This is a genomic window from Nocardioides sp. SYSU D00038 (assembly GCF_016924665.1).
Classification (GTDB): domain Bacteria; phylum Actinomycetota; class Actinomycetes; order Propionibacteriales; family Nocardioidaceae; genus Nocardioides.
This window is the reverse complement of the sequence record NZ_JAFFJT010000024.1, coordinates 56,600-111,910: the sequence shown is the minus strand read 5'-3', so window position 1 is coordinate 111,910 and position 55,311 is coordinate 56,600. Positions and strand designations below refer to the sequence as shown.

Below are 55,311 nucleotides of genomic sequence, written 5' to 3'. Positions count from 1 at the left end.
GTGACCAGCTGCGACCCGTAGACCGGGTCGACGTCGATCGGCCGCTTCGGGGCCGGACCCTTGCGCGGCATCTCTACTTCTCCTTCTTCGCGCCGTAGCGGCTGCGCGCCTGCTTGCGGTTCTTGACGCCCTGGGTGTCGAGGGTGCCTCGGATGATCTTGTAGCGGACGCCGGGGAGGTCCTTCACCCGGCCGCCGCGGACGAGCACGATCGAGTGCTCCTGGAGGTTGTGGCCCACACCCGGGATGTACGCCGTGACCTCGACGCCGCTCGACAGGCGCACGCGGGCGACCTTGCGGAGGGCGGAGTTCGGCTTCTTCGGGGTGGTGGTGTAGACGCGGGTGCAGACGCCGCGTCGCTGGGGCGAACCCTTCAGGGCAGGCGTCTTGTTCTTCGACACCTTGTCCTGGCGGCCCTTGCGGACCAGCTGGTTGATGGTGGGCACCGGGTGGTTCCCTTCCTGTTTCACTCTCAGGACCCGGCACGGTGCCGGGCTCGATCGAACTGCGGTGTCGTGGGCGGTGCAGCGTCGGCCCGCCGAGCTCACCCCCGAGGTCGGGCGTGTCGCCCGGCGCACGGCCGATCCCCACGCAGGGGATCGGTGGCTTTCATGCCCGCCCACCACGCTCATTCCTCGCGGCGGGTTCCGGGCACGCGCAACGGCCTGGTCGTCCCAGACACGAGGAATGAGATTACCGGCCGCCCCCACACCGGTCAAAACGCGGCAGCGGGCTCCCGCCGCCGCTCAGGCCGGCACCGGCTCCTCGAGCCGCCGCGGGGCCGGCACGGCGGCCCGGCGGCGGGCCGCCACGACGTACCACGCCGAGGCGCCGAGGGTGCCGGCCAGCGTGAGCAGGCCGCCCAGGATCAGCGTCCAGCGGGCCCCGAACGCCTCCCCGAGCGCCCCGATCAGCGGCGAGCCGAGCGGGGTGCCGCCCATGAAGATCATCAGGTAGAGCGCCATCACCCGGCCCCGCATTCCCGCCTCGGTGTGCAGCTGCATGAACGCGTTGGCCGCGGTGATCATCGTCAGCGCCGAGACGCCGAGCAGCGGGCAGAGCAGCGCGAAGACCAGGTACGACGGCGCCAGGCCGGCGGCGACCTCGACCAGGGCGAAGGCCACCGCCGCGCCGATCACCAGCCGGTGCCGCACCCGGACCCGCCGCGCGGCGACCAGCGCGCCGGTGAGCGACCCGACCGCCATGAAGGTGCCGAGCAGGCCGTACTCGGTGGCGCCCTTGTCGAAGACCTGGGTGGCCATCAGGGCGGAGGTCATCTGGAAGTTGAGCCCGAAGGTGCCCGCGAAGAACACGATGCCGAGGATCAGCATCAGGTCGGGGCGGCTGCGCACGTAGGCGACGCCCTCGCGGATCTGCCCGGGCGAGCGCGGCACCGGGTCGCTGGGGTGGAGCAGGCGGGCGTCGAGGTGGCGCAGGGTGAGGATCGGCGCGAGGTAGCTGAGGCCGTTGGCCAGGATCACCCAGCCGGTGGCGGTGACGCCGGACCCGAGGGCGGCGATCGAGACGCCGGCGATGGCCGGACCGAGGATGCGCGCGGCGTTGAAGCTCGCGGAGTTGAGACCGACGGCGTTGGTCAGGTCGTCGGGGTCGACGAGCTCGGAGACGAACGACTGGCGGGCGGGCGCGTCGAAGGCCGACGCGACGCCCAGGGTCAGCGCGAGCACGTAGACGTGCCAGATCTGCGCGGTGCCGGTGACGGCGAGCAGCCCGAGCACCACCGCGGGCACGGCCATGCCGAGGTTGGTCAGCTGGAGCAGGCGGCGCTTGGGGATCCGGTCGGCGACCAGGCCGGCGAACGGCGAGAGCAGGAGGAACGGGAGGAACTGCAGGCCGGTGGTGATGCCGATGGCCGCGGCGCTGTTGGCGGTGAGCAGCAGCACCAGCCAGTCCTGGGCGACGCGCTGGAGCCAGGTGCCGACGTTGGAGACCAGGCTGCCGGCGGCGTAGGTGCGGTAGTTGGGGTTGTGCAGGGATCGGAAGGTGGGTGACGTGGTGCTCAGTCCTTCGGTTCGGAGTCGAGTGCGAGTCTCTCGAGGATCGGCGCGGCCGCCCGGAGCACCTCGCGCTCCTCGGGCGAGAGCCCGCGCAGCCGGCGCGCGAGCCACTCGTCGCGGCGCTGGCGGTCGGCGCGGACCGCGGCCAGGCCGGCCTCGGTGATGCTGATGACGACCTGGCGGCCGTCGGTGTCGTGGGGACGGCGGGTGGCGTAGCCGCCCTCGACCAGGCAGGTGACCGTGCGGGTCATGCTCGGCGGCTGCACCTGCTCGTGCTGGGCCAGCTCGCCGACGGTCAGGTCGCCGCGCCGGTGCAGCGCACCGAGCACCGCCATCGCGTTCATCCCGAGCTCGTTGTCGGGGTGGCGCTCGGCGGCGAGCCGGCGGCGCAGCCGCATCACCGCGTAGCGGAGCTCGGAGGCGAGCCCCGCGTCGGAGCGGGTGCGGGAGGTGCGCTGCGCGGTCGGCATGTCGTTAGCATAAGTCATTACCCGTGCTAACTATTCCGCCGCCCCCAACCGCTGGGGACGCCTGGCCGGCCGGTGCGGGCCGGCGTCAGGAGAGCCAGTCGCTGATCGGGTTGATGCCGAAGTAGACGACGAACAGCGCGGCGACCACCCACATCAGCGGGTGCAGCTCGCGGGCCCGGCCCAGCGTCACCTTGATCAGCGTGTAGGCCAGGAAGCCCGCTCCGATGCCGACGGTGATGGAGTAGGTGAACGGCATCAGCACGATCGTGAGGAACGCCGGGATGGCGATCTCGAGGTCGGCCCAGTCGATCTCGGTGACCTGCTGCATCATCAGGAACCCGACCAGCACCAGCGCCGGGACCGCCGCCTCCGACGGGATCACCGCCACGAGCGGGGCGGCCAGGATCGTGAGCAGGAACAGCACGCCGGTCACGACCGACGCGAGGCCGGTGCGGGCGCCCTCGCCCACGCCGGACGCCGACTCGATGTAGCTGGTGTTGGACGAGACGCCGGCCAGGCCGCCGGCCGCGGCGGCGACCGAGTCGACGGCCAGGATCCGCTGCGCGTTCGGCGGCGTGCCCTCCTCGTCGTTGAGGCCGGCCTCGGCGCCGATGGCCGTCATCGTGCCCATCGTGTCGAAGAAGTCGGCCAGCATCAGCGTGAAGACGAGCAGCAGCGCGGTGACGACGCCGACCTCCTCGAACGACCCGAGCAGGCTGAACTCGCCGAGCGTGCCGAAGTCGGGCGAGCGGAAGACGTCGTCGAGCTTGGGCACCGTGAGCGCCCAGCCGGTGGGTCCCTCGTTGGCGCTGCCGAGGTCACCGATCGCCTCGACCACCATCGCGACGACGGTAATGACCACGATCGAGATCAGGATGGCGCCGCGCACCTTGCGCACCCACAGCGCGATGAGCAGCAGCAGCCCCAGGGCGAAGACCAGGACCGGCCAGCCGGCCAGCTGGCCGGTGCGGCCCAGCTGCACCGGCACCGAGGTGCCGGCGATGTCGGGGATCCGGCCGACGAAGCCGGCGTCGACGAAGCCGATCAGGGCGATGAACAGGCCGATGCCCACCGAGATCGCGACCTTCAGCTGGGTCGGCACGGCGTGGAAGACCGCCTGCCGGAAGCCGGTGAGCACCAGCAGCAGGATGATCAGGCCCTCGATGACCACCAGGCCCATCGCGTCGGCCCAGGTCATCTGGCTGGCGATGGAGAACGCCACGAAGGCGTTGAGGCCCAAGCCCGTGGCGAGCGCCATCGGGTAGTTGGCCACCACGCCCATCAGGATCGTGACCACCCCTGCGACCAGCGCGGTGCCGGCCGCGATCGCCGGCAGGTTCTCGCCGTTGCCGGTGCCGCCGCCGAGGAAGTTGCCGTCGACGTCGGCGACGAAGCCGAGGATCAGCGGGTTGAGGACCACGATGTAGGCCATCGTGAAGAAGGTGACGACGCCGCCGCGGACCTCGCGGCCGAGCGTCGAGCCGCGGTCGGTGATGGAGAAGTAGCGGTCGAGGCGGGAGGTCCCGGGCGTCAGCGTGCTCACGGGCCCACATCGTGGCAGAAGCGCGGCCGCACCGGAACGGGCAGGGGGCTACCGTGGACCCGTGGAGCTCCGCGACGACAACACCAAGGCGCACGAGATCGGCAACCGCACGTTCATCGTGGCCGACGTCGAGCCGCTGGACGTCGACGGCGTGGTCACCGTGCAGGTCGGCACGGCGGCGTTCCTGCTGATGTTCGTCGCGCTGCTGCCGTTCGCCGGCTCGCTGCAGGACGACGGCCGCACCTGGTGGCTGTGGACCTGCCTGGCCGGCGGCGGGCTCGGGCTGTTCGGCCTGGAGTACTGCCGGCGCCGGCGCGTCACCCGCGCCGAGCTCGACGACGAGGCCGAGCAGGCGGCCTGATCGCTCCCCGGCCGGGACCACTCGGTCCCGACCCGACCGGTCACGACCTCGTCCCTCGGTCGTGCGGCCTTGCTCGACCACCAGCGACGCCACCGCCCCTCGTTCCTCGGGGCGCTGGCGTCAGAACGTCTCGACCTCGTCGGGGCTGAGGGTGTCGAAGACCGGCTCGGGCACGGGCACCGGCTCGTGCTTCTTGGCCAGCCGGACCTCGGAGTGGGCGCCGCAGCCGTGGTCGAAGGTCACGACCCGGCCGTCGTCGTTGGCGTCGCCGTTGGCGCAGACGCCGAACATCTCCGCCAACGGGCCGGCGATGCGCACGAGGAACCCGCAGGAGTGGCAGTGGTGGGGCGCGGCCTGGGCGATCGGCGAGTCGGGCCCGCCGTCGCCGGCGGCCCAGCGCTCGGCGGCCAGGTCGCGGCCCTCGCGGGAGAGGGTGCGCACCCGGCCGAGGCCGAGGTCCTGCGCGACCTGGCGGATCTGCGCCTTGTCGTCCGGGTCGAGCGGGTCGTCGCCGTAGGAGTACGTCGGCACCAACCGCGGGTCGTCGTCAGGCACCGGCAGCAGGTCGCCGGGCGACAGGTCGCCGGGCTGGAGCCGCTCGCGGTAGGGCACCCACTCCGGCGCGACGATCGCCTCGTCGCCCGGCAGCAGCACGACCTCGATGACGGTGGCGTGGCGCTGGCGGGCGGCCCGGCCCAGGGTGACCGACCAGCGCCATCCGACGTAGCCCGCCCGCGTGCACACGAACTGGTGGGTGGCGATCCGGTCGCCCTCGGCGACGACGCCGAGGTGGTCGCCGACGTCGGCGCCGTCGACCTCGGCGAGCAGCGCCTCGCGGGCCGTGTCGACGGCGGCAGCGATGGCGGCGTCGGGCTGGGCGGCGAGCTCGGTGTCCACGGACCGCAGTGTGACTGATCGACCCGCCCGCTGTCAGGTCGGGTCGTGGCGCGCCCCGTGCGCGGGCGTCGGGCCGAGGGGGCAGGATGTCCCCCATGTCCGACGAGCAGCGCTGGCGGGACCCCCACCCCGACCCCGCTCCCCGTCACGACGGTCCCCGCGACACCCCTCGCGAGGGGCCGAGCCCGGTGGCCAAGGGCGTCCGGGCGACCGGGCGCGGGATCGCGGGCCTGGCCAGGGTGACCGGCCGGGCCAGCCGGTTCACGGTCAAGCAGGCGCAGCGCGCCGCCGAGGCCGAGGGCGCCGGCGAGTCCGGGCTCTCCCGGCTGATCCAGATGCACTTCTTCAACACCGCCGGCGACGCCGCGGTCGCGATCTCGCTCGCCGGCTCGCTGTTCTTCCAGGTCCCCTCGGGCGAGGCGCGCGGGCAGGTCGCGCTGTTCCTCGGGCTGACGATGCTGCCGTTCGCGATCGTGGCGCCGCTGATCGGACCGTTCCTCGACCGGTTCGCCCACGGCCGGCGCTGGGCGATCGGCGCCACGATGGCGCTGCGCGCCTTCCTCTGCTGGGCGCTGGCGACCTCGATCACCGGTGACTCCCCGTGGCTGTTCGCCGCGGCGCTGGGCGTGCTGGTCTCGTCCAAGGCGTACGGCGTCACGCGGGCCGCCGCCGTGCCGCGCCTGCTCCCCCACGGCTTCACGCTGGTCAAGGCCAACGGCCGGGTGTCGATGTCGGGCATCGTCGGCGCCTCGGTGTCGGCGCCGATCGCCGGCCTCGCGTCACTGGCGGGGCCGGAGTGGTCGCTGCGCTACGCCTTCCTGCTCTTCGTGGTCGCGACCGTCTGCGCGATCCGGCTGCCCGACAAGGTCGACTCCAGCGCCGGCGAGGGCGACCTGGTGCTGCGCGGCCCCCTCGAGGCCGGCGTCTCGCGCAAGGGCCGCTCGCGCACCCGGATCCCCGGGCCGGTCGCCTTCGCGCTGCGGGCCAACTGCGGGCCCCGCTGGCTGACCGGCTTCCTGCTGATGTTCATGGCCTTCCTGCTGCGCGAGAACCCGCCACCATCGGGGCTGCGCGAGGAGCTGCTGGTCGGCCTGGTGGTCGGCGCCGCCGGTGCCGGCAACGCCCTCGGCGTGCTGGCCGCCTCGCTGCTCAAGCGGATCAACCCCGCCGTCACGGTGGTGCTCGCACTGGTCGCCGACCTCGTGGTGGCGACCTTGGCGATGCTCTTCTACGGCGTCCTCACCATCGCGCTGCTCGGCCTGGTGGCCGGGCTCGCCCAGTCGCTGGCCAAGTTCTGCCTCGACGCCACGATCCAACGCGACGTGCCGACCCGGGTGCAGGCCAGCGCGTTCGCCCGCAGCGACACCACGCTCCAGCTGGCCTGGGTGATCGGCGGCTTCATCGGCATCGCGCTGCCGCTCGAGCCGGCCCGCCTCGGGCTGGGCGTGGCGTTCGCGGTGTTGCTGGCGTGGACGATCTACGTGCTCGCCGGGCGGCGGGCAGCGCGCCGCCGTCCGCCCGCGCCGGTGGTGGACGCGGACGCGGAGTCCGAGGTGCCGGCCACCGCCGTCCGCCCGACCCGGCGCCGGGTGGCGGCCGACGACCTGCCGCCGACCCAGCCGATGCAGGTGTGGCGTCGCGACGACCCCGAGACCGACGGCGAGCGCTGGGAGTAGGGCTCGGCGGGCTCCGCGCCTAGAGCTCGAGCTGCTCGGCCAGCGCGCGCAGCACCTTGGCGGTCTGGCGCGCGGAGTCGCGGGCGGGTCGCCGGCCGTGGCGGTAGTCCTCGCCCACGCCGTCGAGCAGCACGATCAGGCTCTCGACCAGGGTGGCCATCTCGTCGACGGGCTTGCGCATCGCCACGGCCTGGTTGCGCTGCACCGAGGCCGGGGCGTCGAGCAGCCGGACCTGGAGCGCCTGGTCGCCGCGGCGGCCCTGGGCGATGCCGAACTCGACCCGGGTGCCCGCCTTGAGGGTGGTCACGCCCTCGGGGAGGGCGTCGGCGCGCACGTAGACGTCGGCGCCGTCCTCCTGCGAGAGGAAGCCGAAGCCCTTCTCGGCGTCGAACCACTTCACCTTGCCAGTCGGCACTGCCTTGACCCTTCGTGTCGTCCGCGGCGTCGTCGCCGCGGCGGCCAGCCTAGGCGCTGCTCGCGCGCGTCAGCCAACCAGTTCGGGCACCAGCAGCCCGGCGCCCAGCACCAGGCCGGCCAGGTTGGCGGCCAGGAGCAGCAGGATCCACAGCACGGCGGGCAGGTGGGTCAGCCCGGCGAGCTGGTCGGGGTCCGACGTACGGCGCCGCGCGCGGCCCGAGCGCAGCAGCTCGACCAGTGGCCGGGGCGCGGCCAGGAGCAGCAGCCACCCGATCAGGTAGGCGACCAGCGACTGCGCCTCGACCGGGGCCCACCAGGTCAGCGCGAGCAGCCCCGCGCCCAGCACCACGACGGTCAGCAGGCCGTAGCCGTTGCGGATCCACACCACCAGCGCGACCAGCAGCACCAGCAGCAGCCACAGCAGCCCGACCCCTCGGCCACGACCGAGGAGCACCGCGGCCAGCAGGCCGACCGCGGCGGGGGCGAGGTAGCCGGCGGCGAGCATCGCCACCATGCCCGGCCCGCGGGGCCGGCCGCGGGTGACGGTGAGCCCGGAGGTGTCGGAGTGCAGCCGGATGCCCTCGAGCCGCCGGCCGACCAGCACGCCGACGACCGCGTGCCCGGCCTCGTGCACGACGGTGACGCCGAGGCGCACCCGGCGCCAGGTCACCGGCGCGAGCACCAGCAGCAGCGCGACCGCGCCGGTGGCGGCGACCACCGCGGGCTCGGGCACCGGCTGCACCGCGGTGGCGCGGTCCCAGGCCTCCGCGAGGGTCGACACCCGACGGCCTCAGCCCAGCAGCTCGTTGAGCGACCCGGACCGGAAGCCGCGGTCGTCGACCGCGACCTCGGCGAAGCCCGCGCCCCTGACCGACGCCAGCACCGCCTGCTCGACCTCCGGGGCCAGCGGCAGCAGCGCGCGGTCGACCTCCACCGAGGCCCGGTCGCCGAGGTCGCGCACCCGCAGGTCGCGCACCCCGAGCGGCGCCAGCAGGCCCCGGACCGCGGCCTCCGCGCGCTCGACGCGCGCCAGTCGGTGGGGGGTCACCTCGACGCCGTACGCCACCCGGGAGGAGAGGCAGGCCGCGGCCGGCTTGTCCCAGGTCGGCAGGCCCCAGCGTCGCGAGGCCGCGCGCACCTGGTCCTTGGTCAGCCCCGCGTCGCGCAGCGGCGCCACGGCGCCGCGCTCGTCGGCCGCGCGGATGCCGGGCCGGAACCCGGCGACCGCGTCGTCGGCGTTGGTGCCGGTGGCGACCACCGCCAGACCGCGCGCCTCGGCCAGCGGCCCCAGCACGTCGACCAGCTCGGCCTTGCAGAAGTAGCAGCGGTCGCCGGAGTTGGCGCGGTAGCCCTCGCGGTCCATCTCGTGGGTCTCGGGCGTGAGCACCTCGACGCCGAGCGAGGCGGCGAAGTCGCGGGCCGGGTCGCGCTCGGCCTGCGGCAGCGAGTGCGAGTAGCCGGTGGCCGCGACCACCCGGTCGGGGCCGAGGGCGCGCACCGCGGCCGCCAGCAGGAACGCGCTGTCGGCGCCGCCGGAGTAGGCCACCAGCACCGAGCCGCGCCGCCGCAGGTCGGACTCGAGCGCGGCCAGCCGGGTTTCGAGCAGGTGGTCGTCGAGCCAGGCCGGGAAGTCGGCCAGCGAGTCGAGCACGACGTGGGTGCCGGCCGCCTCGAGCTCCTCGCGGGTGCAGCCGCCGGTGAGCACCGAGACGCTGGTGACGCCGGCGGCGAGCGCGCCCTCGACGTCGTGGACGTGGTCGCCGACGTAGATCGACGCCCCCTCGCGCACCAGCACGTCGGCCTTGCCCACGCCCCAGACCCGGCCCTCGAGGTGGTCGACGTCGAAGCCGACGTGGTCGAGGTGCAGCCGGGCGTTGGGGGTGTGCTTGCCGGTGACGACCACGACCCGCCCCCGGCGACGACGTACGGCGGCCAGCGCCTCGTGGGCGCCGGGGAGCGCGGGCACGGTCTCGATGGCGTGGTGGGGGTAGAGCTCGCGGAACCGGTCGCCGGCCGGGGCGACCTCCTCGGCGGCGAGGTGGGGCTCGAGCAGCACCTCGAGCGGGGGGCCGAGCCGGCTGGTCATCTCCTCGACGGGGAACTCCACGCCCAGCTCGGCGCCGAGCACCCGGAGCACGTCGCCGAAGCCCGCGACCGTGTCGATGAGCGTCAGGTCGAGGTCGAAGCCGACCACCAGCGGGGCGGGGCCGGCGGTCGAGGACATGGGCACAAGGGTAGGACCCGGGCCGCTGTGCGCCGCCGGCGACTGCGGGAGCGGTGGGTAGGGTCACAGCCATGAGTGACGGGGAGGTCCGGCCCAGGCAGCCGGCCGGCAAGGTCGTGCGCGAGACGGTCCTCCTCCTGGTCTTCGCCGTGCTCCTCGCGCTGGTCGTCAAGACGTTCCTGGTGCAGTCGTTCTACATCCCGTCGGAGTCGATGGAGCCCGGCCTCCAGGTCAACGACCGGATCCTGGTGCAGAAGCCGTCGTACTGGTTCGGGGGCGAGCCGCAGCGCGGCGACGTGGTGGTCTTCGACGACCCCGGCGACTGGCTGGCCGTCGACGAGCCCGAGCCGTCCGGTGTGGCGGCGCTGCTGGCCAAGATCGGGCTCTACCCCACCGGCGGCCACCTGGTGAAGCGGGTGATCGGCGTCGGCGGTGACACCATCGAGTGCTGCGACGAGGAGGGGCGCCTGTCGGTCAACGGCACCGCTCTCGACGAGGACTCCTTCATCGACCCGCAGACCGACTGCGACGGCCCGATGAAGTTCGACTGCTCGTGGACCGCCGGGCCGGTGCCCGACGGGATGCTGTTCGTGATGGGCGACAACCGCGACGACTCCGCCGACTCCACCGTGCACCTGTGCCGCGAGAAGAACCCCGGGTGCGACCCCGAGGCGGCCTACGTGCCCGTCGACCTCGTCGTGGGCAAGGTCTTCGCGCTGGTCTGGCCGCCCGGCCGGGCCGACCTCACCGGCCGCCCCGACGTCTTCGACTCGGTCGCCGACCCCGCCTCGGACTAGCCGGTCGCCAGCACCGCCGCGAGCGCGGCCGTGGCAGGCACGCCCAGCGCGCCCTCCCGGTGGACGGTGCCGTAGGTGCGGGTGCCGAACGCGCGACCCGGCCGGACCACGACGTCGGCGTGGCGGAACGCCTCGGTGGCGGTGCGGGGCAGCAGCGCCACGCCCAGACCGACCGCCACCAGGTTCTGCACCACGACGTAGTCGTCGCTCTCGTGGCGGACGTCGGGCTCGAAGCCGGCCGTCGCGCAGACCCGCAGCGTGTGCGCCCGGCAGCGCACGCAGCCCACGATCCACGGCTGGTCGGCCAGGTCGGCCACCGCCACCGAGCGGCGGCGGGCGAGCCGGTGGTCGGGCGGCAGCATCAGGTCGACGGGCTCGTCGACCAGCGGCCGCCAGACCAGCGCCCGCCCGCCGGCGGGATCGTCGCCCGGGTCGTCGTAGCCGAACACCAGCGCGAGGTCGACGTCGCCGCTCTCGAGCAGCGCCAGCGCCTCGGGCGGCTCGGCCTCGGTCAGCGCGACGTCGACGTCGGGGTGGGTGGCGCGCAGCCGGGCCATCGCCCGCGGCACCAGGGTCGCGGCCGCGGAGGGGTACGCCGCCAGCCGCACCCGGCCCCGGCGCAGGCTGGTGAGCTCGGCCAGCTCCTCGCGGGCCACGTGCAGCTCGCCGGCCACCGCGTCGGCCCGGGCCAGCAGCGCGCGGCCTGGCTCGGTGAGCTCCACCCCGGTCGTGGCCCGCAGCAGCAAGGTGCAGCCGGCCTCGCGCTCCAGCGCCCGCAGGTGCTGGCTCACCGCGGGCTGGGTCCAGCCCAGCGCCCGGGCGGCCCCGCTGATGGAGCCCGACCGGGCCACCTCGCGGAAGATGAGCAGGCGGCGGGGGTCCATCCGGGCATCATAAGCAGTAGTTATGGCTCGGCGAAGAAATACAGGGCTACCTTGGGGGCCCGCCAGCCGTCACGCTGGGGCCATGGACAGCACCCCGAAGACCATCGGCCTGATCGGCGGCATGAGCTGGTACTCCACCGCCGAGTACTACCGCGTGATCAACGAGGAGGTCCAGCGCCGCTTCGGCGGTCACGCCTCGGCGCGGATCGCCCTGCAGTCGCTGGACTTCTCCGAGGTGCGCGCCCTGCAGCAGCAGGAGGACTGGGCCGGGGCCGCACGGCTGCTCGCCGACGCCGGCCGCCGCTGCCAGGACGCCGGCGCCGACTTCGTGCTCATCTGCACCAACCTGATGCACAAGGTCGCCGACGAGGTCGAGACCGCGCTCGACGTGCCGCTGCTGCGGATCACCGACGCGATCGCCGCCCGGGCCCGCCGCGAGGGCTGGGACCGGCTCGGCGTGCTGGCGACCCGCTGGGTGATGGAGGAGGACTTCTACGTCGGCCGGCTCCGCGCCGCCGGCCTCGAGGTCCGCGTGCCCGACGCCGCCGACCGCGCGGAGGTCGACCGGGTGATCTTCGACGAGCTCACCCAGGGCACGGTGCTGGACTCCTCGCGGGCCACCTACGCCGCGGTGATGGAGCGGCTGGTGGCCGCGGGGGCCCAGGCCGTGGTGCTCGGCTGCACGGAGATCGAGCTGCTGGTGGGGGCCGACCACTGCCCGGTCCCCGTCCTGGACTCGATGCGGGTGCACGCCGAGGCCGCTGTCGACCTGGCCTGCGGCGCCCTGCAGCCGGCGTGATCCCGGCTAGGCCGGTGGCCGCCCCTCGGCCATCGCGACCAGCGTCGCCATCGCCGTCGGCGCGTCCCGGGTCACCAGCGGGCCGATGTCCTGGGCACCCGGCCCGGAGATCGCGGTGGTGACGGTGACGTCGGACCCGGTCTCGGTGGCGACGACCACGTGGTCGATCCGGATCACCAGCTCGCCCATGGTCAGCTGGTCGAGGTAGCGGGCACCTGGCTCGACCACCTCGAGCGTGAACGGCGTCTCGATCCCGCCGCTGAGCACCATCGTCCCCGCGGCACCCTCGGCGAAGTCGCCGTCGAGGGTGACCGCGTCGACGGCCGGGTCCCAGGCCGCCCAGGTGCCGGGGTCGCTCCACAGCGCCCAGACCGCGGCGGGGGCGGCGGTCGTGGCCTCGGTGCGGGTGTAGTGGAAGTCCATGCGCACGGACCCTAGGGGGTATCGGGCTCAACCGGCGCGCGAGACGCGCATCTCGCGGTCGCCGAAGCGGACGACGTCGCCGTCGCGGAGGGTCGCGGGTGCCGAGGGCTCGAGGCGCCGCACGGTGCCGCCGCGCAGCAGGAACGAGCCGTTGGTCGACCCCCGGTCCATCACGACCAGCGCGCCGTCGGGCACCACCTGGAACTGCGCGTGGGTCTTCGACAGCGACAGGTCCGGTGACGGCAGCCGCACCAGCCGCCGGGCCGGCTCGCCGGGCCGCGGCTCGGGGCGCCGGCCGACCAGCGTGAGCCCGTCGACCTCGAACTCCTCGCCGGTGTCGAAGGCGACCCGCCAGGCGGCCGGGGGCCGCCGCACGGTGGTCGTCTCGAGGTCGTCGTACGGCGCGGGAGCGGGTGGCTGGGCCTGGGCCGCCGGCTCGGGTGTGGGCGGCCCGACCAGCGGCCAGCCGAGCGAGCGGCGCGGCGTGACGGTCGGGGGGTTGGCGGGCGTCGCGGCCGGCGTGGCGACCTGGGGCACCGGCGCGGTCGCGGGGGCCGGTGGCGTGCCGTCCGGGGCGGTCGGGCCGGGCGGCGGCGCGGCCGGACGCCGGTCGGGCACGGTGGGCGGCGGTGTCGGCGAGGCCGGCACCAGCCGCATCGCGGTGAGGTTGACCACCGGGCGGGGCCGCTCGGGCTCGGGGGCCGCGACCTCCCGGCGCGGCCGGACGTCGACCACCGCCGAGCGCACCAGCCGGTCGTGCCACCCGCGGCGGGCTCCGCTCGGGTCGGCCAGCGCCGTCCAGGCCAGCGCCGCGGCGCCGAAGCCGAACGTCGGGAGGGTGGCGACGCCCACCACCAGCGTGCGCAGCAGTGCGGGGCCGACGCCGATCGGGGCGGTGGTGCCCTCGGTCACCACCCGCAGCCCGGTGGCGGCGCGCCCCGGCGAGGTGCCGAGCAGCCCCAGCACGAAGGCACCGACCAGCCAGACCACGACCACCGTGCCGACCACGAGCGCCACCCCCGGGAGCCAGCGGTCGTCGTCGCCGAACAGCACCACGGCGGCGTAGACCGCGGCGGCGTACACCGTCCAGGCCACCAGCCGGTCCAGCACGAACGCGTAGAAGCGCCGGTCCAGCCCCGCCGGGAGCAGGGCTGCCACGTGGGTCGCCGAGTCGCTCATGGGGCGGCCGCGGTCAGGGCTGGGTCACCTGGACGGTGACCCCGTCACCCAGGTCGATCACGGCCCCCGGCACCAGCTGGACGGTGATGCCCGGCCGCAGCTCCTCCGGCCCGACACCGGGCTGGACGAGCACGGTGCCGTTGGTCGAGCCGAGATCGGTGACGACCGCGCTGCCGTGGTCGGCACCGGCGCCCGGCCGGACCTCGACGTGGGTCGAGGAGATCTCCTGGTGGGGGCTCGGCACCGTGACCAGGCGCGGGTCGACGGCGCCGGCACCGGCCCGCCGGGCTTCGGGGGCCCGGCCGAGCAGCACGCTGCGGTCGACGTCGACCACCCCGCCGCTGGAGAGCACCAGGCGGGCGACCGGCCGGCTGGTCACCGGCGGCGCCGGCGGCTGCCCCGGGATGCCGGGAGCCGGACGGGCGTACGGGTCGTGGTCGGAGGAGGCGGTGAGGCCGTCGTGGTCGGTCACCGGCAGCACGCCGGTGTCGGCGGCCGCGTCCGCGTCATCGGCGTCGTCGGCGGTCTCGTCCGCGGCAGGGGCACCCCAGCCCGGCGGCGGCTCCAGCGGCGGCGGGGGCGGCGGCAACAGCGGGGCCGCCGGTGGAGCCGCAGGAGCGGGTGGTGCCGGCGGTGCCGGCGTCCACGCGGGCGGTTCGGCCGCGCGCTCGGACTCGGCAGGGAGGGCCTGCTGCTCGAGGAGCTCGGTCTCGACCACGTCGACGTCGGGCTCGTCGGTCGCAGGGCCGAGGAGGGCGTCCAGCGGCACCTCCTCGACCGGCACCTCCTCGACCGGCACCTCCTCGACCGGCACCTCCTCGACCGGCTCAGCGTCGGCGGGCTCGGCGTCGGCGGGCTCGGCGTCCTCGACCGGCGTCGGCACCGGGCTCGACACGGGGCTCGACACGGGGCTCGACGCGGGGCTCGACGCGGGGGCGTCCGGCTCGAGGTCGGCCAGCGGCGCGTCGAGGGCCGAGGGCGGGAAGGCCGGCTCCTCCTCGACCTCGGGCCCGTCCGTCGCCTCGGGCTCGACGTCGGGCTGGACGTCGGGCTGGACGTCGGGCTGGACCTGGGGCTGGACGTCGGACGGCGCCAGGAGGTCGGACGGCGCGTCGAGGGGCGACGGCTCGCGGGGCGGCAGCGGGATCGCGGGACCGGGCGCGGCCGTGGTGGGCGCCGAGGTGGCGGCGGCGGAGGCCGCGCCCACGGGGGTCGAGCCCCAGTCGTCGGGCTCGGCGAGCTCCTCGGCGGTGGCGACGTCGGCCTCGCCGAACGGCGGCAGGCCGTCCGGCGCACGACCCAGCTCGAGCGCCGAGAGCCGCACCAGGCCGCCGGAGGTGGGGAAGCTGCGGCCGTCGCCCTCGGGCTCACCGACGTCGACGGTCATCCGCTCGACGCCGCGCAGCGAGCGCTCCACCCAGGTGGTCGCGCTGGACCCGGCCAGCTCCACGGTGTCGTCGGTCAGGACGATGGTGGCCGACGCCTCGCCGCGGATCACCAGCTTGGTCTCGTCGTCGGTGGTGCTGACCAGCACGAAGCCGGGCAGCTCGCGCAGCCCGCCGGCGATCAGCGCGTCGAGGGTCACGTCGAACCCCGCGCCGTCGTCGACCAGCTCCCACAGCCGCGCGACACGGGCCTTCTCGGTGGGCGGCAGGAGCACGGTGGCGTGGTCGCCGACGATGCCGAACCAGGCGCCGGGCCGGTAGGACCGGGCGCCGGGGGCGTCGAGGTTGCTCACGGCAGGACCCCCAGTTTCTGCTCGAGACTCGCGCGCTGCTGCTCGGAGTCGTAGCTGCTGTCGGCGACCAATCCCACCACATCGACCACGACGGCGGTCGCGTTGTCCAGTCCCCCTGCCGCCACCGCGGCCGCCACCAGCCGGTCGGCCGCGTCGCGGGGATCGCCGGTGTCGAGGAGGATCCGCTCGATCTCGGCGTCGTCGATCATCCCGCTGACGCCGTCGCTGCACAGCAGCAGCCGCTCGGCCTCGGCCACCGGCAGCACGTGGAAGTCCGCGGTGCCGCGGCCGGTGCCACCGAGCGACCGGGTGACGACGTTGCGCCCCTCGAAGTGCGGGGCCTGCTCGGGACTCAGCTCGCCGGACTCGACCAGGTCCTGCACCAGGCTGTGGTCGGTGCTGACCTGCTGGAGCCGCCGGTCGTGGAGCCGGTAGGCACGGGAGTCGCCGAGGTTCATCACCAGCCACACCGGGGAGCAGTCCGCGGCCTGGGCGAGGAACGCGCCCACGGCGGTGGTGGCGGTGACGAAGTCGGACGAGCCGCCGGCGCGCGCCTCGGCCATGAACTCCTCGAGCCGCCGCTGGCAGGCGTCGAGGGTGCGGGTCACCGCGTCGCGCGCGGCCACGGCGTCGTAGCCCGACTCCGCCAGCCCGGCGAACTCCTCGACCACGATCCGGCTGGCGGCGTCGCCGCGGTCGTGCCCGCCCATGCCGTCGGCGACGAGGAAGACCGGCGGCGCGACCAGGAAGGCGTCCTCGTTCTGCTCGCGCACCCGGCCGACGTCGGTGGTGGCGCCGTGGTGGAGCTCGACCTGGGTCAACGTCGCCTCCGGGGGCAGCGCGTGGGCGGGGCCGTGGGTGCGGCGGATAGCGTGGGAGGGATGTCCGCCCGAGCGCCCCAGGGGTACCGCTCGCTCGCCGACCAGCTGCGCGGCTGGCCCGACGAGCGGCTCGCCCGACTGCTCTCGGCCCGTCCCGATCTCGCCACTCCTGCCCCTCAAGACTCCGGCCAGGTGGCCTCGCGAGCCGCCACCCGGTCCTCGTTGATGCGCGCGCTCGACCAGCTGGACCGGCTCGAGCTCTTCGTACTCGATGCCCTCGTCGTCGCAGGTCAAACCCCCGACGCCCGGCTCGAGGAGCTGGTGCGGGCCGACCGGCAGGCCGTCCGGGCGGCGGTCGAGCGGCTCGCCGACCTGGCCCTGGCCTGGCAGTCGACCTCGGGGCTGCGGCCGCTCACCGGTGTCGCCGACGTCCTGCAGGCGGGCCCGGCCGACGCCCGCAGCGGCCTGCAGACCGCCTCCGCCGACCCGCTGCCCCTCGCCGAGGCCGCCCGCCGGATCGCCGAGGTCTCGCCCGCGGCCCGGGCCATGCTCGAGCACGTCTGCGACGCCGGCGGCGAGGCCACCACCGGCTCGGCCCGGCACACCGTGCTGCCGGCCGACGCCACGACCCCCGCCGAGGAGCTGCTCGCCCGCCGGCTGCTGGTGCCGCGCGGCAGCGTGGTGGTGGTGCCCGGCGAGGTCGGCATCGCGCTGCGCGGCGGGCACACGACGACCGAGCCCGTCGACGACGTCCCCGAGGTCGCGACCACCGAGCGCGACGCCGCGCTCGTCGACCGCACCGCCGCCGGCGCGGCGTTCGAGCTGGTGCGGCGGGTGGAGCTGCTGCTCGACCACTGGGGCACCACGCCCCCCTCGGCGCTGCGCAGCGGCGGCCTGGGGGTGCGCGAGCTGCGGGCCGCGGCGGGCTACCTCCAGCTCGACGAGGCGACCACGGCGCTGGTGGTCGAGGTCGCGTGGGGCGCCGGGCTCATCGCCACCGCCGCCGACGCCGACGGCAACCCCGCCTGGGCGCCCACCGACCAGTTCGACCAGTGGAGCTCGCGCTCGTCGCAGGAGCGCTGGGCGGCGCTGGTCTCCGCGTGGCTCGAGAGCCCCCGGATGCCCGGGCTCGTCGGCAGTCGCGACCCCGCCGGCAAGCCGTGGAACGCGCTGTCGCCGGAGCTCTCCGGCGTGCACATGGCCGAGACCCGACGGATGACGCTGGCCGCGCTCGCGGCGCTGCCGGCCGGGCAGGTGCTCGCCGCCGGCACCGGCCTGCCGTCGCTGGTGGCGCTGCTCACCTGGCAGCGGCCGCGTCGACCGCGCACCCGCGCCGACCAGGTCGCCTGGACGGTCGCCGAGGCGGCGACCCTGGGCGTGACCGGGCTGGGCGGCGTGGCGTCGTACGCCGGGCCGCTGCTCGACGGCGACCCGGCCGGCGCCTCGGCCGCGCTGGCCGACCTGCTGCCGGCGCCGGTCGACCACGTGCTGCTCCAGGCCGACCTCACCGCGGTGGCCCCCGGTCCCCTGGAGACCGCGCTGGCCCGGCAGCTGCAGCTGGTGGCCGACGTGGAGTCCCGGGGCGGGGCGACGGTCTACCGGTTCACCTCCGGCTCGGTGCGGCGCGCCCTCGACGTGGGCTGGTCGGCGGCCGAGCTGCACGCGTTCCTCGGCTCGGTGTCGCGCACCCCCGTGCCGCAGCCGCTCACCTACCTCGTCGACGACACCGTGCGGACCTTCGGCACGGTGCGGGTCGGCCACGCCGAGGCGTTCCTGCGCGCCGACGACGAGTCCGCGCTCACCGAGCTGCTCCACCACCCCAGGGCCGCCTCGCTGGGGCTGCGGCGGATCGCGCCCACCGTCGTCATCAGCACCACGCCCCTCGACGTGCTGCTCCCCCGGCTCCGCGAGCTCGGCGCCGCCCCGGTGGTCGAGGGCGCCGACGGCAGCGTGCACGTGGCCCGCCGCGACGTGGTGCGGGCCCGCACGCCCCGCGACCGCCGCGGTGCCGGACTGCGGTCGGCACGCGACGCCGCCAGGGTGCAGCAGGTCGTGGCCGCCGTGCGCGCCGGCGACGTCGCCGCCTCGCACCGGCCGGCGTCGTCGACGGCGCTGACGCCGTCGGGGTCGCTGGCGGCGCTGCGCGAGGCCGTCGAGGTGGGCGCCACCGTGCTGATCGGCTACGTCGACAACCACGGCGTGCGCAGCGAGCGGGTCGTCGACCCCAGGTCGGTGGAGGGCGGGGTGCTCACCGCCCGCGACCACCGCACCGGCGAGGAGCGCACCTTCGCCGTGCACCGGATCGGGCTCGTGCGCCCGATCGACGACGGGGCTGCTTCGTAGACTCCCCGGCGTGGACGTGCGCGGGTACGCCGAGACGGCCGCCGACCTGCTCAACGCCGAGGTGGGCGAGGTCGCCGACCTGCGCGCCGTGCTGGCCGGACGGCCGTGGCTCGCCGGGCAGGTCACCGACCGCGACTGCATGCTGGTGCGCCGGCTCCAGCGCGAGCTGCGCCCGGTCTTCGCAGCGGCCCGGGACGGTGACACCCGCCGGGTCGTCGACACCCTCAACGCGCTGCTGGTGACCTACCCCGTCACCCCACAGATCTCGACCACCGATCCCGACGACCTCCACCTCCACGTCGCCTCGCGGCACGCCTCGGTGGGCGAGCTGCTCACGGGCGAGTCGCTGCTCGGCCTGGCCACGCTGGTCTGCGAGCTCGGCCCCGGCCGCCTCGGCGTCTGCGCCGCCGTGCCCTGCACCCGGGTCTTCGTCGACACCTCGCCCAACGCCTCGCGCCGCTACTGCTCCGAGCGGTGCTCCTCGCGCGCCAACGTCGCCGCCCACCGGGCGCGCAAGCGGGCCGCCGTCCCGGCGCCGTCGCCCTCCCCCTCCCCCGGCGCGCGCGCCTAGACTCGCCGGATGCGCGGCCGCACCTCCCAGCACGACCAGCCCGACCGCGACCGGCGCACCGACTACTGGGGCGTGGTGCTCGACAGCCGAGACCCGCACCGACTGGCCCGCTTCTACGCCGAGCTGCTCGACTGGCGGATCGGCACCGAGGAGGACGCCTGGGTGACGGTGCGCCCGCCCGACGGCGTCGCCTACCTCGCCTGCCAGCTCGACGAGCGGCACGAGCCGCCGGTGTGGCCGTCGGCGCCCGGGCGGCCCACGATGCAGCTGCACCTCGACCTCGAGGTCGACGACCTCGACGCGGCCGTCGCCGACGCGGTGGCGCTGGGCGCCGAGCCGGCGTCGTACCAGCCCCAGGACGACGTGCGGGTGCTGCTCGACCCCGACGGCCACCCGTTCTGCCTCTACCGGTCCTCCACCGGTCCGTAGGCTGGAGGGGATGAACGACGGACCCCTGATCGTCCAGTCCGACAAGACGTTGCTGCTGGAGATCGACCACGAGCGCGCGGCCGACTGCCGCAAGGCGATCGCCCCCTTCGCCGAGCTGGAGCGCAGTCCCGAGCACATCCACACCTACCGGCTCACGCCGCTCGGGCTGTGGAACGCGCGGGCCGCCGGCCACGACGCGGAGCAGGTGGTCGACACGCTCCTTGAGTACAGCCGCTACGCGGTGCCGCACGCGCTGCTGGTCGACGTCGCCGAGACGATGGCCCGCTACGGGCGGCTGCGGCTGGAGAAGCACCCCACCCACGGGCTGGTGCTCTCCTCGACCGACCGGCCGGTGCTCGAGGAGGTGCTGCGCGCCAAGAAGGTGCAGGGCATGCTCGGCGCCCGTATCGACGACGACAGCGTCGTGGTGCACGGCTCCGAGCGCGGCAACCTCAAGCAGGCGCTGCTCAAGCTGGGCTGGCCGGCCGAGGACTTCGCGGGCTACGTCGACGGCGAGTCGCACCCCATCGAGCTCGACCAGGCCGACTGGACCCTGCGCGACTACCAGCGCGAGGCGGCGGAGTCGTTCTGGCACGGCGGCTCCGGCGTCGTCGTGCTGCCGTGCGGCGCCGGCAAGACGCTGGTGGGCGCGGCGGCGATGGCGGAGGCCAAGGCCACCACGCTGATCCTCGTGACCAACACCGTCTCGGCCCGGCAGTGGAAGGACGAGCTGGTCCGGCGCACCTCGCTGACCGCGGAGGAGATCGGGGAGTACTCCGGGGCGGTCAAGGAGGTCCGGCCGGTCACGATCGCGACGTACCAGGTGCTGACCACGAAGCGGAAGGGCGTCTACCCCCACCTCGAGCTGCTCGACGCCCGTGACTGGGGCCTGATCGTCTACGACGAGGTACACCTGCTGCCCGCGCCGATCTTCCGGATGACCGCGGACCTCCAGGCCCGCCGCCGGATCGGGCTGACCGCCACCCTGGTGCGCGAGGACGGCCGCGAGGGCGACGTGTTCTCGCTGATCGGGCCGAAGCGCTACGACGCGCCGTGGAAGGACATCGAGGCGCAGGGCTGGATCGCGCCGGCCGACTGCGTGGAGGTGAGGGTCACGCTGCCGGCGTCCGAGCGGCTGGTCTACGCGACCGCGGAGCCCGAGGAGCGCTACCGGCTCGCGGCCTGCACCCACCACAAGGTCGACGTGGTGCGCGACCTGGTCGCGCGGCACGCCGGCCGCCCGACGCTGGTGATCGGTCAGTACCTCGACCAGCTCGACGAGCTCTCGGCCGCCCTCGACGCCCCCGTGATCAAGGGCGACACCTCGGTGGCGGAGCGGCAGCGGCTCTTCGAGGCGTTCCGCTCCGGCGAGCTGGGGCTGCTGGTGGTCTCGAAGGTCGCGAACTTCTCCATCGACCTGCCCTCGGCCGAGGTCGCCATCCAGGTCTCCGGCTCGTTCGGGTCGCGCCAGGAGGAGGCCCAGCGCCTCGGCCGCCTGCTCCGCCCCGGCGAGGGCGGCAAGGTCGCGCGCTTCTACACGATCGTCTCGCGCGACACCGTCGACGCGGAGTTCGCCCAGAACCGGCAGCGGTTCCTGGCCGAGCAGGGGTACGCCTACCGGATCGTCGACGCCGAGGACCTCGGGACGCTCGCGCCCTGAGTCCGCCTGCGTGGCGGCTCGGCGGCGAGACGGGGACTGCCGACCGGTCTCCCGCGTCACTAGCCTGCGCCCATGAGCGATCAGGTGATGTTCACCCTCGACGAGTCCGAGCAGGTCACCCACTGGTACAACGTCGTGGCCGACCTGCCGACGCCACCCCCGCCCCCGCTGCACCCCGGCACCCGCGAGCCGGTCGGGCCCGACGACCTCGGCCCGCTGTTCCCGATCGAGCTGATCATGCAGGAGGTCACGACCGAGCGGTACGTCGAGATCCCCGACCCGGTGCGGGAGGTCTACCGCCAGTACCGGCCCAGCCCGCTCTTCCGCGCCCGCCGCTGGGAGCAGCGGCTCGGCACCCCGGCCCGGATCTACTACAAGTACGAGGGCGTCTCGCCCGCCGGGTCGCACAAGACCAACACCGCGGTCCCGCAGGTCTACTACAACTCGCTGCACGGGATCACCCGCCTGACCACCGAGACCGGCGCCGGCCAGTGGGGCACCGCGCTGTCGTACGCCGCCGCGCTGTTCGACGTGCAGTGCGAGGTGTGGCAGGTGGGGGCGTCGTTCGACACCAAGCCCCAGCGGCGCACGCTGATCGAGGTCTTCGGCGGCACCGTGCACCGCTCGCCCAGCCGGCTCACCGAGTCGGGCAAGGCGTTCCCCGAGGACCACTCCGGCTCGCTCGGCATCGCGATCTCCGAGGCCGTCGAGGTCGCCGCCCAGGCCGAGGACACGAAGTACGCTCTCGGCTCGGTGCTCAACCACGTGCTGCTGCACCAGACCGTGATCGGCGAGGAGACGCTGCGCCAGCTCGCCAAGGCCGGTGAGTCGGCGGTCGACCTGGTCGTCGGGTGCGCGGGCGGCGGGTCGAACTTCGCCGGGCTGGCCTTCCCGTTCCTGCGCGAGAAGCTCGCCGGCACCCAGGACCCGCGGATCCTGGCGGTCGAGCCCAGCTCGTGCCCGACGCTGACCCGCGGCGAGTACCGCTACGACTTCGGCGACACCGCCGGCCTGACGCCGCTGATGAAGATGTACACGCTCGGCCACGACTTCGTGCCCTCGCCGATCCACGCCGGCGGGCTGCGCTACCACGGCATGGCGCCGCTGGTCTCGCACGCCGTGCACGAGGGGCTGATCGACGCCACCGCCCTCGACCAGACCGAGTGCTTCGAGGCCGGCCTGGAGTTCGCGCGCACCCAGGGCATCGTCGCCGCCCCCGAGTCGTCGCACGCCCTCGCCCAGGCCCGCCGCGAGGCCCTCGCCGCCCGCGACAGCGGCGAGGAGAAGGTGATCGTGATCGGCCTCTCCGGCCACGGCCTGCTCGAGCTCGGCGCCTACGACGCGTTCCTCGGGGGCCGCCTCGAGGACGACCCGCTCTCCGACGCCGACCTCGCCTCCGCCCTCGCCGGGGTGCCCGAGGTCTGAGGCGCCACGGACCGCGTGTAACACGTCGTCCGCACCACTTCCTGGTCGTTGCGGCGGCCGGTCGGTGGTGCGGACGGCGTGCGACAGCCGGAACTCCTCGATCGAGCTGTTCGGGTCGATTCGCGTCCGGCCGTCGGCACGAACAGCGCACAGGCGCGGTTCGTCCCTCGGATAGCGCCCTCGATTCGCACGAACGGCGCAAAGGCGCCGTTCGTACTCGGATCGCCCCCTCAAGCTGCACGAACAGCTCGATTGTGTAGTTCTGGCAGATTGGCGGCCGCCACAGCGGCGGCGCGGGCGGAGTCCGTGCCGGCAGCGCGCCGGGCCGGCAGGCCGAGCGAGGCTCGGGGTCAAGGGCGCGCAGCGGCGAAGCGAACCCGTGACGCCGAGGCTCAGCCTGCTACGCGCGGCCGTCCCCGCACCTCGATCGAGGGCGCCCCCAGCCGCACGAACCACGCAAGGGCGCCGTTCAGGCCGATCCGCCGGCCGCCCCATCAGCACGAACCACGCCTTTGCGTGGTTCACGTCCCAGTCAGCCACCCACGCAACGACCCCGCCACCCGGACTCGGGTGACGGGGTCGTCGGACGACGATCAGCCCGTCAGCGGAACGCCTCCAGGCGAAGCCGGTCGAGCAGCGCGAGCTTGCCCGACGACGGCTTGGGGGCGGCCAGCTTGGGGCAGACCTTGTCGGAACGGTTGCCGGTGCGACGGGCCGGCACCGCGCCGGTGCGCAGGTACGCCGCGACCGTGTCGTCCACGCAGGCCACGCCGCTGAGCGAGGAGGAGTGCGTGGTGCCGTTGCGGCCCTCGACGAGCGCGGCCTTCTTGAACAGGCGACGGGTGGCCAGTGCCCCGGCGTACGGCGTGGCGCCGTCGAAGGTCTCGCTCACGAGCAGCACCGGCCGGTCGAAGGTGCGGGTCACCTGCACCCGCGGGCCGGCCTTGACCGGCCAGGTCCGGCACGGCGCGTTGAACCAGGCGTTGCTCCACGTGAGGTACGGCGCCGAGCGGTGCACCCGCCAGTTGTCCTTGGCCCAGGTCCGCCACTTCCGCGGCCACGGCGCGTCCGTGCACTCGGTGCCGAGGTAGACGGCGTAGCCGTTGTCGGCGCCCTTCCCGACCGGGTTGCTGCTGCGGTAGAGCTGCTTGACCAGCGAGGCGTTGCCCTTGTTGGCCAGCGCGGAGAACGCCGTGGCGACCGTCGGCCACGCGCCCACGGTGTAGCCGGCCGGCAGCAGCGCGTCGGTCAGCTCGCTCGGGCCGACCTTGCCGCCGGCGGGGCGCCGGTCGAGACGGCGCTTGAGCCGCTCGAACTCGCCGCGCACGGCGCGGGCCGACCGGCCCAGCTGGTAGGTCTTGTGGTGGCGACCCACCCAGCCGAAGAACTTGGTCAGCGCCTTCTCGAACGCCTTGTCCTGCTTGAGGTTGGAGCGGTAGAAGACCTGCTTGGCGTCGATCACGCCGTCCATCACCACCTTGTCGAGCCGGTCGGGGTGGAGCGTGGCGTAGACCTGCGCGATGTAGGTGCCGTAGGAGAAGCCGTAGAAGCTGACCTTCTCGGCGCCGATCGCGGTGCGCAGCGCCTCGAAGTCGGCGACGACGTCGGTGGTGCGCAGGTGCGGCAGCAGCTTCTTGCCGGCCGAGCGGCCGCAGGCCCGCGCGTAGCGCTCGGTCTTCTTCCGCCAGTGCTTGGTGATCGAGGCCTTGGTCGGCACGTACGAGGGACGGTCCCACCCGAAGTAGCGCCCGTTGCAGCTCAGCGCGGGGCGGCTGTCGCCGACGCCGCGCGGGTCGACGCCGTACCAGTCGTAGGTGCGGCCGACGTTGCCCGGCACCGCCGCGCCGAGGGCGGCGACCCAGAGCCCGGAGCCACCGGGGCCGCCCGGGTTGGTGAACATCGCGCCGCGGTAGGGCCCGGCGCCGGGGTCGGCCAGGATCCGCGAGACCGCGAGGGTGATCTTCTCCCCGTCCGGGTCGGCCGGGTCGAGCGGCACGGCGAGGGTGCCGCACTTGGCGCCCGCCTGCACAAGGTAGGGGTCGTTGCACTGTCCCCAGGTGATGCCGGCCAGGGCCGGGCGGGCCGGGGCGGCCGCGGTGGCGGCCGATCCGGTCGTGGCGGGGACGAGCAGTCCGGCGGCGAGGGCACCCACCGCGAGGGCGAGGGCCGCGAGCCTGGTACGTCGCATGTCAGTCCTTCCGAGAGCGAACCGGTCCGGGCCATGCTCGCACGGCCGTCCCACGGGGTGTCGCGGGTTCGGTGGTGGGGGGCGATCCTCCGTAGGCTTGCAGGAGTGAAGGCCCTGCTGCTCGAGAACATCCACCCGGTCGCCGTCGAGACGCTGGAGCGCCACGGCTTCGAGGTCGAGCTCCGCGCCGCCTCCATGAGCGAGGAGGAGCTGGTCGCCGCCCTGCCCGGCATCTCGCTGCTCGGCATCCGCTCCAACACCACGATCACCCCCCGCGTGCTCGACGCGGCCGAGGACCTGCTGGCGATCGGCTGCTTCTGCATCGGCACCAACCAGGTCGACCTGGTCGCCGCGGCCGCCCGCGGGGTGGCGGTCTTCAACGCGCCGTACTCCAACACCCGCAGCGTCGTCGAGCTGGTCATCGGCGAGATCATCGCACTGGCCCGGCGGCTGCCGGAGAAGACCCAGAAGATGCACGCCGGCGTCTGGGACAAGTCGGCCAAGGGCAGCCACGAGATCCGCGGCCGCACGCTCGGCATCGTCGGCTACGGCAACATCGGCACCCAGCTCTCGAACGTCGCCGAGGGGCTCGGCCTCCGGGTGATCTTCTACGACACCGCCGACCGGCTCGCCCACGGCAACGCCCGCCGGATGCGCAGCCTCGACGACCTGCTGGCCGAGGCCGACGTCGTCACGCTGCACGTCGACGGCCGGCCCGGCAACGCGGGCTTCTTCGGCGACGAGCAGTTCCGCAAGATGAAGCCCCGCTCGCTGTTCATCAACGCCGCCCGCGGGATGGTCGTCGACGACGTCGCGCTCCGCGGCCACATCCTGTCGGGCCACATCGCCGGCGCGGCCCTCGACGTCTTCCCGGTCGAGCCGAAGGCCCAGGGCGACGAGTTCGAGTCGGTGCTGCGCGGCCTCGACAACGTGATCCTCACCCCCCACGTGGGCGGCTCCACCCAGGAGGCGCAGGAGGAGATCGGCTGGTTCGTCGCCGGCAAGCTCGCCGGGTTCGCGCTCGAGGGCCGCACCGAGCTCTCCGTCGACCTGCCGGCCGTCCAGGCCCCCCAGCTGGTCTCGGGCACCCGGGTCGGCTACCTCCACGTCAACGTCCCCGGCGTGCTGGCCGACGTGAACCGGCTGCTCGCCGAGCACGGCGTCAACGTCACCGGCCAGTACCTCGCGACCCGCGGCGAGCAGGGCTACGTCGTCACCGACACCCCCGAGGAGCTCCCGGCCGGCACCCTGGCCAAGCTCGAGTCGTCGCCCCACACGGTGTGGGTGCGGAGCTGGCACGCCTGACCCGGGCACGGCAGGCACACCGAAAACCTGGTGTGCCAGCCCTTTTCGCGGTCCTACCTTGACCGACTGGGCACCGCCCGGTGCGCACCGAACAGGGAAGGACCATGGAGAAGATCAGCACGAAGCTCCTCAGCTGGGCTTCGATCCTCGAGCAGGGCACGCGCGACCAGGCGGTGCTGACGGCGACGATGCCGTTCATCCACCCCCACGTCGCGCTGATGCCCGACGCCCACCTCGGCCGCGGCGCGACGGTCGGATCGGTGATCCCCACGCTGGGCGCGATCATCCCGGCCGCCGTCGGCGTCGACATCGGCTGCGGGATGATCGCCGTCCGCACGCAGTGGACCCGCGCCGAGCTCCCGGCCGAGCGCCGGCCGCTCCGCGAGGCCATCGAGCGGGCGGTCCCGCTGTCGGCCGGCAACGCCAACCGCCGGATCACCCGCGACCACACCCGCGAGCGCCTCGAGCGGCTCACCGTGGCCGCCGAGCAGGCCGGCTTCGACCCCGGGGCGTACGCCGCGACGTGGGAGCTCCAGCTCGGCACGCTGGGCTCGGGCAACCACTTCATCGAGGTGACCGTCGACGAGCTCGACCGGGTCTGGCTGTTCCTCCACTCCGGGTCCCGCGGGGTCGGGAACCGGATCGCCCAGCACGCGATCACCGTCGCCCGGCGGCTCTGCGAGCAGTGGTGGATCCCGCTGCCCGACCGCGACCTCGCCTACCTGGTCGAGGGCACCGACGAGTTCTGGGCCTACGTCCGCGAGATGCGGTGGGCGCAGGACTACGCGCTGCTCAACCGCGAGGAGATGATGGACCGGGTCGTCCGGGAGTTCGCCGAGTGGGTGGGCGCCACGGACGAGCGGGAGGTGCAGCGGCTGGAGGAGATCAACTGCCACCACAACTACACCGAGCGCGAGCGCCACTTCGGCAAGGACGTGTGGCTCTCGCGCAAGGGCGCCATCAACGCCGAGGCGGGCCGGCCCGGCCTGATCCCCGGCTCGATGGGCACCGCGTCGTACGTCGTGGAGGGGAAGGGCAACCCCGTCTCGCTGTGCTCGGCACCCCACGGCGCGGGCCGGGAGTACTCCCGGTCGCGGGCGCGTCGCACGTTCACCCTCGAGCAGCTGCGCGAGGCCATGACCGGCATCGAGTTCCGCGACAGCGAGGCCTTCGTCGACGAGATCCCCGCCGCCTACAAGGACATCGACCGCGTGATGGCCGACGCCGCGGACCTCGTGGAGGTGCGGCACGTGCTGCGCCAGGTGGTCAACGTCAAGGGCGACTGAGTCGCCTCGCCCGGCCCCGCCACGTCCCCGCGTGGCGGGGCCCCGCCGCGCTCGAGGCCGGGCCGGACGCCGACCGGGCTCGGAGGTCCTGCGTACGCTCGAGGGATGGCAGTGGTGACCGAGGTCCGCAGCCGGCTCGGCGAGGCGCTCTTCCACCGCGTGGCCGGGCCCGACGGCCCGCGCCACCGCGAGCGGATCCACGGCCGGCCCGGGCCGCGCTGGTTCGAGGCCGACAGCGCGATCGCCCGCGTGCACGGCGACGCCTCGATGTTCGTCGGGGGCATCCGTGCCCTGCTGCTGCAGACCCTGCACCCCGCAGCGATGCGCGCTGTCTCGGAGCACTCGGGCTTCCGCGGCGACATGTGGGGCCGGCTCCACCGCACCAGCCACTTCCTCGCCGTGACCACCTTCGGCACCGCCGACGACGCCGAGTCGGCGGTGCGGATGGTGCGCTCGATCCACGACCGGATCACCGGCACCATGCCCGACGGCACCCCGTACGCCGCCTCGGACCCCCACCTGCTCGGCTGGGTGCACGTGGCCGAGGTCGACAGCTTCCTGCGCGCCCACACGCTCTACGGCCGGGAGCCGCTCGACCGGGCCGGCCGCGACCGCTACGTCGCCGAGACCGCCGTGGTGGCCCGCAAGCTCGGCGTGCTCGACCCGCCCACCACGGAGGCCGAGCTGCGCGAGGCGCTGGCGGCGTACCGCCCCGAGCTGCGCGGCACCCCCGAGGCGCGCGAGGCGGTGCGATACCTGCTGTTCCGGCCGCCGCTGCCGCTGGCCGCGCGGGCGCCGTACGGCGTGCTGGTGGCGGCCGCGATCGGCCTGATGCCGGCCTGGACCCGCATCCACCTGCGGCTGCCGTGGCTGCCGGTCACCGAGCGCACCGTGGTGCGCGGGCTCGGCTCGCTGGCCACCGGCACCATCCGCTGGGCGCTGACCCCGCCGGAGCCCCGGGCCTCCTGAGGCGGGTCAGCCGACGACCATGTCCTCGCCCGACCAGAACGCCCGCATGCTGGTGATCCGCCCGTCGTCGTCGAAGGTCATCACGTCGATCGGCGAGAGCGTGTAGGTCTGGTCGCCGGCCCGCGAGACCAGCTCGAACTCGAAGGCAGCCTCGTTGCCGGCGATCCGCACCGTGACCAGCCGCCCGGTCTGGTCCATGGTCTCCAGCGGCGCGTAGAACTCGCGGATCGACTCCCGGGTGGTCCGCACCTCGGTGCCGACCGGGTCCTCCACCGTGGCGCCGTCGGCGTAGAGCTCCAGCACCTGGTCGGCCGTGCCGGTGGCGACGCGGTCGACGTACGCCCGGACGGTCTGCTCGATCTGCTCGCGGGTCGCCACCATGGGGTCCTCTCGAAATCCTGCACCGGCTGCGGTGTTCCGCCGGACACCGTATCGCTGGTTTGATGGAGCGCCTATGGACCTCGGTGACAGATGGCCCCTCCCTGACGCCCACGACCTGCGCGACGAGCTGGTCGCCGCGTACGCCGACCCCGCGCGGGGCTACCACGACACCCTGCACCTGACCGAGGTGCTCGACCGGCTCGACGAGCTCGCGGCTGCGGGAGTCGGCTTCGACGAGGTGGCGGTGCGGCTGGCCGCCTGGTTCCACGACGGGGTCTACGACGGCGAGCGCGACGCCGAGGATCGGTCGGCGTGCTGGGCCGAGGACGCGCTGCCCGCACTGGTCGACGCCACCCTGGTCGCTGAGGTCGCCCGGCTGGTCCGGCTCACCGAGACCCACCGCCCGGAGGACGCCGACACCAACGGGTGCGCGCTGTCCGACGCCGACCTGGCGATCCTGGCGGCGCCGGCCCCGCGCTACGACGACTACGTCGCCGCGGTGCGGCGCGAGTACGCCCACGTCGGCGACGACGACTTCCGCCTCGGTCGGGCCGCGGTGCTGCGGGGGCTCGACGACAAGCCGACGCTGTTCCACACGGCGTACGCCCGGGACCACTGGGAGGCCACCGCCCGGGCCAACCTGGCCCGCGAGCTCGACCGGCTGGAGAACGGGCGGGCCTCGGCCTGAGTTCACTCCCCGGGGTGGGGTTGACCGGCCCAGCTGCGGACACCGATGGGGCATGACGTTCGTGCGACTCTTCCTGGTCCGGCTGCTGTGGGCGCGCCCGCCCGGGGGCTGGTGACCGTGCTGGGTCACCTTCGGCACGCCTACGACCCGTCCGGCGAGGTCGACGTCGCGGGCTCCGCCGGCAGCCTGGCGGCCTACACCACCGCGCTCGCGGCGCTGGTGGGCGGCGCCCGCCTCGCGGGGCGCGAGCTCCCCGACCAGCACCACCCCCTCGACCTGGCCCTCGGCGGGCTGGCGGTCCACAAGCTCAGCCGGCTGCTGTCCAAGTCGTCGGTGGCGAGCCCGCTGCGCGCGCCGTTCACCGAGTTCCGGGAGGCGACCGGCGCGTCCGAGCACGCCGAGGAGGCCCGGGGTGACCACGGCGTGCGCCACACCGTGGGCGAGCTCATCACCTGCCCGTTCTGCCTCGGCGTGTGGGTCTCCACCGCCTACGTCGCCGGTCTGGTCCTGGCGCCGCGACCGACCCGGACGGCGGCCGCCGTGCTCGTGGTCAGCGCGCTGTCGGACGCCGCGCAGCACGCCTACGAACGGCTACGCGCCGGCTGAGCGCCCACCTCGACCGGGGGCCGCACCCTTGCGCCGGCGCAGCCCGGCCGCCACCAGGCGGGCCACCAGCTCCCGGGAGGAGACCGGGGTGGCACCCAGCGCCAGCACCCGGTCGTACCACTCCGCAGGCACGTCGTAGTGGTCGCGGTCGAAGCCCCGCTCGGGGATGCCGAGGTCGCGCGCGAAGGCGTGCAGCTCGGCGTAGGACTCGTCGCTGGCCAGGTGGGACCAGAGCCGGCCGTGCCCGGCGGCGTTGGGCGGGTCGATGATGATCACACCCGACCCCCGGCGTCGTCGAGCAGCCGCCGCCACGACCGCACCAGCGCGGCGTCGACGTACGCGCGGTCGCTGCCGGTGGGGCGCACCTGCCGGTCGACGTGGAACTGGGCCACCCCGGCCCGCACCAGCCACGGCACCTGCTCGGCCAGCAGGCCGCCCGCGGGCACCAGGAGCCTGGCGATCCGGTCGTCGGCCTCGGCGGTGGCGAGCAGGTCGTCGTAGCCCTCGACCATCCCGCGCGGCGAGCCGGCGGAGTGGACGCCGACCAGCCCGGGCAGGCCGAGCAGCCGACGCCAGCTGCGGCGCGGGTCGAGGGTGTGGTCGAGCGCGGAGTGGAAGGTCCAGGGCACCCCGGGCAGCTCGCCGGCGAGATGGAGGCAGACCTCGGTGTCGACCTCGAGCTCGCTGTCGAGGAAGGCGAAGGAGACGCCCGCGGCGCCGATGCCGAGGTAGTCGTGGGCCAGCCCGACCAGCCGGGTGAGCTCACCTCCGGTGGTGGTCCAGGTGTCGCCGAGCCGCAGCACCACGAAGACCGGCAGGTCGCTCTCGCGGCGCACCGCCGACACGGTGGCCGGCTCCGGGGAGGTGCCCGCGGCGGTGACCACGTGGAGTCGGTCGGCCCCGCCCTCGACCGCCCCGGCGACGTCGCGCTCGTGGCGGACGAGCACCTCGAGCAGCGGCATGCCTCCACTCTAGGGAGTCAGCGCGTCGGGGAGGGCGCGCAGCACCCGGAGCCGCTCGGCCTGCTCGCCCGCCCACTCGGCGACGGTGTCGCGCAGGTCGAGCAGCGCGTCGACGAGCGAGACCACCCGGCGCACGTCGTCGACCAGGTCGGTCACCGCCGAGAGCCCCTCGAGCGCGACCTCGGCGGCCAGCACGCCCCAGCCGAGCGGGCCCGAGACCCGGGTCAGCAGCCGTCGCACGCAGCGGGCCAGCGCCTCGCCCAGCTCGACCACCAGCCGCTCGACCTCCCGCCCGAGCCGCTCACTGGTGACCGCGACGTCGTCGAGCACGCAGGCCCCGGCGCGCACCAGGCCGGCCAGGGCGACCGAGCCGACCGCGAGCGCCTCCAGCCGCAGCGCGCAGGCCAGCCCCGCCCTGCCGAGCCAACCGACGGCGACCGCGGCGCCGACCCGGCCCACGTCGCCGGCCCACTCCCCCAGCGCGTCGGCCACGTCACGGCAGGCGGTGGCGTTCTGGGCGATCGCGCCGTAGTCGCCGGTCAACGGCAGGACCAGGAGCTCCTCCAGGCTGCCGCCCGGGAGCCGCGGCAGGCCGGCGCCCACCTCGTTGAGCGCGTCGACGCCGAGGTTGACCAGGTCGCGCATCGCCGAGAACGACCGGTCCCAGGCCGCGAACGTCGCGTCGTGGACGAGCACCGGCTCGCCGCGCGGCGGCACCGCGAACCGGGGCGAAGCGACCGCCGGCAGCACCTCACACCGCCCCCGCGAGCGCGCGGAAGCCGTCGGCGACGCCGCGCTCGGTCGCCTCGAGCCCGCCCCGGGCGGCGGCCACGGCGGCCCCGGTGGCGGCCAGCTCGGCGAGCAGTCCCCGGCGTACGGCGGCGAACCCGTCGGCTACCTCGTCGAGCACGCCGGCGAGCGGCCGCAGCACGCACACCGGGCTGGGCGCGAACCCGTCGTCGCGGCAGGCCCACGTGACGGCGTGGTCGAGGATCAGGTCGGCGGCCCGGCCAGCCTCGTCGAGGAGGACCGGGAGCCGGTCGAGGTCGGGCCAGGAGCAGGTGAGCAGGTCGGTGTCCATGGCCCGACGCTGCCCGAGCGGCGCGGGTTGGGAAACCCCGGCAGACTGTGGCTGTGGACAACCAGCCGCTGTTCTCGGCGAGGGCGCGGGTCCTCGCGGACCTCGAGGCCTGCGGCCAGGCGACTCCCGAGGCGGTCTCGCTCCTCGAGGACGCCGTCTCCGACCGAGAGTGGTGGGCCGACCAGTGGCCCGAGGGCCGGGTCTACGTCGCCGGGCTGGTCGCCCAGGACGTGCAGGACGGGCTGTTCGAGAGCCGCGGCCGGTGGCCGCTGTGCCGGGTCTGCGAGGGGCCGGAGCACAGCCTCTACATCCAGCCGGACCTCGGCGGGCCGGACCCGGTGTGGGTCTGCGAGGAGTCCGGCGACGTGGTCGCACCGCTGGGCGGCCTGCGGCTCACCCGTCGCTGAGCTGGACCCAGAGCGTGTAGCGGTCGGAGCGGAAGACGGTGCGCGACACCTCGACGACCTTCTCGCCCGCGAGCGCGCGGCGCGAGTGGCGCAGCACCGGGGTGCCGGCCGCGATCTCGAGCAGCCCCGCCTCCTCCTCGCCGGCGGCGTCGGCGGTGATGGAGTCCTCGGCCCAGGTCGGCCGCAGCCCGCGCTGGGCGAGCGCGTCGTACAGGCTGGTCGGCATGCCGCTCTGCAGGAAACCGGGGAGCAGCACCTCGTTGAGGTAGGCGTCCTCGATGCACATCGGGAGGCCGTCGGCGCGCCGCAGCCGCTTCCAGTGGATGACGGGGTCGCCCTCGGTGAGGCTCAGCGCGCGGGCCACGCCCGGGCCGGCCTGCTCGCGACGGGCCAGCAGCGTCTGCGACTCGGCCAGCAGACCGCGCCGTGACATGTCGTCGGTGTAGCTGGTGATCGTGCTCGCGACCCGGCGCGGCGTGGCCACGAAGGTGCCCCGGCCGGGGATCCGCTCGAGCAGCCCCTCGACGACGAGCGCGTCCATCGCCTGGCGCACCGTCATCCGGGCCACACCGAAGCGCTGCACCAGCTCGCGCTCCGACGGCGCCGGCGAGCCGGGGTCGAGATCGGTGATCAGCGCGCGGACGTACTCGCGGACCTGGACGTGCTTGAGCGCACGCGCGTCCGGGGCCAGCACCTTGTCCACCCCGCCAGACTAGACAGGTGGAACGTGTTCCGTCTCGTGTTCGGTCCAGAACCCGGCGCGGCGCGACACTCCGGACGGCCCTGGTCGAACACCTGTTCGATCGTGGGCTAGCATGCGGGGATGGACTTCCAGACCTCGCTCTTCGAGTCCCCCACCACCTTCGCCGACCTGGCCGACGTCGAGCGCACGCCCCTCGAGCGCGGCGCGTGGGTCGACGTGCTGCGGGCCTTCGTGCCCCGCGCCGACGAGGTGTTCGAGACCCTCGTCTCCGAGGTCCCGTGGCGCGCCGAGCGCCGCCAGATGTACGACCGCGTGGTCGACGTGCCCCGGCTGCTGCACACCTACATGCTCGACGAGACGCTGCCGCACCCGGTGCTCGAGGAGGCCCGCGACCGGCTCTCCGACCACTACCACCCCGAGCTGGGCGAGCCGTTCGTGACCGCCGGCTGCTGCTACTACCGCGACGGCCGTGACAGCGTCGCCTGGCACGGCGACACCATCGGCCGTGGCCGCCTGCAGGACACCATGGTCGCGATCGTCTCCCTCGGCGACCCCCGCAAGCTCTGCCTGCGCCCCCGGTGGGGCGGCGAGTCGATCTCGATCGAGATGGGCCACGGCGACCTCGTGGTCATGGGCGGCTCCTGCCAGCGCACCTGGGAGCACGCCGTCCCCAAGGTCGCCGGCGCCGGCCCCCGCATCTCCGTGCAGTTCCGCCCGCTCAACGTCTTCTGAGGCGTGACCCAACGCTGGTTGAGGAAGTTGCGCTAGCAACTGTCTCGAAACCCCCGCCGGCCGAACGCCCTCCGGTGGGAACGGGAGGGCTGTTGGCTCACCGGGCAACGAGTGAGGCACTTCGTCCCTCCTCAACCAGCGGCGCCCACCGGTGGTCGAGCAGCGACGAGCCAGCGAGGAGCGCCGGTCGAGACCCCAGACGGTCGAACGCCCCCCGGTGGGAACGGGAGGGCTTCTGCCTCTCACCGGGTTTCGAGACACGACTTCGTCGTTCCTCAACCAGCGGTGAGGGTGGGCGGTCGTCGTACGGGGTCTCGACGACGCTCGCTGGCGCTCGCTGCTCGACCAGCAGCACGCACGCCGGCGTGCCGCGCCGCCCGGCACGGAGGCGGCGGAGCGACAGGCGGCGTTCGGCACGTCAACGGCGGCGTGGCGCCGCTGACGACCTGGGGAACCGCAGGGCAGGGTCCGGCGACACGGCAACGAGTGCCGAACGACGTCCGGCGCGCAGCAGTCGTAGTGCCCACCCCGCGCGGCACCCCGCTCCCACCCCACCAACAGTCACCCGCCCGCTGGATCACACGACCCGGGGTCAGCCCCCCCGAGCCCCGTCCGCGGAGTCGCCACGCACCGGAGGGCGGTCGGCTCACCGGGTAACGAGTGAGGGGCATCGGCCCTCTCCGACCAGCGGTGGCCGCGGCGGAATGGGGAGGGCGTCGAGGGGGTTGGGGCGGGCATGACCTCCACCGACACCGTTGCCGCCGCGTCCGGGACCTTCGCGATCGGGGGTGAGCTGCCCGTGGTCCGCCTCGGCTACGGCACCATGCAGCTCACCGGACCCGGGGTGTGGGGGCCGCCGGAGGACCACGACGAGGCGGTGCGGGTGCTGCGGCGGGCCGTCGAGCTCGGGATCACGTTCTTCGACACGGCCGACTCCTACGGTCCGGTGGTGGCCGAGGAGCTGCTGGCCGAGGCGCTGCACCCCTACGCCGACGACGTGGTCATCGCGACCAAGGCCGGCTGGACCCGGCAGGGGCCCGGGCAGTGGACGATGCTGGGGCAGCCGGCGTACCTGCGCCAGCAGGTGGAGCTGTCGCTGCGGCGGCTGCGGGTCGAGTCGATCGACCTGTTCCAGCTGCACCGGATCGACCCGGCGTACCCGCTCGAGGACCAGGTCGGCGAGCTGCGGGCGATGCAGGAGGAGGGCAAGATCCGGCACCTCGGGCTCTCCGAGATCACCGTCGAGCAGCTCGAGGCGGCCCGCGCGGTGGCGCCGATCGCGACGGTGCAGAACCGGTTCAGCCTCGGCACCCGCACCGCCGACGACCTGCTGGCCCGCTGCACCGAGCTCGGCATCGGGTTCATCCCGTGGCGGCCGGTCAAGGACCACCTCGACGACGGCGGGGTGCTGCAGGAGGTGGCGGCGGCGCACGACGCCAGCGTCACCCAGGTCGCGCTGGCCTGGCTGCTGCAGCTCTCGCCCGTGGTGCTGCCGATCCCGGGCACCTCCCGGGTGGCGCACCTGGAGGAGAACACCGCGGCGGCCGGCCTCACGCTCACCGACGACGAGGTCGCGCGGCTCGGCACGCTGGCGGGCTGAGCGCCCGTCTCCTCCTCGCCCGAGCGGGCACCGGGGCGCATGAGCAACCCACCCGTGATCGTCGTGACCGGCGCGTCCAGCGGCATCGGTCGCGCCACCGCCCTCCACGCCGCCCGTGACGGCGCCCACCTCGTGCTGGCCGCCCGCGGTCGCGCCTCGCTCGACGAGGTCGCCGCCGAGTGCGACCGGCTGGGCGCCGCGTCGACCGTCGTGCAGCCCACCGACGTCGGCGACGACGACGCGGTCGCGCGCCTGGTGGCCCGCACGCTGGAGCAGCACCGCTCCATCGACGCGGTCGTGAACGCCGCCGGGGTGGTGGCCTACGGCCGGGTCGAGGACGTTCCGGTCGAGGTCTTCGACGGCGTGCTGCGCACCAACCTGCTGGGCTCAGCGAACGTCGCCCGCCACGTCGTACCGGTGCTGAGGCGGCAGGGTGAGGGCCACCTGGTGCTGGTCGGCTCGGTCATCGGCCACATCGGGGTGCCGTCGATGACGCCGTACGCCGTGAGCAAGTGGGCGGTGCGCGCCCTGGCCCGCCACCTGGACCTGGAGAACCGCGACCTGCCCGGCGTGCACGTCGACTACGTCGCGCCCGGCGGTGTCGACACCCCGATCTACACCCAGGCCGCCAACTACGCCGGCTTCGTCGGGCGTCCGCCGCCGCCGGTCGCGAGCCCCGAGCGGGTCGCCGGCCAGGTGCTGCGCCGGCTGCGGCACCCGTGGCTGCCGCCGCAGCTGGCGGTGACCAACGACGTGCTCCGGCTGGGCTACACCGCGCTGCCCTGGGTCTACGTCCGGCTGATCGGGCGCGCGTTCCCGATCGGCGCCACCGACCTCGACCGCCCGGTCGAGCCCGGCCCCGGCAACGTGCTGGAGTCGCGGCAGGCCGGCAACGCGCTGCGCGGCGACCCCGGCGGCGCGCTCGCCGGCATCGTGCGCAACGTCCGCCGGACCCTCCAGGGGGTCACGCCGGAGTGACCCGGCCAGCGGCGCCCGGCCGGGGTAGTCACGGGCGTTGGGGCGGCGGGGGCCGCCCGGTCGGCGGCCGGACCGCCGGGGATACCCCCCCCGGGGGGGGTTTCGCGGGGGCGTGGGGGGGGCGGCCGGGGCCGTCGGGGCCCCCCCACGTCCGTGACTACCGCACCGGGCGGCCCCGCCCCCGCCCCGTCGGGGGCGTCGGTCAGAACTCGACCTGCGGGGCGGTGGCCTGGCCCTCCGGGGCGTCGTAGAACTCGCGCTTGTGCACGTTGGCGATGCCGGTGAAGAACATCCACGGGATGGTGAGCACCAGCTTGTTGAGGGTCGCGACGGCGTCGTTGTAGTACTGACGGGCGAAGGCGATCTGGTTCTCGGTCTCGGCCAGCTGGGTCTGGAGCTCGAGGAAGTTCGTGTTGGCCTTGAGGTCGGGGTAGGCCTCGGCGACCGCGTTGACCCGCACCAGCGCCTGCTGCAGCGCGGCGTCGGCGGCGGCCTTGGCCGGCACGTCGTCGCCGGCCGCGGCGGCCTGGACGCCGGCCCGGGCCCGGGTGACCTCCTCGAAGACCGCCTTCTCGTGGCTGGCGTAGCCCCGGACGGTCTCGACGAGGTTGGGGATCAGCTCCGCGCGGCGGGTGAGCTGGACGTCGATGCCGCCCAGGGCCTCCTCGGCGCTCACGTCGCTGGTGCGGAGCTTGTTGAACCCCATGATCACGAAGCCCACCAGGGCCACGATCACCACGATCACGATGATGGCGATGAGCATCGTTCTAGTTCCTGTTCTCTCGGGAGGTCACACGGTAGTGGTGCACGGGCGGGGCGGTCACCAGGAGCCGCCACCGCCGCCGCCACCGCCGCCGCCACCGGAGAACCCGCCACCGCCGCCGGAGGACGAGGAGGTCTGGGTCGCGTTGTAGGCGGAGATGGCGCTGTCGACGGTCGAGCTGAAGTCGCTGACCATCGAGTCGACGTGGTCGGCGGTGTGGGCGCCGGCGTAGCCGCCCCAGTAGGCGGGCACCGGCGGCTCGGCGCCGACCTCGGAGCGGTACTTGGCCGCCCACTCCTGGGCGCAGCCGAGCGCCACCGCCCACGGGACGTACGCCGTGTAGAGCTCCTCGCGGCCGGAGAAGTCGAAGCGCTCCTTGCTCGACGGCGTCGAGAGCACCCGGTGGAAACCGCCCACGCGGCTCCACAGGTCGCGGCCCTTGCGGGTGCGGCTGGTGCCGGAGCCGGTGGCCATCAGCGACGCGCCGCCGACGGCGAACGCGCCCGGCACCAGCCCCACCATCGTCATGTCGAAGGGGTTCCAGATCGCGGCGACCACCACGAGCGCGAAGCAGGCCAGCACGAGCAGGCCGCCGAAGCCGCCCAGCCCCGACGGCACCACGTTGCCCGACGAGCGCGCCCAGCCCTTGACGTCGTCGGCGAAGCTGCTGAGCTCGGTGCGCAGCCGCTCACCTGCCGACACGCTCGTGCGCGACGCCGTGAACGAGCTGCCCGGGCCGCTGAGGATGTGCGCCGCGCCGACCGTCACCTCGTCGAGGCCGCTCCACTTGTTCGTCGGCGAGTCCGGCGCGTTGAGGTCGGTGATCGTCCAGGAGTCGCCGTTGCGGTCGAGCGAGATCGCGCCCTTCTCGGCGGCGTGCATGAGCGTCGCGACGTACGCCGTGTTGTCGGTCTTCTCGGTGAGCACGTACGCCGCCTGGGCCGGCCCGATGCCCTCCGGCGGCGCGTACTGCAGCGGGAAGGCCGGCGGCTTCTCGCGCGACCGGGCGCCCAGCGTCGCGCCGACGAGCCCGGCGCCGAGCGCCGCCAGCAGCACCAGCCCGAGCAGCACCGGGCTGGTCGAGAGCACCCGGTCCCACCGGGCCGGCCACGGCACGGTCTCGCCGTCGTCGGGGGTCGGCATGTCGACGCCGGTCTTGATCGTGACCGGGGTGTGGTCGTCGAGCGGCCCGGTGCGCACGACGAGGGTGCGGGTGCCCGCGCCCTCGACCTCGCAGCCGCCGGTCTCGCCCACCCCGACGGCGCACTGCACGTCGGTGCTCGAGGCGGCCGGGAGGTTGACGGTGAGCTCGGAGCGGGCGATGTCCTGCTGCCAGCCGCTGGGCACGAGGTTCCAGTAGAACTGGCTCTCGGCGTCGACCTCCTGCCCCGGCTCGATCACGTCCTCGATCGTGTAGCGGATCGTGTAGACGTGGTCGCCGGCGCTGATGAACGTGTCGGCCGAGCCGATCTTGACGTTGGTCAGCCGGCCGTGCTGCTCCTCGAGCACCTCGAACGGCTCGTTGGCGCCGTCGCGGGTCACCGAGATGTCGTCGGGCTCGCGGCGCTTGTCCTCGGCGGCGGGGTCGACCCGGTCGAAGAACCGGAAGATGCCGTGCTTGTCGGAGCCGGGGAAGCTGACCGTGAGCGTCTCGACGACCGTGAGGTCGCCGTCGCCGTCGATGGTGAAGTCGGCGACGTAGTCGGAGATCGACGTGGGCTCGTAGCCGGGGTCGCCGAAGGAGAGGTTCCAGGCGAGCACCGGCGAGGCCAGCACGGCGAGCACGACCGCGAGACCGATGAGCGAACCGACGATCCTCTTCACGGGCAGGAACACTAGGGCCAGCGCGGGTGGTTCGTCTGTAGCCCGACCCGATCCCCACAAATGCGTTTCCCGGCCGCGCCGATGCTGAGACGATGCCGGGCGATGGCTCCCCCGGCACCCCCCACCCCGCCCCTCTCGCTCCGGTCGTTCTGGTCCGACCTGCCTCGCGAGGGCCGGCTGCTGCTCTCGGTGGTCGTCTTCGAGTTCATCGGAACCGGGCTGGTGCTGCCGTTCCACGTCGTCTACCTCCACGAGGTGCGCGACTTCCCGCTCAGCGACGTCGGCCTGCTGCTCGCGCTCTCCCCGCTCGCCGGCCTGCTGATGGTCGGCCCGGGCGGCGCGGCGATCGACCGGTTCGGGGCGCGGGTCGTGATGATCTCGACCGCGCTGCTGCTCGCGTGCGGAGACGTGGTGCTGGCCTTCGCCGACACCCAGCTCCTGGCCGGCATCGGGCTGGCGCTCAACGGCGCGGCGTTCGGGATGTCGTTCCCCGCGGTGCAGAGCCTGGTGGCGACGATCATCCCGGCGCAGATGCGGCAGCGCTACTTCGGCGTCAACTTCGCCCTGCTCAACCTCGGCATCGGGATCGGCGGCGTCGTCGGCGGCTTCGTCGTCGACGTGGAGCGGCTGACGACGTTCCGCGCGATCTACCTGTGCGACGCGGCGAGCTACGCACCGGCGCTGTTCCTGCTCCTGGTGCCGCTGCGCCACGTCAGCGGCAAGGCCCCGCGGCCGCCGGACGACGTCGACGCCGCGCCGGTGTCGTACCTCACCGTGCTGCGTCAGCCGGTCGTCGGCTCGCTGACGCTGCTGACGTTCGTGGCGGCGTTCGTGGGCTACGGCCAGCTCAACACCGGGTTCCCGGCGTTCGCCTCGGAGGTGTCCGGTGTGGACACCCGCGGTCTGGGCCTGGCCTTCGCCGCCAACACGCTGGTGATCGTGCTGCTCCAGCTGGTGGTGCTGCGCCGGATCGAGGGACGCCGCCGCACCCGGGTGATCGTGGTGATGGCGCTCGCGTTCGCGGCCTGCTGGCTGCTGCTCGGCGTGTCCGGCCTGCTCAGCGGCACGGTGGGCGCCACCCTGCTGGTGGCCGCGTGCGCCTCGGTGTTCGCGCTCGGCGAGACGATGATGCAGCCGACCATCCCGGCGCTGGTCAACGAGCTGGCGCCCGACCACCTGCGCGGGCGCTACAACGCGCTGAGCTCGGGGGTGTTCAACCTGGCCGCGGTGACGGCGCCGGTGGTCGCGGGCTTCCTGATCGGCCACGGCCACGCGCCGGTCTACATCGGGCTGCTGCTGCTCGGCTGCCTGGCCTGCTGCGCGGTGTCGGTGCTCCGGCTGGAGCCGCAGCTGCCGCCGGGGGCGAACGGCGTGCGGGTGCCACCGCCGGAGCCGGCCGACGGGGCGCCGGTGCTGCCGATCACCACGGTGGCCGGCTCGCCACCGCCGGTGCCCGACTGAGCCGGGTCAGCCGACCAGCAGCCAGACCAGCAGGCCGATGAGCACCGCGGCGAGCACGGCCTGCTTCCAGTAGGTGCGCAGCAGGATCGGCAGCACGGTCGCGCCGAGGTCGAGGGCGTCGTCCCTCCGCGCCGGCGGGTGCGACGCCGGGGCAGCGGGACTCAACGGCGGCGGGGGCACCGCCTCCCTCGCGGGCGGGGGCGTCGGCTCGTCGAGCGAGCCCACCGGGCCGGCCGGCTCCGGGGGTGCGACCGGGTCCGAGACGGGTCCGGCGGGTGGGGTGGGCGCGGGGTCCTCGGGACCCGCGGGGGTCACGGGCGTGGCGGGGATCGCGGCGGCCGGCGCGTCCCCCTGGAGCCGCTGCTCCAGGCAGGCCACGAACTGCCCGAGCAGCTTGTCGGAGACGTCCTGCATCACCCCCCGACCGAACTGCGCCGGCTTGCCGGTGACCGAGAGGTCGGTGACCACCTCCACGTCGGTGCCGCCGCTCGTCGCCGCGGCCATGGCGAGGGTGACGGTCGCGCCGGCCGTGCCGTTGCCGCGCTTGTCCTTGCCCTTGGCCTCGACGACGAACCGGTGCGCGACGTCGTCCTTCTCCACGAAGGTGCCGGAGCCGCCGTAGACGAGCGCGATCGGCCCCAGCTTGACCTTGCAGGTGCCGGTGAAGGTGTCGCCCTCCACCGAGGTCACCGTGGCGCCGGGGAAGCACTCGGCGAGGCGGGCGATGTCCTGGAAGTGCCCCCAGGTCGCCTCGACGTCGGTGGGCACCGCGAACTCGTGGCGCAGGTCCATCTCGACCCGGTCCTCAGCCCTGCGCCGCCGCCAGCACCGCGCGGCGGGTGAGCACGGTGGCGAGGTGGCGTCGGTAGTCGGCGTCGCCGTTGAGGTCCGAGGGCGGGTTGGCCCCCTCCGCCGCGAGCGCGGCCGCCTCGCGGACGCCGTCCTCGGTGGCGGGACGGCCCACCAGCGCGGCCTCGACGGCGTGCGCCCGCAGCGGCGTCGAGCCCATGTTGGTCAGGCCGATCCGGGCCTCGGCGATGGTGCCGCCCTCGGTGCGCACCGCCGCGGCGACCGCGACGATGGGCCACTGGTGGGCGACCCGCACGAACTTCTCGTAGCGGGCGCCCCAGCCGGTGTGCTTGGGGATGCGCACCTCGACGAGCACCTCGTCGTCGCCGATCGCGGTCTCGAAGAGGTCGACGAAGAACTCCTGCGCCGGCACCGTCCGGGTGCCGCCCGGCCCGGCGACCACGAGCTCGGCACCGAGCGCGAGCACCGGGGCGCCGAGGTCGCCCGCGGGGTCGGCGTGGGCCAGCGCCCCGCCGAAGGTGCCGCGGTGGCGCACCTGCGCGTCGGCGAGGTGCTCGATCGCCTTGCTCACCAGCGCAGCGTGCTGGGCCACCAGCGGGTCGGAGCCGACCACCGAGTGCTGGGTCATCGCGCCCACGACGACCGCGTCGCCGTCGTCGCGGACGCCGCGCAGCGAGTCGATCCGGCCGAGGTCGATGACGAGCTCGGGTGCGTTGAGGCGCATCCGCAGCACCGGCAGCAGGCTCTGGCCGCCGGCCATCAGCTTGGCCTCGTCGCCGTGCTCGGCGAGGGCCCGCAGCGCCTCCTCGACGGTGCTGGGGGCGAGGTAGTCGAACGCGGCGGGGATCATGCCCCGGCTCCTTCCGTGCTGGCCGTGCCCGGCTGTTCCTGGTTGCCCGCCGCCTCCTGGTCGCCGAAGTGCGGCATCGCCGCGCCCTCGGTCGAGCCGCCGGAGCCGGCGCCGTTGACCGCCCGCCACACCCGCTCGGGCGTGCAGGGCATCTGGATGTCGTGGACGCCGAGGTGGCGCACGGCGTCGACGACCGCGTTGACGACGGCCGGCGTCGAGGCGATGGTGCCCGCCTCGCCGACCCCCTTGGTGCCCAGCGAGTTGGTGGTCGCCGGGGAGGTGGTGTGGTCGATCTCGAAGCTGATCGTGTCGGCCGCGGTCGGCAGCAGGTAGTCGACGAACGACCCGGACACCAGCGTGCCGGACTCGTCGTGCACCGCCTCCTCCCACAGCGCCTGGGCGATGCCCTGCACCAGCCCGCCGTGCACCTGCCCGGCCACGATCAGCGGGTTGATGATGGTGCCGATGTCGTCGACGCAGACGTACTTGCGCATCTTCAGCTCACCGGTCTCGGTGTCGACCTCCATGGCGCACAGGTGGGTGCCGTGGGGGAAGTTGAAGTTGACCGGGTCGTAGGTCGCCTCGGAGTCGATCGACGGCTCCACCCCGTCGGGCAGGTCGTGGGCGGCGAAGACCGCGGTCGCGACCTCGCCGATCGCCACCCCCTGGTCGGTGCCGCGGACGGCGAACCGGCCGCCGGAGAACTCCAGGTCGTCGACCGAGGCCTCGAGCATGTGGGCCGCGATCGGGCGGGCCCTCTCGATCACCTTGTCGGCCGCCCGCACCAGCGCCTCGCCGCCGACGACCAGCGACCGCGAGCCGTAGGTGTCGAGGCCCTTGTGGGAGATCTGGGTGTCGCCGTGCAGCACCTCGACGTCCTCGAAGGCCACCCCCAGCCGGTCGGCGACGATCTGGCTGAACGCCGTCTCGTGCCCCTGCCCGTGGGCGGAGGCGCCGGTGACGACCTCGACCTTGCCGGTGGCCAGCATCCGCACGCTGGCGTGCTCCCAGCCGCCGGCGCCGTAGTCGAGCTGCCCGAGCACCCGCGAGGGCGCCAGGCCGCACATCTCGGTGAACGTCGAGACCCCGATGCCGAGCTGCACGCGGTCGCCGCTGGCCCGGCGAGCCTGCTGCTCGGCGCGCAGCTCGTCGTAGCCGAACAGCTCCTTGGCGCGCGCGGTGGCGGCTTCGTAGTTGCCGGAGTCGTACTCGAGGCCGGCGACCGTGGTGAACGGGAACTCCTCGTGCCTGATCCAGTTCTTCTCGCGGATCGCCAGCGGGTCGACCCCGACCTCGGCGGCCAGCTCGTCCATCAGCCGCTCGATGGCGAACGTCGCCTCGGGCCGGCCGGCGCCGCGGTAGGCGTCGGTCCAGGTCTTGTTGGTCAGCACCGTCTGGCAGTTGAACTGGTAGCTGGGGAACTTGTAGATGGCGTTGAACATGAACGCCCCGAGCACCGGCACCCCGCCGCCGACCAGCGACACGTAGGCACCCATGTCGGCGAGCAGCTCGACCTTGAGCCCGGTGACGGTGCCGTCCTTCTCGGCCGCCAGGGTCAGCTTCTGCCACTGGTCGCGGCCGTGGTGGCCGCTGACCAGGCTCTCGCTGCGGGTCTCGGTGTACTTGACCGGCTTGCCGATCCGCCGCGCCACCGCCCAGGTGATCCACTCCTCCGGCGTGGTCTGCAGCTTGCCGCCGAACCCACCGCCGACGTCGGGTGCGATCACCCGGATCTTCGACTCCGGCACGCCGGTGGTGGCGGCCAGCGCGAAGCGCAGGATGTGCGGCACCTGGGTGGCCGACCACATGGTCAGCTGCTCGCCGGTGGGGTCGACCACGACCGAGCGCGGCTCCATGAACGCCGGGATCAGCCGCTGCTGGCGGTACTCGCGCTCGATGACGATCCCGTCGGCGCGGGCTTGCTGGATCGCCTCGTCGACGTCGCCGCCGGTGCCGGCCTCGGCGGAGTCGAACTTCCAGAACGCCGACCTGTTGGTGCCGAGGTCTGGATGGGCCAGCACACCCTCCTGGTCGGTGGCTGCCGCGGCCTCCTTGAGGTCGAGCGCCGCCGGCAGCTCCTCGTAGTCGACGTCGACGAGCTCGGCGGCGTCGCGGGCCTCGGCCGCGCTGCGGGCGACCACGACCGCCACCACCTCGCCGGCGAACGCGACCCGGTCGCTGGGCATCGGCAGGTGCACCGGGGCCACCTGGTCGGGCGTGATCGGCCAGGCGTTGATGTTCACGCCCTGCGACTCGCCGAGGTCGGCGCCGGTGAGCACGTCGACGACGTTCGGCGCCGTCCTGGCCTCGCTGACGTCGATCGAGACGATCCGGGCGTGGGCGAAGGGGCTGCGCACCATCGCGAGGTGCAGCATCCCGGGCAGGGTGAGGTTGTCGGTCCAGCGGGTGCGGCCGGTGATCAGCCGCTGGTCCTCCTTCCGGCGCCGCTCCTGGCCGATCTCGGCGGCCGGGCGCTCCTGGATCGCGGTCATGCCTGCACCGCCCCGGTGGTCGCGCCCTGGCCGGCGGCGTGCTGCACGGCCCGGACGATGTTGTGGTAGCCGGTGCAGCGGCACAGGTTGCCCTCGAGCCCGAGCCGGATCTCCTCCTCGCTCGGCGACGGGTTCTCCTTGAGCAGGTCGACGCTCTGCATGATCATCCCGGGCGTGCAGAACCCGCACTGGAGGCCGTGGCACTCGCGGAACGCCTCCTGCACCGGGTGCAGGGTGCCGTCGGCGGCGGCCAGCCCCTCGATCGTGGTCACCTCGCTGCCGTCGGCCTGGACGGCGAGCACGTTGCAGGACTTCACGCTGGTGCCGTCGAGGTGCACGGTGCAGGCACCGCAGTTGGAGGTGTCGCAACCGATGACGGTGCCGGTCTTGCCGAGCCGCTCGCGCAGGTACTGCACCAGCAGCATCCGTGGTTCGACGTCGTCGGAGACCTTCGACCCGTCGACGGTCAGGCTGATCTTGGTCATGCGCCGCTCCCTGGAGTCGTCCGTCGTCGCAGGTGTGACCTGCGTCTCAGGCAACCTAGGAGCGGGCGGGTTGGCGGGTGGTTGGTCGCCGGGCCGGCCGCTACCGGTTCGTCACGGCGGCGGCGTGCCCGCCGGCCGCAGCGTCGTCCTCGGCCGCCGCGGAGACGACCAGGCCGCCGAGCAGGAAGGCCGCGACCGCGGCGACCAGGGCCGGCGTGGACAGGTCGGGGACCCGGCGCCGCCAGCCCTCGGGGGCCGCCGTCCCGGGGTGGGCGTGGGTGAGGGCGTGACCGCGACCGCGCTGCAGGAGCAGGCGGTTGACCGGCACGGCCGCGACGAACGCCACCGCGAGGGCGAGCGCCATCGCCCACCAGAACGTCGGGTTGACCAGGCCGGCGTCCATCGCGCCCGGCACCAGCGCCATCACCGCGTTGTCGACGACCTCCATGGTCAGGATCGAGAGCGTGTCGGCAGCCAGGACGACGCCCAGCGCGGTGGGCACCGCGAGCCCGGCCCGCAGCAGCGGCAGGGTCGAGAGCGCGTAGCCGAGGAGGAAGGCCAGGCTCACCGAGAGCGCGATGGTCCACCCGGTGGCGAGGCCGGCCGCGGTGCCGATCAGCATGCCGAGCACCTCGCCGATGGCGCAGCCGGTGAGGCAGTGGAGGGTGGCACTGACCGCCATCGCGGTCAGCCCGTCGTGACTGCCGTGCGCGTCGTGCGGCACCTGGTGGTCGTGGGTGTGCTGGTGGGCGGTCATGCGGGGTCCTTCCGGGTGGCGATGGCGAGCAGCTCGCGCAGGCAGTGCTCGAGGAGCGCGTGCGGGAAGCCGTCGGCGAGGCGGTAGTGGACGACGCGGCCGGCGCGCCGGGTCGCGACCAGGCGGGCCGCGCGCAGCTGGCGCAGGGCGTACGACGACTGGTCGTCGGTGATGCCGAGGGCGAGCGCGACGTCGCCGACGCAGAGCTCGTCGACCGCGACGAGCGCGAACAGCACCCGTAGCCGCACCGGGTCGGCGAGGAGTGCGATCAGCTCGGCGAGCCGGCCGGCGTCGTCGGCCCCGAGCCCGTCGGTGCGGACCCGCTCGACGGCGGCTCCCGAGACCGGGTGGGGATGGGTCGGTCGCCGGATCATGTCCGCACGAACGTACGGACGTGCGGATCTATTCCGTCAGTCGCGCGCCGCGGCCAACCGGCCCTTGAGCAACGGGACCGCGGGGTGCGGGCGACCGCCGATGGTGCCGAGGGCGGCCAGGCAGGCCTCCACGACCTCGGTGTCGTAGGGCGCCAGGTCGCTGTAGCGCAGCACCGCGTCGGGCTGCGGATCGGCCAGCAGCGCCTCGCGGACCGCCACCGCGACGTACTCGGCCAGCTCGGTGAGCGCGGGCGAGTTCGTGCCGGGCAGCAGGTCGCCGCCGTAGGCCTCGACCGCCGGGCCCACCTGGCCGCGGCGGAGCAGCCCGAGGACGTGCTCGACGTCGGTCTCCACCGGCATCAGCAGCCGGTAGGGGCGCGAGGCGAGCTGGCCGCCGAGCGCGTGCCGCAGGTGGCTGACCTCGGCCTTGAGCGTGGAGAACGTGACCGCCTGGTCGCCGTAGACCATCGCGTGCAGCTGCTCCAGCGAGAGTCCCTCGGGGTGGAGCGCGAGCAGGGCGAGCACCTCGGTCTGGCGGCGGTTGAGCAGCAGCCGCTGCCCGTCGAACCGGGTCTCGGCGGTGCCGAGCAGCGACATCACCAGGCCGGGGTCACCGGTGACGTCGGGGCCGGCGGAGGGGTGGTGGTGGCTGCGCGGCATCGCCTGCTCGATCAGCCGGGCCATCACCCGGGCGGTGGCCAGCCCGATCGGGTGGGTGCGGTCCCAGGTCGTGGAGAGGTCGAGCACGCCGAGCTGGGCGCCGGTCACGGGGTCGTGCACCGGCGCGGCCCAGCACACCCAGTTGTGCACGATCGGCGCGTAGTGCTCGGCGCTGAAGACCATCGAGGGCTGGCCGAGCCGGTTGGCGAGGTCGAGGGCGTTGGTGCCGACCGACTGGTCGTCCCAGCGGCCACCGGGCACGAAGTTGACCGTCTCGGCCTTGCGACGCATCACCCGGCCGCCGTAGGTCCACAGGATCCGGGTCTCGGCGTCGGTGACGGCGACGACGAGGTCGCCGTCCTCGGCGGTGCGGCGCAGCTCGGCCTCGACGTTCTCGACCGCGACCTGGAGCGCGGAGTCCTGCCAGATGGCGGCGGTCTCGGACTCGTCGGCCAGCGGGGCCTCGCCGACGTCGGTGGGCACCGCGGCGCCGGAGCGCGCCCAGCTGTGCAGGATCTCGGGCCGCACCCGCGGGGCCGGCACGTCGCCGGCCTCGACGAAGGTGGTCCAGGCGCGCATCGCCTCGACCCGGCGGCTGTGCAGCTCGTCGCGTGGCATCGGACCCCCGATCGGCTCGGTGCCGGTCACGGTAGCACCGGGGCCGTGACCCGGGTCACACTCAGGCCGCCGCCCGGAACTGCCGGCGCAGGAACCGGATCGTCAGGTCCATGGAGTCCTGCCAGCGGTCGTAGAACGCGTGGTCCTCGCCCTCGTAGAACCGCAGCCGGCTGTCCACGCCCGCCGCCCGCATCAGGCGCTGGGTCTCGCGCGCCCAGCGCGGCGGGCAGGTGGCGTCGACCTCGCCGTGCAGGGCGAGCACCGGCTCGGTGATCCGGTCGAAGAAGGTGCGCGGGGAGAGGTCGCGGTAGAAGCCCGGCCGCTCCTCGGGGCTGCCGAACCGGTCGACGAACGCCGCGACCGTCTCGGGCCGGCCGCGCTCGCTGAAGTGGCGGACGTTGTCGAGGAACCGCGAGCTCACCGAGGCGTAGACGACCGCCGCGTCGACCAGCCCGGGCTGCGTGACCAGGGCGTTCATGGTGACGCCGCCGCCCATCGAGCGACCCAGCATCGCGAGCCGGTCGTCGTCGACGTAGGGCAGGGACTCGAGGGTGGCGACCGCGTTGACGGCGTCGCGGGTGTAGCCGAGGCGGGTCTCGCGGTCGAGCTCGGGGACCGGCGACGACCCGGCGTGCCCGCGGTAGTCGGTGTGGAGCACGACGAAGCCGGCGGTGGCGAGCGCGACCTGCTCGCGGGCCAGGCCCTGGCCGTTGACGTAGATCGAGGGCTCGATGTAGCCGTGGTTGAGCACGATGCCCGGGAACGGGCCGCGACCGCGGGGGCGCAGCAGCTGCCCGGTGACCCGCAGCCGGTCGCTGCGGTAGCTGACCTCCTGGCGGGTGTACGCCGGCGTCCGCTCCAGGGTGCGGAGGACCCGGAGCCGGCCGCCGCGCGGCTCCTGCCGCATCAGCGCGGGCAGCGAGACGGGGTGGCGGACCTCGGGGAGCGCAGGCTCGTCGGCGATCGAGTCCGCGGGCGGGGCCTCGGGGGTGACCTCGGGGGTGGCCTCGGAGGCGCCGGCCGGTGGGCTGGGCGAGGTGCTGACCGAGGCCTCCGGGGCGGCGCCGGGCTCGTCGTCGCCGCTGCACGCGGCGAGCGGCAGCACGAGCACCAGGGTCGGCAGCACGGCCGTGAGCAGCCTCCTCATCCGAGCGGGTTCACCTCCCGGTGGATCCGGCCCTCGGTGGCCGCCAGCGGTTCGCCGGTGCCGCCCCAGCGGCCGGCGATGATCTCGGCGGCGATGCTGATCGCGGTCTCCTCGGGGGTGCGGGCGCCGAGGTCGAGCCCGATCGGGCTGGAGAGGCGGGCGATCTCGGCGTCGGTGAGTCCCGCCTCGCGGAGCCGGGCCAGCCGGTCGTCGTGGGTGCGCCGCGAGCCCATCGCGCCGACGTACGCCAGCTCGGGCAGGCGCAGCGCCACCTCGAGCAGCGGGACGTCGAACTTGGGGTCGTGGGTGAGCACGGTGACGACGGTGCGCGGGTCGATCCGGCCGGCCTCCGCCTCGGCGGCGAGGTAGCGGTGCGGCCAGTCGACGACGACCTCGTCGGCCTCGGGGAACCGGCTGGTGGTGGCGAAGACCGGGCGGGCGTCGCAGACCGTCACCCGGTAGCCCAGGAAGGTGCCGACCCGCGCCACCGCCGCCGCGAAGTCGATCGCCCCGAACACCAGCATCCGCGGCTGCGGCGCGAACGCCCACACGAAGACCCGCATGCCTTCCCCCCGCCGCTCGCCGTCCGGCCCGTAGGTCAGCGTCGCGTGGTGCCCCGAGGCCAGGAGCCCCAGCGCGTCGTCACGGACGGCGGCGTCGGCCCGGGCCGACCCCAACGTGCCCCCCGCCGGGGTCGTCCCTGACGTTTCCGGGGTCGACACCCCGGCCGGGACCCCGGAACCGTCAGGGACTACCGCCGCGGGGCCATTCGGGATAGTCCCTGACGAAGTGGTCGCCCCGGGAGGTCCGGAGGGGGCCATTTCGTCCGGGACTACCCCAGGGGGGCCCTCCGGACGGACGACGACCCGGCGGCCCAGCCAGGCGGGGTCGGGGTGCTCGACGACGGTCGCGACGGCGACCGGGCGGCCGGCAGCGACGTCGGCGGCGACCTCGCCGAGCTCGGGGAAGGTCTCCCGGCTGACCTCCTCGACCCAGACGTCGAGGATGCCGCCGCAGGTCAGCCCGACGGCGAACGCCTCGTCGTCGGAGACGCCGTAGCGCTCCAGCACCGGCGTCCCCGACGCCACCACCGACTGGGCCAGCTCGTAGACCGCGCCCTCGACGCAGCCGCCGGAGACCGAGCCGACCGCGGAGCCGTCGGGGCCGACGAGCATCGAGGCCCCCGGCGGGCGGGGCGCGGACTGGAAGGTCGCGACCACGGTGCCGACGCCGATCGTCTCGCCGGCCTCCCACCACCGCAGCAGCTCCGGCAGCACCTCACGCACCAGCGACCACCTCCACCAGCTCGGCGTACGTCGCCAGCGAGTGGCCGGCGACGAAGTCGTCGCAGTGGGGCAGGGCGGCGACCACCCCCTGCTGCACCGGCTCGTAGCCGGCCTTGCCGCGGTGGGGGTTGACCCACACCACCCGGTGGGCCAGCCGGGCCAGCCGCTGCATCTGCTCGGCGAGCAGCGAGGCGTCGCCCCGCTCCCAGCCGTCGCTGAAGACCACGACCACCGCGCCGCGCGCCAGGCCGCGCTGGCCCCAGCGGTCGAGGAAGATCCGCAGCGTCTCGCCGAGCCGGGTGCCGCCCGACCAGTCCGGCACGGTCTCGCCGGCCAGCACCAGCGCCCGCTCGGCGTCGCGGCTGCGCAGCGCCCGGGTGAGGTGGGTGAGCCGGGTGCCGAGCGTGAACGTCTCGACCCGGCCCCGCGGGCCGGCGGCCTGGGTGAACCGGTGCGCGAGCCGCAGCAGCGCGTCGGCGTAGGACGACATCGAGCCCGACACGTCGACCAGCAGCACCACCCGCCGCGCCCGGAGGCCCCGGCGCCGCCAGGCGATCGGGGCCGGCTCGCCCATCCGGCGCAGGCTGGCCCGCAAAGTGCGGGCGGCATCGACCTCGCCGCGGTGCCACCGGTCGTGGCGGGCCACCCGGCGCAGCGGCGAGCGCGGCCGCAGGGTGGCGAACATCCCCGCCAGCCGGTGCCGCTCGGCGGCGCTCATCGTGGCGATGTCGCGGTGCCGCAGCACCTCGGTCTCGCTGGCCCGGGCCCGCACGACCTCGTCGTCGAGGTCGGGCGCGTCGTCGCCGGTGCCGGGGTCGGTCTCGGGCAGGTCAGACCAGGTCGGCCGCACCGGGTCGCGCGGCCGGGGCCGGGGCAGGCCGTCGCGGCTGCCGAAGTAGGCCTCGTGCACCTGGTCGTAGCGGAGCAGGTCGTCGGGCGAGGCGCAGAGCGTGGCCCGGCCGGCGACGTACGTCGCGCGCGGGTCGCCGAGGTCGACCAGCGACACCGCCTCGAGGAAGCCGGCGGCGCGGTCGTGGGTGACCGGCACCCCGGCCGCTCGCAGCGCCCGGGTGAACCCGAGCAGCACCTCGTCGGCGTCGCGCACCGGCACGGCGGTCATGCCCGGAGCACCTGGTCGAGGGCGTGCCGCACCTTCTCGGCGTCCTCGCGGTACTTCACCAGCGCTCCGAGCGTCCGCGAGGCCGCCTCGAGGTCGAGGTCCGCGGTGCCGAGGTGGTGCAGGGCCCGGGCCCAGTCGAGGGTCTCGGCGACGCCCGGCGGCTTCGTCAGGTCGACCTCGCGCAGCCGCTGCACCACCGCGACCACCTGCCGCGAGAGCGCCGCCGACACCTCCGGCGCCCGCGAGCGCACGATCGCGAGCTCGCGCTCCAGGCCCGGGTGGTCGATCCAGTGGTAGAGGCAGCGCCGCTTGAGCGCGTCGTGGAGCTCGCGGGTGCGGTTGGAGGTGAGGACGACGACCGGCGGGGTAGCCGCGGCGACGGTGCCGAGCTCGGGGATGCTCACCTGCCAGGTCGACAGCACCTCGAGCAGGAACGCCTCGAACTCGTCGTCGGCCCGGTCGACCTCGTCGACCAGCAGCACCGCCGGGCTCTGCTGCAGCGCGGCCAGCACCGGCCGGGCGAGCAGGAACCGCTCGTCGTAGAGGCTCTTCTCGGCCTCGGCGGCGTCCGCCCCGCCACCGGCCTCGAGCGCGCGCAGGTGGAGGACCTGGCGCGGGAAGTCCCAGTCGTAGAGCGCCTGGGAGGCGTCGATCCCCTCGTAGCACTGCAGCCGCAGCAGCGGCAGCCCCAGCGCCTGTGCGATCGCCTCGGCCAGCGCGGTCTTGCCGGTGCCGGGCTCGCCCTCGAGCAGCAGCGGCCGCTGCATCCGCAGGGCCAGGAAGGCGACGGTCGCCAGCGCGTCGTCGGTGAGGTAGCCAGTGCCGCCCAACCGGGTGGCGAGCTCGCCCGCGGACTCCATCCCCCCAGGCTACGGGGGCGGTTGTTGGGATCAGGTTGGCCCGAGCAGGTCCCAGCGGTTGCCGGCGACGTCGACGAAGACGACCACCGAGCCGTACGCCTCCTCGCGGGGTTCGCCGACGAAGGTGACTCCGTGCTCGCGCATCCGGGCGTACGCCGTCTCGAAGTCGTCGACCCGCAGGAACAGGCCCACCCGGCCGGCGTACTGCCGGCCGACGACGGCCTCCTGCTCGGGACCGTCGGCCCGGGCGAGCAGCAGCCCGGTGCCACCGCCGGGCGGGCGCACGACCACCCAGCGCTTGGGCCGGCCGTCGTTGGTGGTCGACGGGCTGTCCTCGGCCAGCTCGAAGCCGAGCACGTCGGTGTAGAACGCGATGGCCTCGTCGTAGTCGCGGACGACGACGGTGGTCAGGTCGAGGTGCACGGCGCGAGGCTACCCAGCCGGGCTCAGCGGCTGTCGACGTCGCGGCCGGTGGCCAGGTCGCCGCACTCGACGTCGACGGCGCCCTGGGCGGCGAGGTAGCCGCGGGCCCCGGTGTCGCCGTCGAGGGAGTCGAGCACGCCCGGCCAGTGGTCGCTGCCGATCACGACCGGATGGCCCGGGCGGCCGGCGTAGACCGCCCGGGCCAGGGTGTCGGCGTCGGCGCCGGCCGCGACCCGTCGTACGACCTCGGGGGTGACGTCGGGCAGGTCGACGAGGTGGACGACGGCGACGCCGGTGCCGAGCGACCGGAGACCCGCGGCGAGCGAGGCCGCCATGCCGTCGGCCCAGTCGTGGGCGACCACCACGTCGACCCCGAGCCCGTCGAGCAGCCGCACCGCCTCGTCGGCGGCCGCGCCGAGGACGACGGTGACCTCGTCGCAGCCGCCCTCGACGAGGGTCGCGACGCCGCGGACCAGCCACGAGCCGTGCTCGTCCTCGACGAGCGCCTTGGGCCGGCCCATCCGGCGGCCGGCCCCGGCGGCGAGCAGCAGCCCGTGCCGGGGTCCGTACGGCCTGCTCACCGGTGGCTCACTTGCTCCCGAAGGCCTGGTCGTAGAGGCGGTCGAGCTCGGGGCTGGCCGCGCCGGAGAACCCGCAGGCGCTGACCTGGCCGTCGGCGGCCGAGACGAGGTAGGTCTCGCCGACCTGGAAGTCGACCCCGATCAGCTGGTCCTGGATCGCCTGCGGCGGCGCCTCGACGGCGACGGTGTCGGTGGCGGCGCCGGCGAACACCTCCTCGACCTCGAGGGTGATGGTGCCGCCTTCGACGGCGGTGACCGTGCCCTCGAAGGCGAACGGCTGGGCCGCGAGGAACTCCGGGGTCGGCACCGCGCAGCGGGCCCCCGCCTGGGGAACGGCGGTGAGGGTGGTGACCTGGTCGCCGCCGGTGCCGGTGTCGGCGCTGCTGCCGGTGGAGGGGTCGGCGACCGGCCGGTCGCCGTCTTCGCCGCCACCGAGCTGGGCGGCGCCGAAGCCGATCGCGGCCACGGCGGCGGCCGCACCGGCGACCAGCACGAGGCGGCCGCGCCGGGTGACCCGGGTGGTCGAGGTGGACGGGTTCTCCACGGTGTGCGTCATGGCGGTCTCCAGGAGTCGTGCGGTCACGGCCGGGTCGGCCGGGGCCAGGTGGGCGGCGGGGTCGGCGGCGCGCAGCCGGGCCCGCAGCTCGTCGTCGCGGTCGAAGCCGTCTCGGTCGTGCTGGTCGTGCTCGGTCACGGTCGTCTCCCCTCTCTCGCCCCTTCATGTCCGGACCCGTCGCCGCTCTTTCGGTCGATCCGGGAGATCTCCTCCTTGAGCTTCTGCCGCGCCCGGTGCAGCCGGATGCTGGCGGCGTTCGCGGTGATGTCGAGCACCCGGGCGATCTCGGCCGGAGCCAGCTGCTCCCAGGCCCACAGCCGCAGCAGCTCGGCCTCGTCGGGGCGCAGCGCGGCCAGCGCCTCGTGCAGCCGGTCGTCCCCCGAGTCGGGGCCGGGCAACGTCTCGGCCGGCGGGGCGACGCTGCCGATCCTCGCCGCGAGCCGGCGCTGGCGGCGGCCGCCGCGCTCGGCGTTCGCGAGGCAGTGGCGCGCGACGCCGTAGACCCACGGGAGCGGCTCGTCGGGCACGTCGTCGAGCCGGCGCCAGCACACCAGGAGGGTGTCGGCCAGCACGTCGTCGGCGGTGTCGGGATCGGTACGGCGGGCCAGGAACCGCCGCAGCGGCTCCATCACCTCGGCCGCCAGCCGCTCGAAGCGCTGCTCGCGCGCCTCCCCGGGCTCCTGCGTCACGCGCCCACCCTCACATATCGGCAGTCGCGGCCTCGACGCCGTCGGCGCCTCAGGGCCGCACGGCGACGGCCTCGACCTCGACCAGCTGGTCGGGCCAGCCGAGCACGGTGACGCCGACCAGGGTGCTCGGGACGTCGTGCTCTCCGAACGCCGCGCTCACGACATCCCAGGCGGCGGTGAGGTCAGCGCGATCGGTGGTGGCGACGTAGACGGTGGTGCGGGCCACGTCGGTGAGCGAGCAGCCGGCGGCGGCGAGCGCCGAGACCAGGTTGGTCACCACCCGGTGGGCCTGGGCGACGACGTCGCCCGGCGCCACGACCTCCCCGGCCTCGTCGAGCGGGCAGGCACCGGCGGTCAGCACCAGCGACCCCTCGGCGAGGGCGGCGTAGGCGTAGGGGACGTCCTGGGCGAGACCGGGGGTGCGCAGCAGGGAGACGGGTGGCATGCGGCCCAGCATCGCGCGCTGCTGCCGGGCGCCGCCACCGGGATAGTCCCGGACGAAGTGGTCCCCTTCTCGGCGTGTCGGGGGCCGTTTCGTCAGGGACTACCGCGCTCCGGGGGCTGCCAGGAGGGCCGAAATGGCCAGCAGGGCCCCCGCCGGAGCGGGGACCCTGCTGGGAGGTGGTGCGGTGGGGGTGGACTCAGAAGTCCATGCCGCCCATGCCGCCCGAGGGGTCGCCGCCCATGGGCGCGGCCTTCTCGGGCTTGTCGGCCACGACGGCCTCGGTGGTGAGGAAGAGCGCCGCGATGGAGGCGGCGTTCTGCAGCGCGCTGCGGGTCACCTTCGCCGGGTCGATGATGCCCTCGGCGATCATGTCGACGTACTCGCCCGACGCGGCGTTGAGGCCGTGACCGGCGGTGAGGCCGGCGACCTTCTCGGCCACGACGCCGCCCTCGAGACCGGCGTTGACCGCGATCTGCTTGAGCGGGGCCGAGGTGGCGACGCGCACGATGTTGGCGCCGGTGGCCTCGTCGCCCACCAGGTCCAGCTTGTCGAA

Annotated in this window: 59 protein-coding genes (2 of these 59 only partly in view); 19 read left to right on the top strand and 40 right to left on the bottom strand. The window is 74.4% G+C overall.

Going from position 1 to position 55,311, the window contains the following annotated elements:
• The 5 genes from rpsG to JT721_RS14160 all read right to left on the bottom strand — a co-directional run.
• Window positions 1–71 carry the start of a 30S ribosomal protein S7 gene (gene rpsG, locus JT721_RS14180; RefSeq protein ID WP_205473894.1) on the bottom strand. Its footprint begins 400 nt before the window's first position, so only the first 71 of its 471 coding nucleotides appear in the window; it begins with the start codon at window positions 69–71; its stop codon lies beyond the left edge, outside the window.
• Between the two features lie 2 nt (window positions 72–73).
• Window positions 74–445, bottom strand: coding sequence for a 30S ribosomal protein S12 (gene rpsL, locus JT721_RS14175; RefSeq protein ID WP_205473893.1), 372 nt, complete (start codon window positions 443–445; stop codon window positions 74–76).
• A gap of 300 nt (window positions 446–745) precedes the next feature.
• Window positions 746–1,990 (bottom strand): MFS transporter, encoded by a 1,245-nt coding sequence (locus JT721_RS14170; RefSeq protein ID WP_275898863.1) that lies wholly within the window; start codon window positions 1,988–1,990, stop codon window positions 746–748.
• 26 nt (window positions 1,991–2,016) lie between these two features.
• Complete coding sequence (locus tag JT721_RS14165) at window positions 2,017–2,484, bottom strand: MarR family winged helix-turn-helix transcriptional regulator (protein ID WP_240340749.1); 468 nt, start codon at window positions 2,482–2,484, stop codon at window positions 2,017–2,019.
• A gap of 85 nt (window positions 2,485–2,569) precedes the next feature.
• Entirely contained in the window at window positions 2,570–4,027 is a 1,458-nt protein-coding gene (locus JT721_RS14160) for an NCS2 family permease (protein ID WP_205473891.1), read from the bottom strand.
• Window positions 4,028–4,088: 61 nt separating this feature from the next.
• Here JT721_RS14160 and JT721_RS14155 point away from each other — a divergent pair, with 61 nt between their 5' ends.
• Window positions 4,089–4,388, top strand: coding sequence for a DUF2530 domain-containing protein (locus JT721_RS14155; protein WP_307828062.1), 300 nt, complete (start codon window positions 4,089–4,091; stop codon window positions 4,386–4,388).
• Window positions 4,389–4,508: 120 nt separating this feature from the next.
• Here the strand turns inward: JT721_RS14155 and JT721_RS14150 are convergent, their stop codons facing one another.
• The gene (locus JT721_RS14150) at window positions 4,509–5,285 is read right to left on the bottom strand and encodes a DUF3027 domain-containing protein (protein ID WP_307828061.1); all 777 of its coding nucleotides are present in this window, start codon (window positions 5,283–5,285) and stop codon (window positions 4,509–4,511) included.
• A 95-nt stretch (window positions 5,286–5,380) separates the two neighbouring features.
• Here JT721_RS14150 and JT721_RS14145 point away from each other — a divergent pair, with 95 nt between their 5' ends.
• Window positions 5,381–6,961: an MFS transporter gene (locus tag JT721_RS14145; RefSeq protein ID WP_205473890.1), complete on the top strand. Its 1,581-nt coding sequence runs from the start codon at window positions 5,381–5,383 to the stop codon at window positions 6,959–6,961.
• A 19-nt stretch (window positions 6,962–6,980) separates the two neighbouring features.
• Here the strand turns inward: JT721_RS14145 and JT721_RS14140 are convergent, their stop codons facing one another.
• From JT721_RS14140 to larE, 3 genes are all read right to left on the bottom strand, one after another.
• Complete coding sequence (locus JT721_RS14140; protein WP_205473889.1) at window positions 6,981–7,376, bottom strand: cold-shock protein; 396 nt, start codon at window positions 7,374–7,376, stop codon at window positions 6,981–6,983.
• Window positions 7,377–7,445: 69 nt separating this feature from the next.
• A complete protein-coding gene (locus JT721_RS14135) occupies window positions 7,446–8,159 on the bottom strand; it encodes a M50 family metallopeptidase (protein ID WP_205473888.1) in 714 nt (237 codons plus the stop codon).
• A gap of 9 nt (window positions 8,160–8,168) precedes the next feature.
• Window positions 8,169–9,602: an ATP-dependent sacrificial sulfur transferase LarE gene (gene larE / locus JT721_RS14130; protein ID WP_205473887.1), complete on the bottom strand. Its 1,434-nt coding sequence runs from the start codon at window positions 9,600–9,602 to the stop codon at window positions 8,169–8,171.
• Window positions 9,603–9,673: 71 nt separating this feature from the next.
• Between larE and lepB the strand changes: the two genes are divergently transcribed.
• Window positions 9,674–10,399, top strand: a complete 726-nt coding sequence (gene lepB, locus JT721_RS14125; protein WP_205473886.1) for a signal peptidase I — start codon at window positions 9,674–9,676, stop codon at window positions 10,397–10,399.
• Here the strand turns inward: lepB and JT721_RS14120 are convergent.
• Window positions 10,396–11,283, bottom strand: a complete 888-nt coding sequence (locus tag JT721_RS14120) for a LysR substrate-binding domain-containing protein (RefSeq protein ID WP_205473885.1) — start codon at window positions 11,281–11,283, stop codon at window positions 10,396–10,398. The genes lepB and JT721_RS14120 overlap by 4 nt on opposite strands.
• Window positions 11,284–11,365: 82 nt before the next feature.
• Here JT721_RS14120 and JT721_RS14115 point away from each other — a divergent pair, with 82 nt between their 5' ends.
• A complete protein-coding gene (locus tag JT721_RS14115; protein WP_240340748.1) occupies window positions 11,366–12,082 on the top strand; it encodes an aspartate/glutamate racemase family protein in 717 nt (238 codons plus the stop codon).
• A 6-nt stretch (window positions 12,083–12,088) separates the two neighbouring features.
• Here JT721_RS14115 and JT721_RS14110 read toward each other — a convergent pair whose 3' ends face one another.
• From JT721_RS14110 to JT721_RS14095, 4 genes are read right to left on the bottom strand one after another with little or no spacing between them, the layout of a single operon-like run.
• A complete protein-coding gene (locus tag JT721_RS14110) occupies window positions 12,089–12,505 on the bottom strand; it encodes an SRPBCC family protein (protein ID WP_205473883.1) in 417 nt (138 codons plus the stop codon).
• Between the two features lie 27 nt (window positions 12,506–12,532).
• Window positions 12,533–13,663 carry an RDD family protein gene (locus JT721_RS21450; protein WP_205473882.1) on the bottom strand — a complete coding sequence of 377 codons (1,131 nt, stop codon included), beginning with the start codon at window positions 13,661–13,663 and terminating at the stop codon, window positions 12,533–12,535.
• Window positions 13,664–13,697: 34 nt separating this feature from the next.
• Window positions 13,698–15,422: an FHA domain-containing protein gene (locus JT721_RS14100; RefSeq protein WP_205473881.1), complete on the bottom strand. Its 1,725-nt coding sequence runs from the start codon at window positions 15,420–15,422 to the stop codon at window positions 13,698–13,700.
• On the bottom strand, window positions 15,419–16,243 hold the full coding sequence (locus tag JT721_RS14095; RefSeq protein ID WP_205473880.1) for a PP2C family serine/threonine-protein phosphatase: 825 nt from the start codon (window positions 16,241–16,243) through the stop codon (window positions 15,419–15,421). The genes JT721_RS14100 and JT721_RS14095 overlap by 4 nt, the downstream gene beginning before the upstream one ends.
• A 60-nt stretch (window positions 16,244–16,303) precedes the next feature.
• Between JT721_RS14095 and JT721_RS14090 the strand changes: the two genes are divergently transcribed.
• From JT721_RS14090 to JT721_RS14070, 5 genes are all read left to right on the top strand, one after another.
• A complete protein-coding gene (locus JT721_RS14090) occupies window positions 16,304–18,586 on the top strand; it encodes a helicase-associated domain-containing protein (protein ID WP_205473879.1) in 2,283 nt (760 codons plus the stop codon).
• Window positions 18,587–18,596: 10 nt separating this feature from the next.
• Window positions 18,597–19,157 (top strand): CGNR zinc finger domain-containing protein, encoded by a 561-nt coding sequence (locus JT721_RS14085; RefSeq protein WP_307828060.1) that lies wholly within the window; start codon window positions 18,597–18,599, stop codon window positions 19,155–19,157.
• Window positions 19,158–19,166: 9 nt separating this feature from the next.
• Entirely contained in the window at window positions 19,167–19,586 is a 420-nt protein-coding gene (locus tag JT721_RS14080; protein ID WP_205473878.1) for a VOC family protein, read from the top strand.
• Between the two features lie 10 nt (window positions 19,587–19,596).
• Entirely contained in the window at window positions 19,597–21,246 is a 1,650-nt protein-coding gene (locus JT721_RS14075) for a DNA repair helicase XPB (RefSeq protein WP_205473877.1), read from the top strand.
• A 72-nt stretch (window positions 21,247–21,318) separates the two neighbouring features.
• Window positions 21,319–22,671, top strand: a complete 1,353-nt coding sequence (locus JT721_RS14070; RefSeq protein WP_205473876.1) for a TrpB-like pyridoxal phosphate-dependent enzyme — start codon at window positions 21,319–21,321, stop codon at window positions 22,669–22,671.
• A 601-nt stretch (window positions 22,672–23,272) separates the two neighbouring features.
• On the opposite strand, the gene JT721_RS14065 is transcribed toward JT721_RS14070, so the two are convergent.
• Window positions 23,273–24,859, bottom strand: coding sequence for an alpha/beta hydrolase (locus JT721_RS14065; protein WP_205473875.1), 1,587 nt, complete (start codon window positions 24,857–24,859; stop codon window positions 23,273–23,275).
• A 105-nt stretch (window positions 24,860–24,964) separates the two neighbouring features.
• Between JT721_RS14065 and serA the strand changes: the two genes are divergently transcribed.
• The 3 genes from serA to JT721_RS14050 all read left to right on the top strand — a co-directional run bounded on the left by serA (window position 24,965) and on the right by JT721_RS14050 (window position 28,419).
• A complete protein-coding gene (gene serA, locus JT721_RS14060) occupies window positions 24,965–26,164 on the top strand; it encodes a phosphoglycerate dehydrogenase (protein WP_205473874.1) in 1,200 nt (399 codons plus the stop codon).
• Window positions 26,165–26,268: 104 nt separating this feature from the next.
• Complete coding sequence (locus JT721_RS14055; RefSeq protein WP_205473873.1) at window positions 26,269–27,450, top strand: RtcB family protein; 1,182 nt, start codon at window positions 26,269–26,271, stop codon at window positions 27,448–27,450.
• 105 nt (window positions 27,451–27,555) lie between these two features.
• On the top strand, window positions 27,556–28,419 hold the full coding sequence (locus tag JT721_RS14050) for an oxygenase MpaB family protein (RefSeq protein WP_205473872.1): 864 nt from the start codon (window positions 27,556–27,558) through the stop codon (window positions 28,417–28,419).
• A gap of 6 nt (window positions 28,420–28,425) precedes the next feature.
• On the opposite strand, the gene JT721_RS14045 is transcribed toward JT721_RS14050, so the two are convergent.
• A complete protein-coding gene (locus JT721_RS14045; protein WP_205473871.1) occupies window positions 28,426–28,800 on the bottom strand; it encodes a nuclear transport factor 2 family protein in 375 nt (124 codons plus the stop codon).
• A gap of 73 nt (window positions 28,801–28,873) precedes the next feature.
• Between JT721_RS14045 and JT721_RS14040 the strand changes: the two genes are divergently transcribed.
• Window positions 28,874–29,488, top strand: coding sequence for a hypothetical protein (locus tag JT721_RS14040; protein WP_205473870.1), 615 nt, complete (start codon window positions 28,874–28,876; stop codon window positions 29,486–29,488).
• Window positions 29,489–29,605: 117 nt separating this feature from the next.
• Complete coding sequence (locus JT721_RS14035; RefSeq protein WP_205473869.1) at window positions 29,606–30,094, top strand: DUF1360 domain-containing protein; 489 nt, start codon at window positions 29,606–29,608, stop codon at window positions 30,092–30,094.
• Here the strand turns inward: JT721_RS14035 and JT721_RS14030 are convergent.
• From JT721_RS14030 to JT721_RS14015, 4 genes are read right to left on the bottom strand one after another with little or no spacing between them, the layout of a single operon-like run.
• Entirely contained in the window at window positions 30,080–30,370 is a 291-nt protein-coding gene (locus JT721_RS14030) for a DUF4031 domain-containing protein (RefSeq protein WP_205473868.1), read from the bottom strand. The genes JT721_RS14035 and JT721_RS14030 overlap by 15 nt on opposite strands.
• Window positions 30,367–31,056 (bottom strand): copper homeostasis protein CutC, encoded by a 690-nt coding sequence (locus JT721_RS14025; RefSeq protein ID WP_205473867.1) that lies wholly within the window; start codon window positions 31,054–31,056, stop codon window positions 30,367–30,369. Before JT721_RS14025 ends, JT721_RS14030 begins: the two co-directional genes overlap by 4 nt.
• A 9-nt stretch (window positions 31,057–31,065) precedes the next feature.
• Complete coding sequence (locus JT721_RS14020; RefSeq protein ID WP_205473866.1) at window positions 31,066–31,806, bottom strand: hypothetical protein; 741 nt, start codon at window positions 31,804–31,806, stop codon at window positions 31,066–31,068.
• Window position 31,807: 1 nt separating this feature from the next.
• Window positions 31,808–32,137: a hypothetical protein gene (locus JT721_RS14015; protein ID WP_205473865.1), complete on the bottom strand. Its 330-nt coding sequence runs from the start codon at window positions 32,135–32,137 to the stop codon at window positions 31,808–31,810.
• Between the two features lie 53 nt (window positions 32,138–32,190).
• On the opposite strand from JT721_RS14015, the gene JT721_RS14010 reads away from it, so the two are divergent.
• The gene (locus JT721_RS14010) at window positions 32,191–32,544 is read left to right on the top strand and encodes a hypothetical protein (protein WP_205473864.1); all 354 of its coding nucleotides are present in this window, start codon (window positions 32,191–32,193) and stop codon (window positions 32,542–32,544) included.
• Here the strand turns inward: JT721_RS14010 and JT721_RS14005 are convergent.
• Window positions 32,531–33,247 (bottom strand): GntR family transcriptional regulator, encoded by a 717-nt coding sequence (locus JT721_RS14005; protein WP_307828059.1) that lies wholly within the window; start codon window positions 33,245–33,247, stop codon window positions 32,531–32,533. The two genes, JT721_RS14010 and JT721_RS14005, sit on opposite strands and share 14 nt — an antisense overlap.
• A 120-nt stretch (window positions 33,248–33,367) precedes the next feature.
• On the opposite strand from JT721_RS14005, the gene JT721_RS14000 reads away from it, so the two are divergent.
• The 3 genes from JT721_RS14000 to JT721_RS13990 all read left to right on the top strand — a co-directional run bounded on the left by JT721_RS14000 (window position 33,368) and on the right by JT721_RS13990 (window position 36,557).
• Entirely contained in the window at window positions 33,368–33,979 is a 612-nt protein-coding gene (locus tag JT721_RS14000; protein WP_205473863.1) for an alpha-ketoglutarate-dependent dioxygenase AlkB, read from the top strand.
• Window positions 33,980–34,715: 736 nt separating this feature from the next.
• Window positions 34,716–35,579: an aldo/keto reductase gene (locus JT721_RS13995; protein ID WP_205473862.1), complete on the top strand. Its 864-nt coding sequence runs from the start codon at window positions 34,716–34,718 to the stop codon at window positions 35,577–35,579.
• A gap of 39 nt (window positions 35,580–35,618) precedes the next feature.
• Window positions 35,619–36,557, top strand: coding sequence for an SDR family oxidoreductase (locus tag JT721_RS13990; RefSeq protein WP_205473861.1), 939 nt, complete (start codon window positions 35,619–35,621; stop codon window positions 36,555–36,557).
• A 202-nt stretch (window positions 36,558–36,759) separates the two neighbouring features.
• Here the strand turns inward: JT721_RS13990 and JT721_RS13985 are convergent, their stop codons facing one another.
• Window positions 36,760–37,320 (bottom strand): LemA family protein, encoded by a 561-nt coding sequence (locus tag JT721_RS13985; protein ID WP_205473860.1) that lies wholly within the window; start codon window positions 37,318–37,320, stop codon window positions 36,760–36,762.
• A gap of 57 nt (window positions 37,321–37,377) precedes the next feature.
• Window positions 37,378–39,144: a DUF2207 domain-containing protein gene (locus tag JT721_RS13980; RefSeq protein WP_205473859.1), complete on the bottom strand. Its 1,767-nt coding sequence runs from the start codon at window positions 39,142–39,144 to the stop codon at window positions 37,378–37,380.
• Window positions 39,145–39,246: 102 nt separating this feature from the next.
• Here JT721_RS13980 and JT721_RS13975 point away from each other — a divergent pair, with 102 nt between their 5' ends.
• Entirely contained in the window at window positions 39,247–40,605 is a 1,359-nt protein-coding gene (locus tag JT721_RS13975) for an MFS transporter (RefSeq protein ID WP_205473858.1), read from the top strand.
• Window positions 40,606–40,611: 6 nt separating this feature from the next.
• Here JT721_RS13975 and JT721_RS21445 read toward each other — a convergent pair whose 3' ends face one another.
• The 17 genes from JT721_RS21445 to groL all read right to left on the bottom strand — a co-directional run.
• Window positions 40,612–41,397: an SRPBCC family protein gene (locus JT721_RS21445; RefSeq protein WP_205473857.1), complete on the bottom strand. Its 786-nt coding sequence runs from the start codon at window positions 41,395–41,397 to the stop codon at window positions 40,612–40,614.
• 13 nt (window positions 41,398–41,410) lie between these two features.
• Entirely contained in the window at window positions 41,411–42,265 is an 855-nt protein-coding gene (locus JT721_RS13965) for a xanthine dehydrogenase family protein subunit M (protein ID WP_205473856.1), read from the bottom strand.
• On the bottom strand, window positions 42,262–44,757 hold the full coding sequence (locus tag JT721_RS13960) for a xanthine dehydrogenase family protein molybdopterin-binding subunit (RefSeq protein WP_205473854.1): 2,496 nt from the start codon (window positions 44,755–44,757) through the stop codon (window positions 42,262–42,264). Before JT721_RS13960 ends, JT721_RS13965 begins: the two co-directional genes overlap by 4 nt.
• Window positions 44,754–45,242, bottom strand: coding sequence for a (2Fe-2S)-binding protein (locus JT721_RS13955; protein WP_205473852.1), 489 nt, complete (start codon window positions 45,240–45,242; stop codon window positions 44,754–44,756). Before JT721_RS13955 ends, JT721_RS13960 begins: the two co-directional genes overlap by 4 nt.
• Before the next feature lie 100 nt (window positions 45,243–45,342).
• A complete protein-coding gene (locus JT721_RS13950; protein ID WP_240340746.1) occupies window positions 45,343–45,999 on the bottom strand; it encodes a DUF4396 domain-containing protein in 657 nt (218 codons plus the stop codon).
• Window positions 45,996–46,373, bottom strand: a complete 378-nt coding sequence (locus JT721_RS13945; RefSeq protein WP_205473849.1) for a metalloregulator ArsR/SmtB family transcription factor — start codon at window positions 46,371–46,373, stop codon at window positions 45,996–45,998. Before JT721_RS13945 ends, JT721_RS13950 begins: the two co-directional genes overlap by 4 nt.
• Window positions 46,374–46,409: 36 nt before the next feature.
• A complete protein-coding gene (locus tag JT721_RS13940; RefSeq protein WP_205473847.1) occupies window positions 46,410–47,651 on the bottom strand; it encodes a helix-turn-helix domain-containing protein in 1,242 nt (413 codons plus the stop codon).
• A gap of 61 nt (window positions 47,652–47,712) precedes the next feature.
• Entirely contained in the window at window positions 47,713–48,798 is a 1,086-nt protein-coding gene (locus tag JT721_RS13935) for a S9 family peptidase (RefSeq protein WP_205473844.1), read from the bottom strand.
• Entirely contained in the window at window positions 48,795–50,084 is a 1,290-nt protein-coding gene (locus JT721_RS13930; protein WP_205473842.1) for an XdhC/CoxI family protein, read from the bottom strand. Before JT721_RS13930 ends, JT721_RS13935 begins: the two co-directional genes overlap by 4 nt.
• The gene (locus JT721_RS13925) at window positions 50,077–51,204 is read right to left on the bottom strand and encodes a VWA domain-containing protein (protein ID WP_205473839.1); all 1,128 of its coding nucleotides are present in this window, start codon (window positions 51,202–51,204) and stop codon (window positions 50,077–50,079) included. The genes JT721_RS13930 and JT721_RS13925 overlap by 8 nt, the downstream gene beginning before the upstream one ends.
• Entirely contained in the window at window positions 51,201–52,064 is an 864-nt protein-coding gene (locus JT721_RS13920) for a MoxR family ATPase (protein ID WP_205473836.1), read from the bottom strand. The genes JT721_RS13925 and JT721_RS13920 overlap by 4 nt, the downstream gene beginning before the upstream one ends.
• A gap of 30 nt (window positions 52,065–52,094) precedes the next feature.
• On the bottom strand, window positions 52,095–52,487 hold the full coding sequence (locus tag JT721_RS13915; RefSeq protein WP_205473833.1) for a VOC family protein: 393 nt from the start codon (window positions 52,485–52,487) through the stop codon (window positions 52,095–52,097).
• 23 nt (window positions 52,488–52,510) lie between these two features.
• Entirely contained in the window at window positions 52,511–53,068 is a 558-nt protein-coding gene (locus JT721_RS13910) for a nucleotidyltransferase family protein (protein WP_307828058.1), read from the bottom strand.
• A 7-nt stretch (window positions 53,069–53,075) separates the two neighbouring features.
• Window positions 53,076–53,762 (bottom strand): hypothetical protein, encoded by a 687-nt coding sequence (locus tag JT721_RS13905; RefSeq protein ID WP_205473830.1) that lies wholly within the window; start codon window positions 53,760–53,762, stop codon window positions 53,076–53,078.
• Window positions 53,759–54,313, bottom strand: a complete 555-nt coding sequence (locus JT721_RS13900) for a sigma-70 family RNA polymerase sigma factor (protein ID WP_307828057.1) — start codon at window positions 54,311–54,313, stop codon at window positions 53,759–53,761. The genes JT721_RS13905 and JT721_RS13900 overlap by 4 nt, the downstream gene beginning before the upstream one ends.
• A gap of 49 nt (window positions 54,314–54,362) precedes the next feature.
• Complete coding sequence (locus JT721_RS13895) at window positions 54,363–54,758, bottom strand: RidA family protein (RefSeq protein WP_205473828.1); 396 nt, start codon at window positions 54,756–54,758, stop codon at window positions 54,363–54,365.
• Between the two features lie 196 nt (window positions 54,759–54,954).
• Window positions 54,955–55,311, bottom strand: partial view of a chaperonin GroEL gene (gene groL, locus JT721_RS13890; protein ID WP_205473826.1) — the final stretch only. It continues 1,275 nt past the right edge of the window; 357 of the gene's 1,632 nt are visible here — the last part of the coding sequence; its start codon lies off the right edge, out of view — the gene reads right to left on this strand; it ends in the stop codon at window positions 54,955–54,957.

What these genes read in the sequence shown, in the direction of transcription:
- JT721_RS14165 (WP_240340749.1), bottom strand. Translation starts at nt 2,484, where the DNA reads ATGCCGACCGCGCAGCGCACCTCCCGCACCCGCTCCGACGCGGGGCTC.
- JT721_RS14145 (WP_205473890.1), top strand. Translation starts at nt 5,381, where the DNA reads ATGTCCGACGAGCAGCGCTGGCGGGACCCCCACCCCGACCCCGCTCCC.
- larE (WP_205473887.1), bottom strand. Translation starts at nt 9,602, where the DNA reads ATGTCCTCGACCGCCGGCCCCGCCCCGCTGGTGGTCGGCTTCGACCTC.
- lepB (WP_205473886.1), top strand. Translation starts at nt 9,674, where the DNA reads ATGAGTGACGGGGAGGTCCGGCCCAGGCAGCCGGCCGGCAAGGTCGTG.
- JT721_RS14120 (WP_205473885.1), bottom strand. Translation starts at nt 11,283, where the DNA reads ATGGACCCCCGCCGCCTGCTCATCTTCCGCGAGGTGGCCCGGTCGGGC.
- JT721_RS14115 (WP_240340748.1), top strand. Translation starts at nt 11,366, where the DNA reads ATGGACAGCACCCCGAAGACCATCGGCCTGATCGGCGGCATGAGCTGG.
- JT721_RS14110 (WP_205473883.1), bottom strand. Translation starts at nt 12,505, where the DNA reads ATGGACTTCCACTACACCCGCACCGAGGCCACGACCGCCGCCCCCGCC.
- JT721_RS14090 (WP_205473879.1), top strand. Translation starts at nt 16,304, where the DNA reads ATGTCCGCCCGAGCGCCCCAGGGGTACCGCTCGCTCGCCGACCAGCTG.
- JT721_RS14080 (WP_205473878.1), top strand. Translation starts at nt 19,167, where the DNA reads ATGCGCGGCCGCACCTCCCAGCACGACCAGCCCGACCGCGACCGGCGC.
- JT721_RS14075 (WP_205473877.1), top strand. Translation starts at nt 19,597, where the DNA reads ATGAACGACGGACCCCTGATCGTCCAGTCCGACAAGACGTTGCTGCTG.
- JT721_RS14070 (WP_205473876.1), top strand. Translation starts at nt 21,319, where the DNA reads ATGAGCGATCAGGTGATGTTCACCCTCGACGAGTCCGAGCAGGTCACC.
- JT721_RS14065 (WP_205473875.1), bottom strand. Translation starts at nt 24,859, where the DNA reads ATGCGACGTACCAGGCTCGCGGCCCTCGCCCTCGCGGTGGGTGCCCTC.
- JT721_RS14055 (WP_205473873.1), top strand. Translation starts at nt 26,269, where the DNA reads ATGGAGAAGATCAGCACGAAGCTCCTCAGCTGGGCTTCGATCCTCGAG.
- JT721_RS14050 (WP_205473872.1), top strand. Translation starts at nt 27,556, where the DNA reads ATGGCAGTGGTGACCGAGGTCCGCAGCCGGCTCGGCGAGGCGCTCTTC.
- JT721_RS14045 (WP_205473871.1), bottom strand. Translation starts at nt 28,800, where the DNA reads ATGGTGGCGACCCGCGAGCAGATCGAGCAGACCGTCCGGGCGTACGTC.
- JT721_RS14040 (WP_205473870.1), top strand. Translation starts at nt 28,874, where the DNA reads ATGGACCTCGGTGACAGATGGCCCCTCCCTGACGCCCACGACCTGCGC.
- JT721_RS14025 (WP_205473867.1), bottom strand. Translation starts at nt 31,056, where the DNA reads ATGCCGCTGCTCGAGGTGCTCGTCCGCCACGAGCGCGACGTCGCCGGG.
- JT721_RS14015 (WP_205473865.1), bottom strand. Translation starts at nt 32,137, where the DNA reads ATGGACACCGACCTGCTCACCTGCTCCTGGCCCGACCTCGACCGGCTC.
- JT721_RS14000 (WP_205473863.1), top strand. Translation starts at nt 33,368, where the DNA reads ATGGACTTCCAGACCTCGCTCTTCGAGTCCCCCACCACCTTCGCCGAC.
- JT721_RS13995 (WP_205473862.1), top strand. Translation starts at nt 34,716, where the DNA reads ATGACCTCCACCGACACCGTTGCCGCCGCGTCCGGGACCTTCGCGATC.
- JT721_RS13990 (WP_205473861.1), top strand. Translation starts at nt 35,619, where the DNA reads ATGAGCAACCCACCCGTGATCGTCGTGACCGGCGCGTCCAGCGGCATC.
- JT721_RS13985 (WP_205473860.1), bottom strand. Translation starts at nt 37,320, where the DNA reads ATGCTCATCGCCATCATCGTGATCGTGGTGATCGTGGCCCTGGTGGGC.
- JT721_RS13975 (WP_205473858.1), top strand. Translation starts at nt 39,247, where the DNA reads ATGGCTCCCCCGGCACCCCCCACCCCGCCCCTCTCGCTCCGGTCGTTC.
- JT721_RS21445 (WP_205473857.1), bottom strand. Translation starts at nt 41,397, where the DNA reads ATGGACCTGCGCCACGAGTTCGCGGTGCCCACCGACGTCGAGGCGACC.
- JT721_RS13965 (WP_205473856.1), bottom strand. Translation starts at nt 42,265, where the DNA reads ATGATCCCCGCCGCGTTCGACTACCTCGCCCCCAGCACCGTCGAGGAG.
- JT721_RS13960 (WP_205473854.1), bottom strand. Translation starts at nt 44,757, where the DNA reads ATGACCGCGATCCAGGAGCGCCCGGCCGCCGAGATCGGCCAGGAGCGG.
- JT721_RS13955 (WP_205473852.1), bottom strand. Translation starts at nt 45,242, where the DNA reads ATGACCAAGATCAGCCTGACCGTCGACGGGTCGAAGGTCTCCGACGAC.
- JT721_RS13950 (WP_240340746.1), bottom strand. Translation starts at nt 45,999, where the DNA reads ATGACCGCCCACCAGCACACCCACGACCACCAGGTGCCGCACGACGCG.
- JT721_RS13945 (WP_205473849.1), bottom strand. Translation starts at nt 46,373, where the DNA reads ATGATCCGGCGACCGACCCATCCCCACCCGGTCTCGGGAGCCGCCGTC.
- JT721_RS13940 (WP_205473847.1), bottom strand. Translation starts at nt 47,651, where the DNA reads ATGCCACGCGACGAGCTGCACAGCCGCCGGGTCGAGGCGATGCGCGCC.
- JT721_RS13935 (WP_205473844.1), bottom strand. Translation starts at nt 48,798, where the DNA reads ATGAGGAGGCTGCTCACGGCCGTGCTGCCGACCCTGGTGCTCGTGCTG.
- JT721_RS13925 (WP_205473839.1), bottom strand. Translation starts at nt 51,204, where the DNA reads ATGACCGCCGTGCCGGTGCGCGACGCCGACGAGGTGCTGCTCGGGTTC.
- JT721_RS13920 (WP_205473836.1), bottom strand. Translation starts at nt 52,064, where the DNA reads ATGGAGTCCGCGGGCGAGCTCGCCACCCGGTTGGGCGGCACTGGCTAC.
- JT721_RS13895 (WP_205473828.1), bottom strand. Translation starts at nt 54,758, where the DNA reads ATGCCACCCGTCTCCCTGCTGCGCACCCCCGGTCTCGCCCAGGACGTC.